This is a genomic window from Arthrobacter sp. TmT3-37 (assembly GCF_054510835.1).
In genome coordinates, this window is the sequence record NZ_JBTNDU010000018.1 from 1 (window position 1) to 57,671 (window position 57,671).

The window sequence follows — 57,671 nt, forward strand, 5'->3', positions numbered from 1 at the left end:
GGGGGGAGCGGGGGGGGAACTGGAGGGGGTGGGGGGGGGAGCCCCCACCTTTCTTTTTTCTTTCCGCCGCGCTGCTAGCGGCAGGCGATGTTGCTCAGCCCGCGGGCCGCACCGCTCGACGCGCACGCGATCGTGGTGTTCAGTGACGCCGACTGGACCCAGACCTCGTAGCCCGGCACGCCACCCTGCACGGTGTTGCCCCTGAAGACGTTGCCCGTGCCCCAGCCCGCGAGGACCGAGTGCACCTGGAACGCGTCGAGCCTGGTACCGAGGCCGGAGTTGCCCTCGATGCGGTATCCGTTGCCCTTCACGTCGATCCAGGAGTCCGCGTAGTTCGCGCCGGACATGCCGGAGTTGGTGAACACGTTGCCGGCGATCACGCCACCCGTGGTCCCCTCCTTGATGTCGACGCCCTCGGCGGAGGTGTTGGTGATGCGGTTGCCGCGCACCGTGATGCGGTCCGACCGGTCGGGAGCGCCGGCGGTCCAGTTGCTCTTGGCGCTGCCCAGGTAGACGCCCTCGCCGTACTCGGGCTGCTTCAGGCCCGTGTCGTGGATGAAGGAGTCGACGATCGCGCCGTCGGCGCTGCCGGACCGGAAGTGCACTGCTTCGGCGCCGATGGTGCCGACGTCGACCCCACTGATGACCGTGTTCTTCGAGCCGTCGAGGACGATGCCCTTCGCCGAGGACGCGACCGAGATGCCGGTGATGCGCCAGTTCGAGCCGGTGACGTGCAGGCCGTAGCCGGACGCCGTCGAACCCGTGGAGAGGACCGCGTTGCGCGATCCGCGCAGCGTGATCGGGGCCGCCGCCGTACCCGAGGCCGACGCCGTGAAGGCGCCGATGTAGCGTCCGTCGCGCAGTTCGATGACCTGGCCGGGTCGCGCGGACGCGAGGGCGGACTTGAGGGCGGCTGCGGTCGAGACCTGCACGACGTTGGCCGGAGCGGCAGGCACCGGATTCGGAGCGGGCGCCGCGGGCTTCGGAGCGGGCGTCGCGGGCTTCGGGGCGCGCGTCGCGGGCTTCGGGGCGGGCGTCGACACGACGGGCTTCGCGGGCTTCACGGGCAGGGCTGCGGCCGCGACGGAGAAGGACACGGTGGCCTCCTGTCGTCCGGCGGGTGTCTCCCACCGGGCATTGAGCTTATGCTTTCCGGCTCCCGTGGTCACGGGCCAGGAGTAGGGCGCGGTCCTGTCCTGGCCGAGGTAGGTTCCGTCGAGCTTGAACTTGACGGTGGAGCCGGCCGGGGCGTCGACGGTCGCCGTGAAGCTCCCGTCCGGCTGGACGGTGCCGACCAGGGCGGCACCGTCGGCGAGGACCGTCGCCGGGGCGGCGTGCGCGGGAAGAGCGAGGACGGATGCGGCGATAGCGGCGATGGCTGCGCCGGCCGCGGTGCGCGCGGCGACGGCGCGCAGCATGGAGGAGGAGTTCATGCGGTTCTTTCTGGTGAGACCTACCCGCACTCCGCGGGCCAGTGCAGCGAGGCTATAACCCGCGCACCGCGGCCCCTACCGTTCGGCGCCGGTCCTTGCAAGAAATTCCGCATCCTTCGCAAAAGCTTGCAATCCCTTGTGACCCGAGGGCGGAGGTCTTCGAGAAGCGGTCGATCCGGCCTCCGTGTCGGCCCCGGTGCGGGCCGAGGGGAGTCGCCCACGTCCCGGGAGCATGGCAAACTAGATAACCGTGCGCAGGTGCCCCTCCCCGGAGGTGTCACCTCCGCACGGTCCGCCCTGGTGTAACGGCAGCACCCCAGCCTTTGGAGCTGTGGAGTATAGGTTCGAATCCTATGGGCGGAACGGCGCAAGCCCCGGCACGGCGTTCCCCGAGGGGACGCGGCGCCGGCCACGAGACCACAGGTAGGAGTGCCCGCTTCGTGAGCCACCAGAACGAAGGAACCCCCGTGACGTCCCAGGACATCCTGAACCAACCGGCGGCGGTCATCGTCCTGGCGGCCGGGGCGGGAACGCGCATGAGATCGCGCACGCCGAAGATCCTCCACACCCTCGGCGGGCGCTCGATGGTGGGACACGCCCTCGCCGCGGTCAGAGGCCTTGCTCCACGCGAACTGGCCGTCGTGGTGCGCCACGAACGCGACCTCGTCGCAGGTCACGTCGCCGCCATCGATCCCGCAGCCCTACTCGTCGACCAGGACGAGGTCCCCGGTACCGGACGCGCGGTACAGGTGGCGCTCGAGGCGCTCGACGCGAGCAGGGGAACCATCGAGGGCACCGTCGTCGTCACCTACGGGGACGTGCCGCTGCTGGAGGCGTCCACCCTGCGGGATCTGATCGGCGCCCACACACAGGGCGGGAACGCCGTCACGGTCCTCACCGCCGAGCTCGACGACGCCACGGGGTACGGACGCATCGTCCGTGCCGAGGACGGCTCCGTGCTCGGGATCGTGGAGCACAAGGACGCCGACGACGCCCAGCGGTCGATCCGCGAGGTCAACTCCGGCATCTATGCCTTCGATGCCGCCGTGCTGAGGACCGCGCTGGGTCGGATCGATGCGAGCAACGCCCAGGGCGAGCTCTACCTGACGGACGTCCTCGGCGTCGCCCGCGCCGACGGCGGACGCGTCGCCGGCCTCCTCGTGCAGGACCGCTGGCAGGTCGAGGGCGCCAACGACCGCGTGCAGCTCGCCCACCTCGGGGCCGAGCTCAACCGAAGGACGCTCGAGCGGTGGATGCGTGCCGGCGTCAGCATCCTCGACCCGGCCACCACCTGGATCGACACGGCGGTCGAACTCGACGAGGACGTCACCGTGCTCCCCGGGACCCAACTGCACGGCGCCACCGTCATCGCACGCGACGCCGTCATCGGGCCCGACACCACGCTGACGGATGTGGTCGTGGGGGAGGGTGCCCACGTCGTCCGGACCCACGGCAGCGGCTCGCGGATCGGAGCGGGAGCGAGCGTCGGCCCCTTCACCTACCTGCGGCCCGGGACCGTCCTCGGCGAGGACGGCAAGATCGGCGCGTTCTACGAGACCAAGAACGTCACGGTGGGCCGGGGCTCCAAGCTGTCCCATCTCGGCTACGCCGGTGATGCCGAGATCGGCGAGTACACGAATATCGGCTGCGGCAACATCACGGCGAACTACGACGGCGTGGACAAGCATCGGACCGTCATCGGATCCCACGTCCGGACGAGTTCCAACACCGTCTTCGTCGCCCCCGTCACGGTGGGCGACGGCGCCTACACGGGCGCCGGGGCGGTCGTCCGGAAGGACATACCGGCCGGAGCCCTCGGACTGAGCATCGCCCCACAGCGCAACATCGAGGGTTGGACCGCAGCGAAGCGCCCCGGCACGGCGGCGGCGGAGGCAGCGGGCTCCACCACGTCGCGGACCCCCACACCAGACGCACACGAACCACAGGAAAGCGGTCAGGCATGAGCGAGATCACGGCACGCGGCGAGAAGAAACTGGTCCTGGCATCAGGGCGTGCACACCCCGAGCTGGCGGAGGAGATCGCGTCATGGCTCGGCACCGAGCTCCTCCCGGTGTCGGCGTACGATTTCGCGAACGGCGAGATCTACGTGCGGTCGGGTGAGAGCGTCCGCGGTACCGACGTCTTCGTCATCCAGGCGCACCCGGCTCCCCTCAACAACTGGCTCATGGAGCAGCTCATCATGGTCGACTCCCTGAAGAGGGCGTCGGCGAAGCGCATCACCGTCGTCTCCCCGTTCTACCCCTACGCGCGCCAGGACAAGAAGGGCCGCGGCCGCGAGCCCATCTCCGCCCGCCTCGTCGCCGACCTCTACAAGACGGCCGGCGCCAACCGCCTGATGTCGGTGGACCTCCACACCTCCCAGATCCAGGGATTCTTCGACGGGCCCGTGGACCACCTCATGGCCATCCCCCTCCTCGCGGACTACATCCGTACGCGGGTCGACGCGGACAACGTCACGGTCGTCTCGCCGGACACGGGGCGCGTCCGTGTCGCCGAGCAGTGGGCCGAGCGGCTCGGCGGCGCGCCACTGGCCTTCGTCCACAAGAGCCGCGACCTCACGGTGCCGAACCAGGCGGTCTCCAAGCAGGTCGTCGGACAGGTCGAGGGGCGCACCTGTGTGCTCATCGACGACATGATCGACACGGGCGGGACGATCTCGGGTGCCGTCCAGGTCCTGAAGAACGCCGGCGCCAAGGACGTCATCATCGCCGCGACGCACGCGGTCTTCTCCGACCCGGCGGCACGGCGCCTGTCGGAGTCCGGCGCACGCGAAGTTGTGGTGACGAACACCCTGCCGATACCATCGGAAAAGCGTTTCCCGCAACTGACGGTCCTCTCGATCGCCCCGCTGATCGCTCGTGCCATACGCGAGGTGTTCGACGACGGATCGGTGACGAGCCTGTTCGACGGGAATGCCTAACCGGTTCGCCCGGGCCCTGATACCCGGGTCCCGCTACGCGTTCGGCGGGGCCCGCGGGAGAGCGGAACACCCGCACGGTCACTCCGGTTCCCCGAGTACTCGTGCAGGGGAAAGCGAGTAGTGAACCCGCACCGCAGGTACGAAATTCAAGTAGAAGCCCCCGTGAATCCGTAGCGGCCACTCGTGCCGCGTCCCCCTTCCCTTCCTAGGCTGACCTTCAGACACCTGTTCAAAAGCTGGGAAGAAGTAGGTCCTCAATGCGGTCTCACAGTCTCGTCGAATCCCGTCCCGTCCCGCCTGTCGCGTCGCCGCTCCTGCCGGGAACCGCCCGGTCGGGCCAGGCGGCAGCGCACACGGCCTTCATCGGCCGCGCCGGAGAGACCGCGAGCATCCTGCGGGCCGTGCGGCAGCCGGGTTCGGCAGGGGCAGTGGTGGTAGGGGCCGCCGGCATCGGCAAGACAGCCCTGCTGCATCACGTGCAGCGCTCCCTCGCCGAGAACTACCTCGTCCGGGTCCGCGGGCTCCGCTCTGCCACATCCTCCCCCTTCCGGGCGCTGAGCTTCCTGCTGTCGGAGCTGCCCGGCACGGTCACCCACCCGGCGCTCGTGTTCACTGCGGTATCGACGTACCTCCGCGCGGAGGCGGGCGGTCGCCGGGTGGTCTTCGCCGTCGACAACGCCGAGCACCTGGACAGATCGTCCTCGACGCTGATCGGACAGCTCGTCGCGGCGAACGTGGCCTCCGTGGTCCTGACGGTGACCGACTTCGCGCAGGCGGATCCCGTCTTCATGACGATGTGGCGCACTGCCTCGCTGCGGCGACTGGACCTCGCCCCCTTCACCTTCGAGGAGACCCGGCTCTTCGTCGAGTCCGAGCTCGACGCCCCCGTCAGCAGGGAGGGCCTCGAGGCCCTCTGGGCTGTCGGCGGAGGCAACCTCCCGGCGACGCGTGCCGCCCTGAGGGGCTATGTGCAACGCGGGACGCTCGCACGGCGCGGTGCGGCGTGGGTGCTCCTGCCGGGCCGGCCGGTGGGCCAGGACCTCGTCGCCCACTCGCCACTGCTGCTCCAGCTCGCGCCCAATCAGCGGAGCGTGGTGAACCTCGTGGCCCTCGCAGGGACGCTCGACTGGTCCGACCTCGCACGGGGTACCGACTCCGCCGACCTCGACGCGCTGCAGGATGCCGGCATCCTCGTCATCGACACCGGGGTGGAGCCGCGTGCCCGCCTCGCGACGCCCGGATTGTCGGCAGCCGTGGCCGAAGCCGTCGGCGCCTCCGAGGCGAGCGACCTCTACCAGCATCTCCAGGGACTCCGGGCAGCGCCCCGTCAGCTCGCCGCCGACCCGGCCCGCCTGGTGGCTTGGTTGATGCGCGCCGCGCACCCGGTCAGCGAGGACCAGGCGGTGGCCGCTGCGGCTGCCCTGAACGACGACGGCCGCTATTCCCGCGCGGCAGAGCTCCTCGCCGCGCTGGATCTCCCCGACTCGGACCGCCTGGTGTACCAGGCCGTCCGGGCAGCGCTCGGCCAGGGATCCCTCAGGACTGCGACGCTCCACCTGTCGGCCCTCGCCGACCGGGAGGACCGGCTGGATCGCACCACGTGGACGCTGTCCAGGATCGCGGAGTCCAGGATGCGGCGCCTTCGGCCGGTCGTCGACGCCCCGGAACCGATCGCCGAGGCCTCGGAGCGGGTGGCCGCCTGGCAGCAGCAGGCGCTGGAAGCAGGAGACGACGGAGCTGTGGCGGAGCTGGCGCGGCTCGAGCGCCGGCTGTTCGCCGAGCGTGCTGCGCTGGCTTCGTTCTCCGGGCGGTACAGCGACAACCTCGGAAGCCTGGCGGGTGTCGTCGACACCGACCTCGCAGCGTCCGCGGGTCGCGAGGAACTCGAGTTCCAGGTCGAGGTCCAGTCACTGCTCCTCGAGGCGCAGGTCGTCGTGGACGACCGGTCGCTGAGCCACGACTTGGCGCGATCGCTGGCACGCCTCCTCGTGCATCCCGACGTACCCTACGGGGTCGCGGACGCCGCGCTGCTCCGCGTCGAGGTCGCCCTCCTCATGACCGGTGGCTGGAGCGACACGGCACGGCTCCTCGGGTCGATCAGGCACTCGAACGCCCGGTGGTCGTTCAGGAGCGGGTCACTCGCCCAGCTCTTCGAAGGCCTGACGATGATCGCCCTCGGCCGCGCGCGCGATGCCGGCCGCGCCCTCGAACCGGTGGTCGAGCAGCTGCGCATCGCGGATCCGCACGGGATCCTGCCGCTTGCGGCAGCAACGCTCACGTTCAGCCATGCGCTCGCCGGACCACTGGAGCAGGTCATCGCGCACCTGCCCCTGTCCGAGCCGGGCCGGGGCAGTTCATGGGCGGTGCGTCGTGCTGCCCGCCACTACCAGCTCCTGGCATCGGCGCGCACGGAGAATCGCGGGGAAGCCGCCCGCCGACTGCAGGATCGAGCCTCGAGCGACCTGCAGGAGGGCGCGCGCGTCTGGGCCCTCGTGAGCCTGGCCGCTGCCGTGCGCCTCGGCCGCCAGGAAGCTGTGGCCGACCTCGGCGCACTCGCCGCCACGGTGCGTGGACCGCTGGCGCGAACGTGCTCCCTGTACTCGCGGGCACTCCTGGACTCCGACGTCGGGTTGCTCATCGAGGCGATGGAGTGCGCGGCCGCGTCGGACGACTACCGGCTCGTGGCGGACATCGCGCAGTCCGGTATCAACGCCACGACCCGGAACCAGGACAGGACGGGACTGCGCGTCATCCAGCGGCGGCTGAGGGAGCTGCTGCCCGACGCGCCCCAGGCCGACGCCGGCGGTGTCGACCTCGACTCCCTCACCGCCCGCGAGCGTGAGGTCGCGGCACTGGCGGCGGCGGGCAGGAGCAACCGGGCGATCGCCCAGAAGCTGGTGGTCTCCGTCCGGACGGTCGAGGGCCACCTGTACCAGGTGTACTCGAAGCTCAGCGTCAGCACGCGGGCGGAACTCGCAGAACTCGTCCCCGCGGAGAGCGGCCTCTGATGTTCTCCGCACTGTCCGGGGATGTTCCACTCGTCGGCCGCAGTGCACTGCTCTCCTCCATCGAGCGCGCGCTCGAGCGGGACGACGTCTATGGGACGTTCATCTACGGGGACACCGGGACCGGCAAGAGCGCCCTGGCACGACACCTCCTCAAGCACCTGCAGGGCGAGTCCGTCCCCTTCCTGGTATCACCCGCCCCCGCACTGGGAGCCATCCCGTACGGCGCGCTCGCTCCCTTCCTCACGGACGCGACACCGGAGGACATGGGTTCCCCGCTCTCCGTCCTCCGCATGGTGATGTCCTTCTTCCGGAGCAGGGCCAACGGCCGCTCGATCGTCGTCGTCGTGGACGACGCGCACCTGCTCGACGACGACAGCAGCCACCTGCTGGCGCAGCTCGTCGCGTCGCGGACCGTAGGGCTCGCCGCGTTCTCGCGATCCGTCACCCCGGTGTCCGACGAGCTCGTCTCGCTCTGCCGTGACGGCCTGCTCGAGAGGTTCGACGTGGGCCCCCTGAACTACGCGGAAGCGCTGGACCTGTGCGAGCAGGTGCTCGGCTCGGGCATCGTCCGCGGGGCGAGTGACCGCCTGTGCGACGAGGCCTCCGGGAACCCGCTGTTCCTCAAGGCGATCCTCGACGAGGCGCTGATGAACGGGAGCCTGACCAGGCCCGACGGCGTGTGGACCCTGGCCGACGGTGAACTCAGCATCCCGGCCGCCCTGACCGACCTCGTGCGCGCCATCCTGATGGAGTTCGACGACGTCCAGCGCAAGGCATTCGAGGTGCTCGCCCTGGGCGAGGTCGTCGCCTTCGCCGACCTCGTGAGCGTGACCAGCGAGGAGGCGGTGTCCGCGCTGCTGACGGAGGGCGTCATCCGGAGCCTCCCCGGCGATCCGGCTTTCGCCGTCCACACCCACGGCCTGTACGCGCGCATCGCCCGCACGCTCATCCCGCTGGGCCGCAGCGCCGCGATGCACCGCGAACTGGGGTCGTCCAGCCACGGACTGCCTCTTCCGCCCCGGGCCAGGATCAGGAACGCCCTGTGGAGCCTGGACTGCGGCGAACCCGTCGAGGAGGATCGGCTGCTCGACCTGGCGCCCCTTGCGCTGACCCTGCTGGACCCCCGCTCGGCCCTGAGGTTCGCTGACGCGATCCGGGGAGAGTACCTCGCCGCGGCCGCGCGGACGCACCGCGCGACGGCCCTGCTCGAGCTGTCCCGGATCGAGGATTCCCGGAACCTGTCCAGGGGGCTCCTCGAGGAGACCGGCACTCCCGAGCTGATCGCCGCCGCGGGTGTCCTCGAGGTGAGGCAGCTGCTCGCAGCAGGCGAGGACGTCGCAGGGACGGAGGCGATCGTCACGCGCTGGTCCGCTGCCCTGGCTGCCCTTGCGCCGGGCGGCAGCCGGACCTCCGACGCCGGACCGGGGACGGGGAGCGGAGGTGGCCCGGCTGCCGGCCTCGTCGACAGCGAGCAGTGCCGCGTCGTCGTCCAGGCTTTCGGGTGGAACCTCGCCGGGCGTTTCGGCGAGACGGTCCGTGTCCTCCGGCCCCTTCTCGGGACCAGCACGAATCCGCGCGTGACGGCACTGGGGCATGCCGTTTTGGCCGAAGCACTCGGCGCGCTCGGCCGGAGCTCGGAAGGGTGGAGCCACAGTGCCGCCGCCCTCGCGCTGACGGCGTCGGAGGTGCATCCCATGCCGGACCTGCATCGGGTGGCAGTCCTTCGCCATGTGAGCCTGCTCGTGCACAGCGGAGAGTTCGAGGCGGCCGACCAGGCGACGGCTGCCTATGCGCCCCCGGCGGGCCGTGACTACTCGTTCACCAGTGGGAGCCTCGCCGTGCTCGACGCAGCGACCGATGTGCGCCGCGGACACTTCTCCAGCGGGCTGGCGAAGCTCCGCCCCGCCCTGGCCTCGCTGCGCGCGTCCGATCCTGATGCTCTGCTGCCGTACGCCCTCGGTGTCACCGGCTGGGCTGCTGCCGCCCTGGGGGAGGCGGACCTCGTCGACCAGTGTTCTCGAGAGCTCACTACCACGCAGCAGCGCGGGAGCCGCCCGTACGCACTCCTCGGCAGGGCCTTCGACGACGCCGCCCACACGCTCCTCCGCAGGGGTGCCAGGCATTCGGAGCTCCTGCAGTACGCCGCCGAGGCCCGGCGGAACGAGTGGTTCTGCTGCGAGAAGGACGTCCTCGAACTCGCGACGGCGCTCGCCGACGAGCAGTCGGCCGGACTGCTGGCGCGCGCAGCCGACACGATGGAGGGAGCGGAGGCCGCCATCCTGCACGACTATGCCGCGGCCCTGATCGCCCATGATGCCGCTGCCATCGCGGAGGCAGGTGACCGTGCCGAATCCTTCCAGAAATACCTGCTCGCCACGGACGCCTGCCGCCGGGCGATGGAGGTCTATGCCGAAGCGGGGGATGCGAAGTCGCAGCGCGCCCTTGCGGCCGTCGTGCGCCGTCGCCGCGGCCTGATCGACGGGGGCCTGCTCGTGGAACCGGTCGAGCCCGAGGGCCTGTCCCCGCTCACGTCGAGGGAACGTGAGATCGCCACGCTCGCGCTGCAGGGGCTCTCCAACAAGGACATAGCGCGGAGCCTGACGGTGTCGACCCGGACCGTCGAGGGCCACCTCTACCGCATCTACGTGAAGCTGGGGATCGGCCGACGTGAGGAGCTCACGACCGAACTCGAGGCACTCCTGCGAGCCACGTAGCCCCGCTGCCAGGGCTAGGTAATCCTGGTACCGATCTAGGTAGTCCGAGGTCCGATTAGGGTCCGTACTACTCGTGATCGCCCCCGACGAGCAGCCTAGAGTTGTAGACGTCGGAGACGGTGCACCGGGAATCCGGACACCATGCACGGCCCACGAGCTGGGTCGGCGGCGTAGGAGTTCTCTTGAGACCAGGACTTCGTCCCCAGCCGCCGCCGACCCTCACCCCTGGCAGCCCCCGGGATTCCGGGAGCAGGGACACCGGATCGGCCCTTCACCGCGAGGTGGGGGGCCGATCTGTTCTTGACGGCACAGTGCGGCACGAGCCGGCCCACCCGCGGACAGCCCGGACGCCAGGCGCGGTCAGCCCGGACGCCAGGCGCGGTCAGCCCGGACGCCAGGCGCGGTCAGCCCAGACACCAGGCGCGGACAGCCCGGACGCCAGGCGCGGACAGCCCGGACGCCAGGCGCGGACAGCCCGGACGCCAGGCGCGGACAGTCCGGACGCCAGGCGCGGTCAGCGCCGGTGCCGCCGAACCCTCAGCATGGTCCACGCGAGGAGTGTCCCGGCAGTGGCGCCGATCGTATTGGCCGCCACATCGTAGGGGCTGGCGACACGCTGTGACAGCGCGACCAGCTGGACGGCCTCGATCAGCGCTGACAGACCGAAGGCCACGACCGGTCCGAGCCAGCGCCAGCCGCGCGGAGCGAGGAGGAAGAAGAACAGGCCCAGGGGGAGGAACATCAGGGCGTTCGCGGTGAATTCGACGAACCCGTAGTCGAACCACCCGGGCACGCCGTACCCCTGCACGAAAGCCAGGACCCGGCGCAGGAGATCGCCCGCATGGCGGTCGACGGGCAGGGGCGAGAAGACGATGAAGCCGACCCCCAGGAGCCACAGCATGCACAGTGCGAGCGTGACGAGGCGGTAGCGCGGTGACGGCAGGGGTGCGGTGCTCAGGAGGGATCCTTGGGGTGAGGACGGGCGGCGACGGCTTCGACGCGGGCGACAACCCCAGTATCGTCGACGCGGCACCCCGTGCTGTAGGATGGACGGCGATGCCTAGGCGAGGGAGCGGCCTGGATCCCCGGTGAATCGGGAATCCGTGGTGAACTCCGTGATCGACGGTGGCTAGCGAGGTTTCCCGGTCTGCCCTCCAGCAGCGAGGGCGGTTTCCTGGACCGGATCGTCACGCGTTCCTCCCGCCCCGGCGACGTTCCCGTCGTGGCCGCATCAGCGGCCGCCCACACGTTACCAAGGAGAAACCATGTCCGAGCAGAAGCTCGCCGCACACGTCCGCACCGAGTTCGGCAAGGGGGCGGCCCGTCAGGCCCGCCGCGCCAACATGATCCCCGCCGTCGTGTACGGCCACGGTGCCGACCCCATCCACGTCCTGCTGCCCGCCAAGGCCACGACGCTCGCGGTCCGCACCGCCAACGCCCTGCTCACCCTGGACATCGACGGTGAGGACCACCTTGCGCTCGTCAAGGACATCCAGCGCAATCCCCTCAAGCAGATCGTCGAGCACCTCGATCTCCTGACCGTCCGCCGCGGCGAAAAGGTCCAGGTCGACGTCGCCATCCACGTCGAGGGCGAGCCCGCCGCCGACGTCGTCTCCAACCTCGAGGCGAACACGGTCCTCGTGGAAGCCAACGCGACCGACCTTCCCGAGACGCTCACGGTCAGCATCGAAGGCCGCACGGTGGGTCAGCACGTCCACGCCTCGGACATCGTGCTGCCCTCCGGTGTCGTCCTCCTCGTGGACGCGGACACCCTCATCGTCAACCTGTCCGGCGAGACCGAGCAGGACCTCGGCGAGACCCCTGAGTCCGACGCCGACACCGAGGGCACCTCCGAAGGCGCGACGGCGGCTGACGCCGACGCCGACGCCGTCATCACCGACGCCGACGAGCAGTAAGCAGGCACTGCACGGTGTCCACTGACACCTGGCTCGTAGCCGGGCTCGGGAATCCCGGGCCCGGCTACAGCGGCAACCGCCACAACGTGGGACAGATGGTCCTGGATCTCCTCGCAGATCGTCTCCGTGGCCGGTTCACGACATCGAAGGCGCAGGCCGTCACGCTCGAGGGACGGCTCGGGATCGGCGGGCCGCGGCTCGTGCTGGCCAAGCCGCTCACCTACATGAACACGACGGGCGGGCCGGTCTCGGCGCTCGCCCGTTTCCACCATGTGGCTCCCGACCACGTCATCGCCGTCCACGACGAGATCGACATCCCCTTCAACACCGTCAAGGTCAAGCTCGGCGGGGGAGAGGGCGGCCACAACGGACTCCGCGACATCAGCAAGGCCCTCGGCACCAAGGACTACCACCGCGTGCGGGTCGGCGTCGGTCGCCCGCCCGGACGTCAGGACCCGGCCGACTTCGTGCTGAAGGATTTCGGTACGGCGGAGAAGAAGGACCTGCCGTTCCTGCTCGACGACGCCGCCGACGCCGTGGAGCAACTCATCACGGAGGGTCTGCTCGCGGCACAGCAACGCTTCCACGCGCAGAGATCGTGACGAGCCGCGCAAATCTTGAGCAGACCCTGCCGATCACCGCGCCGGGATCGACGGGTTCGGGAGCGGCCTGCCTGTAAAGTGGGCCGCTAGGACAAGCGTCGTGGGGCGGAACTTCATGCAGGAGTGCAAACGTGGGTCCGGCGCCGGGCCGGCGCCGTCGGTCATCGAACCGGGACCGGGCGCGCTCGGGTGTGCTCCATGACCGTGGTCGACGGTCGCTGGCCCTTCGCCGGTCGCGACACCGACGTCGCACGGATCCGTGCCGTCCTCGGCGAGGAGCCCGCGCGCGGCGTCGTCCTCGTGGGTCCGTCGGGCATCGGCAAGACGATGATCGCCCAGCAGGTCGTCGGAGGACTGGCGCGGAACGTCGACACCATCTACCTGCGCGGGTCGGCAGCCCACGCCACCACCCCGTACGGTGCCCTCAACGTGCTGCTCGCGGAGCTCGACGAGGACACCGCCCGGAACCCGCTGCTGGTCCTCAGCGCACTGCAGCGCATGTTCGAGGAGCACCCGGCCCACCGTCGGACCCTCATGCACATCGACGGTGTCGAGGAGATCGACGAACTCTCGGCGACGGTGATCGCTCATCTGGCCCGCGTCGGGGCGGTTCGCCTCCTCGTCACCTGCGAGGACCTCCTGCGCGCTCCTGCAGAGCTCTTCGATCTGTGGAAGGACGAGTTCCTCGAGCGGTTCGACATCCAGCCCCTCACGCTCGACGACGCGACCGGGATGCTCACGACCGCCCTGGGCGCCCCCGTGTCACGGTCGGCCGCCCAGGAACTGTGGGCCTCCAGCGGCGGCAACCCGAAGTACCTCCAGATCGCGACGAAGACCGACGTCGCCTCCGGGCACCTGCTCCAGTGCGACGGCGTCTGGGTGTCCCGCGACGTCCCGCGCCCGGACTCCGGCCGCTCCCTGACGGATTGGGCGGCCGCCAACCTCGCTGCGCTGCCGGCGGAGGACCGGGTGATCGTCGAGGTCCTCGCCGCAGCCGGCCGGGTCCCCCTGACCGTCCTGCTGAGCGCCGTCTCCGCGACGTCGCTCGACGCCCTGCAGAGCGACGGCGTCGTCACGCTCGACCGTGAAGGCGTCCCGCTGGCGAGGCTCACCCACGAGGTGTTCGCGGACGTCGTGCGCGCGCAGTTGCTCTCGGCCGGCGGCAGGGCGGCGTTGAGGTCCGTCAGCACCCTGCGCAACGACCCCGGCATGCCGGTGCAGGCACGGCTGGCCCTCGCGGCGTGGGCGCTCGAGGAGGGTGACTCCTTCGACGCAGCCGAACTCGTGGTGCTCGCACGCCTCGCGAACGACGCAGGGATCGACGGCGCCGCCGAGCGCTTCCTCGACGCCCTCCCGCCTTCGCAGGTCGACTGCACCGCACTCCTGGAACGCACCCGGCAACTCTCCATGGACGGCCGTGTGGCGGAGGCACTCGTCACCGTGGAGAACGCTCTCGCGTCCGGGCTGTCGGAGGCTGCCCCGCTCGAGGACTGGGTCGATGCACGCCTTCTCGCCGCGCGGCTCAGGGCCCGCACGAACGGCCGGGAGAAGGACTCCGGGGAACTGCTCGACGCCGTCGCCGCGCGTCTCGCGGCCGAGCCCGCTTCCGAGGCCACGGCGGACCTGACGGGCAAGGCGGAGATGGCCCGGATGCAGGTGCATGTCTTCGAGGGGGAACTCGACCGGGTATGCGCGAGCGCCCCCGCGGTGCTCGCCCGGGGCAGGGATTCCACGCGCTGGAGTACCGGGATCAGGAGCCTCCTCAGCTTCGCCCGGGCGGTGATGGGCTCGCAGGAGCAAGCCGTCGCCGCCGCCAGGAATGTCGACGCTCGCGCGGCGAGTGCGCCCTCCGCTCCCTTCGAGCGGGAGCTCACCTCGACCCACCTGTACACGGTGCTCCTCCTGGCGGGCTACTGGACGGAGTGCCTGGACCGGGCGGGGGCGGACGGCGACCTCCCGCCGGTGCTCCCGGCGGGCGGGTCACGCTCGGAATTCGCCGAGGGCGTCCTGCTCGCGTACCTGGGCAGGAGCAGCGAGGCCCTCGAGAAGCTGCTTCCCGCCATCAGCCAGTTCCGGACCCGGGACAGGCACGGCTTCCTGCCGCTCGCCGAAGCGGCCGCTGCCTATGCGCAGGTCCTCGAGAACGCCCCGGATGCCGCCGAGGACCACCTGCGCGCCATCGACCTCTCCGGGCAGCGCTATCCGTGGCACCTCCGGGAGGCGGTGCAGTACTTTCGGCTGCTGGCCGAAGCCTGGCTCGGGACCCCGGATGTCGTCGCGACGGAGTTCCTGGAGCATGCCCTCGTCCTCGGCAGCAGGGGGTACCACGGCGTCGAGCTCTTCTTCCTCAACCAGGCCGTCCAGCTCGGACAGCACGAAGCGGCGGATCTGCTGGCCACCTCCGCCGCCGCCGCCGACGGACCGTACGCGCGGCTCAGCCGCGACTTCGCCCAGGGGCTGGTGGCACAGGACCCGGGCGGACTCAAGGAACTCGCCCGACGCGCACTCGACAGCGGGAACTACAACCTCGCCGGGGACATCGCGGCACTCAGCATCGAGCACCTCACCGAGACCGATGACCCGATGATCCGGGTGCATGCGGAACAGATCCTGCGCAAGACCTCCACACCGGCCCGGCGCCATGTGCGACGGAGGGTACTGAGCGAACGGGAGCGGGCCATCGCGCGCATGGTCGCGCAGGGAGTGCCGAACAAGGAGATCGCGCAGCAGGAGCACATCTCGCCGCGGACGGTGGAGGGCCACGTGCACCAGGTCATGTCCAAGCTCGGCCTGTCCACCCGCAAGCAGCTCGCCCTCATCTTCGGACAGCAGCAATGACCGACATGGGAACGACCATCGACCTCGTCGGCCGTGCTCGGCTCGTCGAGGACATCGTTGCAGCACTCGACGAGTCGGGCGGATTCGGCGTGATGATCGTCGGCGCGGCCGGCATGGGGAAGACGGCGGTCGCGCGGTCCGTCCTGAAGCGCCTGAACTGGACAGCCCCGGTGCTGCGCATCACGGGAGGCCCCTCCCTGCGCAGCATCCCGTTCGGGGCGCTGGCACCCTACCTCCACACGCTGTCGGTGGCGGACGCGGGATCACCCGTCGCCGTCCTCCGCGCGGTGCTGGGGCACCTGACGGGTGAGAGCACGGGCCGGACGCAGCATCCGCCCCTCCTGGTGATCGACGACGCCCATGAACTCGACAGCAGTTCAAGTGCTCTCCTCGCCCAGCTGGTCAGTGCGCGGCGGGCCAAGGTGCTCGTCATGAGCCGCGATGTCACGACCGCCCCCGTCGAGTTCCGCAGTCTGGGCGCCGATGGCCTCCTGGCACGCTTCGACCTCGCGCCACTGGATCCCGATGCGGTGAGTGCCCTGAGTTCTCAGCTGCTCGGCGGGCCGGTCCTGACGGGCACCGCGCATACGCTCGCGCTGACGACGGGCGGAAATCCGCTGTTCCTCCGCGCGTTGCTGGAGCAGGGTCCCGGCGAGGGCTACCTCGGCCGGCACGACGGCGTCTGGCGTCAGGTCACCGAGCGGCCGATGCTCTCCCCGCGACTCCGGGACCTCGTCCGCTCGCAGCTCCGGCTGCGCAGCGCGGCTGACCTCGAGGCACTGGAAACCGTCGCCCTTGCGGAACCGATCGCCCTCGACACCGTGGTCCGATCCGTGGATGCCGATGCCCTCAACCGTCTGAGAGACGATCGCCTGATTGCCGTCGGACCCGGACCGGGCGCCCCCGTCTCGGTCGAACACCCGCTCCACGGCGAAGTCCTCCGCAGCCAGGTCCCTGCTGCACGCAGTACGGCGATCCGCCGGAAGGTGCTCGCTGCCACCGAACCCGGATCGCAGTCCCTCGAAGGTTTCCTCCGGATGGTGGTCTGGGGACTGGACTGCGGTGTCCCGCCCGACGACCGGGAGCTCCTCGAGGCCGCCACCGTCGCCAACGGGCTCCGGGACTCCGACGTCGCCCTCCGGACCGCCCGCGCCGTGTCCGCGCCAGGACTCAGGGGGCGTGCCCTCATCGAGATCGCCCGGGTGCATGCCCGCAGGGGCGACCTGGCGTACGCACGGGAGGTCGTGGACGACGCACTGCGGCGCTGCACGGACCTGCGTCTCGCGAAGGACGCCACGCTGCTGTCCCAGGAGCTCAAGCTGAGCTCCCTGGCCTCCTACGAGGACCTGCGCGAGGACGTCGACCGCTGGAGATCCCTCATCGCCCGGGTAGAGCTGCAGGAGGGCGCTCGCCTTCCGGCCGAGGAGGTCGCCCGGGCGCAGCTCGGCTGCAGGATCCTCGAGTGTCGCGTCCTCGTCCTGCAGGGGCGATTCGCCGGTATCGAGGACGAACTGCGCGATCTCATCGCTGGTTCCCGAGGCACGCCCGAGGCCCACGTGGGGGCGATGATCGTGCTCGCCGAACTGCTCGGCAATATGGGCCGCCCCGTCGACGCCAGTGCCTTCTCGGCGGCTGCGCTGGACAGCATCGACGCCGCGGGCGCAGCCCTGCTGGGATACCGCGAGTTCGCCGCTGCGCAGCACGTCCTGGCGCTGTGCGGGCGTGGGCAGGAGGCAGAGGCGAAGACGGTCCTGCAGGCGTACTCGCGGGTCCAACCGTGCAGCATCGTGTATCTCGCAGGCTGGAGCGATGTCATCGACGGCCACATCGCACTCCGGGAGGGCCGGAACCGGGAAGCCCGGAGCAGGTTCCTCCTCGCGCTCCAGGCACTCCGGGGAAGCGATGCCACGCACGTGACGACACTGCTGACGGGCCTTGCGGCGTACGCCTGTGCGCTCGCCGGTGATACCGCCGGCGCCGCCGCACTCGTCGACGCGTTCGAGGGGACGCCGGAGCAGGGGTCCCGGGCGATGATCGTGGGTGGGCGCATCTTCGTGACGGCGACCGCGGCTCTCCTGGGAGATGTCCCTGGTGCCACCGCGGAGCTGGTCAGCATCGCCGCGGAGGCCGAGGCCGCCCAGATGAAGCAATGGGCGGTCACCGCACTTCGGCTCTCGCTCCTGCTGGGGAACACGGATTCCGTGGGCCCCCTCACCGATGCCCTCCAGGACTTCCAGGGCGCGTGCACCACAGGCCTGCTCGATTTCGCGGTGGCGGCCGGAACGAAGGACGCCGACGCCATGGTCGCCGCAGCCACCGCGGGGGGAGCGCACGGGGACGTGGCCTTCGAATATGCGGGTCTGTCCGTCGCCCTGCAGCTGGCAGGGGAGCAGGGCTCGAGTCGTTCGGCCCGTGCGATCCAGCGACGGCTGGTGACGCTGGGCAAGCGGTGGCAGGGGCCCGTGCCGCCGGCGCTGGTCTCGGCATCTGCCGCGGAGACCACGTCCCGTCTCACGCCCACGGAGCGCACGATCGTCGCACTCGTCAACGAGGGCTATTCGAACCGTGAGATAGCGGACGCCAAGAATGTCTCGGTCCGGACGGTGGAGGGCCATCTGTACCGGATCTTCGCCAAGCTCGGCGTCAACCGCCGAGAGGATCTGCGGGAGTCCTGAGGCGCCACCACACGTGGGGCTAAGTGTCCTACGTACTGTTCACGAGTAGTTCACGCGTAGTCCTACGTAAGGACCCCGGACCGATCGCGTAGGTCCTACTCGTGTGCCGATAAACCCCTCTCTCTAGGATTTCGACAAGAGCTCGCAGGCAGGGCTGGGGAAATTCTTGAAGAATCGGGTCTCATTCATGGGTCGTTCATTTTGCGGCATTCGCCACCCGTCAGGGGAAGGCGCCCACTCTATATTTCCTCCGAGTTCCGGCCGACGGCATTCCACCGAATCCGTCGTCCTGAATCATTTGCAGACCGGTTGCCGCGGAAGCGGCACCCGGGTCGCATCCACGATCGGAGCCGGCGATGTCAGGACCTTCTGAGACCAAGGTCCGTCCCCAGCCGTCGTCGGCTCCCCAGTTCAACCCGTCGTGCAGCACTGGCGCTGCATCCTCGAAAGGGGGCACACGATGACGCAGATGCAGAGTTCACCCGGCAGATTCGCCACGGTCCCGAGAACCACAGCGGCCTCCAGGTCGATCGCCACCTCGGGCACGGCGTGGCGCCGCCGCTACCAGGTCTCGCTGATGGCCACCGATTCCGTGCTCATCCTCGGGATCCTGCTGCTGACCGTGAATGTCCTGACACTCGACGACAGCAGCCGGCGGCTGACGGAGGTCCTCCTCCTCGGCGGCGCGATCGCCGCCGGATGGGTGACGGCGATGTCGCTCTTCCGGACACGGGACTCCCGCATCGTGGGCACCGGAGCCGGTGAGTACAAGAAGGTGGTGCGCGCGAGCCTCGCCACCTTCGCGGCCGCCGCCGTCGTCGTCGCTCTCCTGGATCTCGATCACTTCCGGAGCCTGCTCGTCCTCGCCCTGCCGTCGGGCACGGCGCTCCTGCTGTCGAGCCGGTGGTTGTGGCGCCAGTGGCTGCTGCACCAGAGCCACCTGGGCCACTATCTCTCGAAGGTCGTCGTCGTCGGTCAGCCCGCCGACGTCCGCTATGTCGCCGCCCAGCTGGCCAAGAAGTCCGGTGCGGCGTACACCGTCGTCGGCGCCGTCTACGAGGGCAGGTCCAACCCGGCGGCCCTGCACACGGGCGAGCGGATCGTCCCTGTGGTCAGCGGCCTCCGGAAGATCGAGGACTTCGTGGCGTACACGGGGGCGGATGCGGTCATCGTGGCCGGTCATCTCCACAAGGGCAGTTCCTACATCCGGGAACTCGGGTGGCGCCTCGAGGAGTCCTCGACCGAACTGGTGCTCGCGTCGGCGCTCACCAATGTCGCCGGTCCGCGCATCACCATGCGGCCCGTCGAAGGACTGCCCCTCATGCACGTCGAACTGCCGCAGTTCACCGGCGGGCGCCACATCCTGAAGAGGGCCCTGGACATCGTCGTCTCCGCCACGGCACTGCTCATCCTGGCGCCGGTGTTCCTCGTGCTGGTGATCGCCATCCGGCGGGACACCCCGGGAAACGCCTTCTTCGCGCAGGAGCGGGCAGGCAAGAACTCGGCGGTCTTCAGGATGTTCAAGTTCCGCTCCATGGTCGTCACGGCCGAGGACGAGCTCGAGGTCCTGCGGGAGCGGAACCAGGGCAACGGTGTGCTGTTCAAGCTGCGCGACGACCCACGGGTGACCCGGATCGGACGGATCATCAGGAAGTACTCCCTCGACGAGCTTCCCCAGTTCTGGAACGTCCTCCGCGGTGAGATGTCCCTCGTAGGACCCCGACCCCCGCTCGTCAGCGAGGTCTCCGGGTACGAGGAGCACACGCACCGCCGGCTCCTGATCAAGCCAGGGCTCACCGGCCTGTGGCAGATCAGCGGACGGTCGGACCTCGACTGGGAGGAGAGCGTGCGGCTCGACCTCTACTACGTCGAGAACTGGTCGGTCACCGGTGACCTCATCATCATCTGGCGCACCTTCAAGGTGATGCTCAAGCCCGTCGGTGCCTACTGATGCGCCCCTCTCCGCCGGCCACCGGGATCCCGGCACCGGCAGCCACGCCCGCGGTCGCGGCCACCAGCGAAGGAAGCCCCATGGGAATCAGGATCGGATATGCCGCCGGTGCGTTCGACCTCTTCCACGTCGGCCACCTCAACCTGCTCCGTCACGCCAAGAGCGAGTGCGACTTCCTCATCGCAGGCGTCGTCTCCGACGAACTGCTGGAGAAGAACAAGGGGAAGAGACCGGTCATCCCCCTGATCGAACGGCTCGAGATCGTCGAGAGCGTGCAGTTCGTCGACCGCGCGGTCGCCGAGACCGCTCCGACCAAGCTCGACATGTGGAAGCAGCTCGGCTTCAACGTCTTCTTCAAGGGCGACGACTGGAAGGGCACTCCCCAGGGGCTCGCCCTCGAGGAGTCCTTCGCCCGGGTCGGCGTCGAGGTCGTCTACTTCCCGTACACCGTCCACACCTCGAGCACCTTCCTGCGGCGGACCCTGGAGCTCCTCAACGCTCCCGAGGTCCAGCAAGCCGCCCTCTGACACAACGATCCGTGCACCCGCCCCTTCGAGGGGTGCGCAGCCACTGGGAGCCCATCATGTACCTGCCGTCGTCCCGCTCGACACCCCTTCGCATCGCCCTGGTCGGAACCCGCGGGGTGCCGGCCCGCTACGGGGGGTTCGAGACCTGCGTCGAGGAGGTCGGGCAGCGCCTGGCCGCGCGCGGCCATGACGTCGTCGTCTATTGCAGGACGTCGGACGACACGGATCCCGCCGAGAACGAGTACAGGGGGATGACCCTCGTCCACCTGCCCGCCCTCAAGCGACGGTCGCTCGAGACGCTCAGCCACACCGGGCTCTCGGCCGCGCACCTGTTCGTCAAGCGTGCCGACGCCGCCATCGTCTTCAATGCGGCCAACTCGCCGTGGCTGCCCGTCCTGCGCGCAGCAGGCATACCCGTCGCGACGCACGTGGACGGGCTCGAGTGGAAGCGTGCCAAGTGGGGACCCCTGGGCAAGAGGTACTACCGGGTCGCCGAATCGCTCGCGGTCCGCTGGTCCGATGCCCTCATCGCGGATGCCGCCGGCATCCAGGACTACTACCGCCAGGAATTCGGCGTCGACAGCACCTACCTGGCCTATGGTGCTCCGATCCTCGAAGGCGGAGCGTCGCACCGGCTCGCGGAACTGGACCTCACCCCCGGCGGCTACCACCTGGTGGTGGCCCGGTTCGAGCCGGAGAACCACGTCCATGTCATCGTCGAGGGGTACGTCCGCAGCAACGCGGAGCTGCCGCTGATCGTCGTCGGCTCCGCCCCCTACTCCGACGACTACACGCAGCACGTCACAGCGCTGGGCGACGAGCGGGTGCGCTTCATCGGCGGGGTGTGGGACCAGGAACTCCTCGACCAGCTGTATGCCAACGCACGGATCTACTGGCACGGCCATTCCGTCGGCGGCACCAACCCGTCGCTCCTCCGCGCGATGGGGGCCGGCGTCGCGACCAACGCCTTCGACGTGAACTTCAATCGCGAGGTGCTGGGGACCAACGGCGAGTACTTCGCCGATGCGGCCGCCATCCCGGCGCAGGTGCACGCAGCGGAGGCCTCGGCGTCGGACACCGTGCTCCGCGGCAAGAAGTCCCAGGTGGATGCCCTGGCGTACGACTGGGATCGCGTGGCGGAGGGTTACGAGCGGTTGTGCCTCGAGCTCGCCGGCCGCCGCGGTGGCCGCGGACGTCGTTCCGGCGCCTTCCCGCTCACCGAGACCGCTCCCTGAGGCGGCACGGCCGGACCACCCGCCGGTGGGGATTCCGAGTGGTCCGGACAGCGGTTCCGGAAGGCTACAGGTAGTCGCTACTCGTGTTTTCCGATCCGCAGGATCCTACGGTTTACCCAGCTTCTCCGTCCTCCCCGGACGTACTGACGATTGGTCTCATATGAACAACCGACACCTGACCCACGGACGTGCCAGGTCGCTCCCATGGCGGGCCGCGAGCGCGTCCCTCCTCGTCGCTGTCATCGTCTTCACGGCCGGTTGCAGCGACGCTGCCGGGACCAGCGGGACGGCGGTGAAATCGGCCGGTCCGAAGGCGTCGGCGAGTCCGGCGGACCCGAAACCCGGCCCCGACCCCGGCGAATCCGGCGGACCGGCCGGTGGACCGGCGTTCGAGCCGGCGTCCGCTGGTGCACCGGAGGTGAGCCGTGGAGGCGGGGCAGCGACCCGCGGAGCGGAGGTCGACCCCGTGTCCTTCGCGGAGGAGGCGGCCTGGGACGACGGGCTGGAGGCGACGACCGGGGGATTCTCCCGGGGGACCATCACGGCCACCGGAGCCGGCGCCATCGCCGGGGCAGCCTACGTCACCATTGAGGTCGAGCTCCGGAACGGGTCGGCGGACGCCGTGGACCTGAACACGGTGGTGGCCACCCTCATGACCGGCGAGGAGCCGGTCCCCGCTGCTCCGACCTACGACGTCGACGGCGTCTCGGATCTCTTCGGGACGCTTGCTCCGGGTGAGACGAGAACGGGGACCTACGCGTTCCAGGTCGGCGCCGACACCACCACGGGGACGTTCTACCTCGACGTCGACGACGAGCACGCGGTCGCCACGTTCGACGGCGCCTTCCAGTGAGAGCTCGCATCCGGCGCTTGCTGCCGGCGGGGCTGGCGGCGCTCGCCCCGTGCACCCAGGCCGTCGGCAGCATGCTGCTGATCCTGGTCGCCAGCAGGACCATGGACCTGGCCGACGTCGGTCTCTTCAGCCTCCTGTACGGCTTCTTCGTCCTCGGGTCCGGACTGGTCAGCGGCTTCGTCGGAGACAGCCTGACGGTGCTGGACCGCGGCGCGTCCAGCATCCGGGGAGCGCTCCAGGCGTGGTTCCTGCTCCTGGCCGGCCTTGCCGCAGGGCTCATCGCGGCGGCCGGTCTCCTCGTCGGCGTCACCGGTCCCGCACAATCGCTCGTCGTGGGCCTCGCAGGGTTCGCCTTCGTCAGCGAGGAGATCATCCGGCGCCTGCTGATGGTCGACCTCAGGTTCGGGCGCGTCACGCTGGTCGACCTCGCGATGATCCTCGGCACGGCCCTGAGTCTCCTCGCCGCTGCCGGCGACGGCCTGCACCTCCTCGATTTCGTCGTCTCGGTCCTGGTGGGACAAACGGCCGGAGCGCTCGCCGGGGTGCTCCTGCTCCCCAGGTCCGAGCGGTACCTCGTGTCGATGCGGAGATCCTCCCTCCGCCAGGTGGCAGCATTCGGGAGCTGGCGGGCCGCGCAGCAGAGCCTGCGGCCCGCGTTGCTGGCGGGAATCCGGTTCGTGGTGATCCTGTTCGTCGGCCTTGCCGCAGCGGGCGAACTGGAGGTCGCGAGGGTGTACGCCGCCCCGGCCCTCCTCCTCATCGGCGGTCTGTCGTCGTTCCTCTTCTCCTCCTACGCTCGGGATTCGTCCAAGCCGCTGCAGGAACTCGTCCACCGGGCCGACCGGGCGGTGACCGCACTCGTCGTCCTGGCCATCGTCGGCTCGGCCGGCGCACTGCTGCTGCTGCCCGTGGCCGGGCCCATCCTCACGGGGCGGATGCCGGATCCACTCGCCGTGACCGGCTGGTTGTGCCTGTCCCTGGGTATCGGTGTGAGCATCCCCTACGGCTCACTGGCCGCGGTACGGGGCAAGGCAGCCACGGTGTTCGGCGTCCGTCTGGGCGAGAGCGCCCTGTCGCTGGCCCTCGCCGTCGTGGCCGTCGCGCTGTCGGACACCTTCGTCCTCGCACCCCTGTGCTGTGCCATCGGCTCCCTGATCGGCGCCATCTGTCTTCGCCTGGTCGTCCTTCGACCCAGGCGCGTCACGTCCTCCACCCCATCCTCCGCTCCGCAGAAAAGGCGGTTTGAGACGCATGTCTGAACCCACGACAACACGCCCGACTTCGTCCCGCCCCTGGCTCGTGTCCCGATTGGCGAGGGCGATCGCGACGATCTCCGTGACCGTGGTCCTCGCCGCGTCCTTCTCCGCGGCGCCCGCCCTGGCGGAGGAACCAGCGGGTGCCGCCACTCCTGCATCGCTTCCCGCGACGGTCAGTGCCGACCTCCTGGTGGCGCCGCAGATCAACGGAGTGGTCTGGTCGACCGCGGTCGACGGCAACACGGCGTACGCTGTCGGCAGCTTCACCCGGGCGCGCCCGGCGGGAGTGCCGGCCGGAGGTGCGGGAGAAGTGGTGCGCAACAACGCCATGGCCTTCAACATCGACACGGGAGCGATCCTGTCGTGGAACCCGAACCTGAACGCCCAGGCGCGCGTCATCGAACTGACGAGCGACCGCAGGCAGCTCTTCGTCGGAGGTGACTTCACCACGGTCAGCGGCCAGGCCCGGAGCAAGATCGCCTCCTTCACGACGGCCACGGGTGCACTCGACGCCACCTTCAGGTCATCCGCCTCGGGAAGTGTGTACGGCATCGCGGTGACAGCGGACCGGGTCTTCTTCGGCGGCTCCTTCGCGACCGCCGGCGGGAGCGCACGATCGAACGTGGCAGCCGTCGCCCGGACCACCGGTGCGCTGCTGCCCTGGGCTCCTGCTGCGAATGGGATGGTGCAGTCGATCGTGGCGGCGCAGGACAACAGCCGCATCGTCCTGGGGGGACGGTTCCAGGAGCTGAACGGTGCACGCACGATCGGTATCGGAGCGGTCGACGGCGTCAGCGGAGCCAGCCAGGCGTGGTCCAGCACCCCCATCCCTGCGGCCGCAGGCACGAGTTCCTCCTGGGTGACGCAGATGATCCTCCGGGACGGCGTCGTCTACGCAGGAGCCAACGGAGACGGAGGGCACTGGTTCGACGGGCGCTTCGCCGCCGACTTCGCGACGGGCGACCTCGTCTGGCTCGACAACTGCTACGGGTCCACGAGTGACGTCTCGGTGATGGGCGAGATCATGTACTTCGTCTCCCACGCGCACGACTGCGCCTCCGTCGGGAGTTTCCCGGAGGAGAACCCGACGATCTGGCGCCGGCTCATGGGCAATACGATCTACGCGACGGGAACCGACCAGGCGCCGCCGGGCAGCAACAGTTCGTACTCGGGCCAGCCCGTGCCCACCCAGCTCCACTGGTACCCGTCGATCAACACGGGGTTCTACACCAACCAGTTCCAGGGTGGCTGGGCCATGGACAACAACGGGACGAAGATCGTCGTCGGCGGGGAATTCACCACCGTCAACGGCGTGGCCCAGCAGGGTCTCGCGGTCTTCGGGTCGAAGGCGGTAGCGCCGAACAAGGTCCGTCCGGAGTACACGACGGCCCTGAAGCCGACCGCCGTCTCCCTGGAAGCCGGTGCAGTACGCGTCGCGTGGCCCACCACCTGGGACTACGACGACGAGAAGCTCACCTACGAACTCCTGCGGGACAACAGCCTGACCGCGATCACGACGATCACCGAGGCCTCGAGCTGGTGGAAGGTCAAGACGCTGGGGTACTTCGACACATCGCGCACCGCCGGAGCGACCCACACCTACCGGGTCCGGGTCAAGGATGCGGCCGGCAACGAGTACATCGGTCCGAGGTCGGATCCCGTGACGGTGGGAACGGGAACCCGCAGTGCCTATGCCGACCTCATCGCGAAGGACGGTGCTTCGGCGTACTTCCCGCTGAACGAACAGTCCGGCAGCTCCTTCGTCGACAACATCGGCTTCAACGATGCGGTCGCCGGCACGGGGCTGACCCGCGGGGTGGACGGCTCGATGCCGTCGACGACGGCCACCCGATTCGACGGGACCGCCGGCGCGTTCGGCGCGACCCGGACGGTCGAGGCAGGCCCGAACACCTTCACGGTCGAGGCGTGGGTCCGCACCGAGACGACGACGGGAGGCAAGATCATCGGGTTCGGCAACGCGAAGACCGGTGATTCCGGCAGCTACGACCGGCACGTCTACATGTCGAACGACGGCCGCATCACGTTCGGCGTGTACAACGGTGCGACGTCGACCCTCCGCACCGCCGGAGCGTACAACGACGGCAAGTGGCACCTGATCACGGCGTCGATGGGCGCGGACGGCATGACGCTGTACGTCGACGGGCTGCGCGAGGCGGCACGGGCCGACGTCACCGCCGGGCAGGCCTACAAGGGTCAGTGGAGGATCGGCGGGGACACCGTGAACGGGTGGCCGAACGCGCCCAGCTCCAGCCGGTTCGCCGGTGACATCGACGAAGTGGCGCTCTACCCTGCCGTCCTGGACCGTCGCGTGGTGCTCGATCACTTCACCGCCAGCGGCAGGACCGCGGCAGTGCCTGCGCCGGCCACTGATGCCTACGGCAAAGCGGTCGATGCGGACGATCCGGCCCTGTTCTGGCGCCTCGACGACTCGGGTTCGGGGAACGCTGTCGATTCCTCCACCTCGCGGACCGACGGCCTGGTGAGCGGCAACGTCACCCGCGAGGCCGCGGGCGTCGTGAAGGGGGTCACCACCAAGGCGTTCGCCTTCGACGGAACCAGCGGCATGACGGCTGCGACGAAGTCCGAGGCCAACCCGCGCGTCTACAGCATGGAGGCCTGGTTCAGGACGGACACCTCCCGCGGCGGGAAGATCATCGGCTTCGGCAATGCCGACACGGGCCTGTCCGGGAGCTACGACCGGCACGTCTACATGGAGGATTCGGGGAAGCTGATCTTCGGGACGTACACGGGCCAGACGAATACGATCCAGACGCCGCTGGCCTACAACGACGACACGTGGCACCACGTCGTCGCCAGCCAGTCACCGCAGGGGATGAAGCTGTACGTCGACGGAGCACTGGTCGGGACGAATCCCCAGACGGGCGCGCAGTCCTACACCGGTTACTGGCGCATCGGGGGGGACAGGACCTGGGGCTCCAGCAGCGCCTTCTTCGAGGGCTCCATCGACGAGGTCGCGGTGTACTCCCGGGAGTTGACCCAGGAGCGGGTGAAGGCACACTACGACATCGTCGTCCCCGCGAACCAGCTCCCGGTGTCCGCCTTCACCTCGGAGGTCGACGACCTCAACGTCGTGCTCGACGGCGGTGGCAGCACCGACCCCGACGGCACGATCACCGGGTGGACCTGGTCCTTCGGGGACGGCACCACCGCGGAGGGGGCCCGGGTGCAGCACGCCTATCCGAAGGCCGGTGCGTACGAGGTGTCGCTGACCGTGACGGACAACCGCGGCGGGAAGGCGACCACCACCAGGACGGTGTCGGCCAGCGCACCGAACGCCCTGCCCGTCGCGGACGTCCAGGCCACGCAGGCCGGTCTGTCCGTCGGGTTCGACGCCTCCGGCTCCACCGATGCCGACGGCTCGATCGCGTCGTACAGCTGGGACTTCGGTGACGGTGCGACGGCGGAGGGAGCGGCGGCGACCCACCTGTTCGGCCGGGACGGCACCTATGCCGTGACGCTGGTCGTCGTCGACGACCGCGGTGGCCGTACCAGCATCGAGCGCCAGGTCCAGGTGAGCAACGCGGTGCCGACGGCCACGTTCGAGGGAACGAGTTCGGGACTGGACGCGCGCTTCGACGGAACCGGCTCGACGGATGTCGACGGGACGGTCCGCTCCTACAGCTGGGACTTCGGGGACGGTTCCACCGGATCCGGTGCGGTCGCCGATCATCGGTACGCCGCGGCCGGTTCGTACGATGTCACGCTGACCGTCACGGACGACAAGGGTGGGACGGGCCGCTTCGCATCGACGATCGACGTCACGAAGACCAACCAGTCACCGACGGCCGGTTTCCAGGTCACGACGGCGGACCTGCTCGTCCAGGTGGACGGTTCGGAAGCCGCCGACACGGACGGCACCATCACGGCCTACGCCTGGACGTTCGGGGACGGGGCGACCGCCACCGGACGCACCGCCCAGCACGGCTACGCCTCAGCGGGATCCTACGACGTGACGCTCACGGTGACGGACAGCGATGGTGCATCGGCAACGGTGACGAGGACGGTCACGGTGCAGGTCGCACCGCCGGCCAGCCCGACAGCCTCCTTCACGGCGCGGACCGACGATCTCACCGCGACGTTCAGCGGCGCGGGAAGCTCGAGCCCGAACGGGGCCGTGACCACCTACGCATGGTCCTTCGGTGACGGTACGACCGCCACGGGTGTCTCACCCTCCCACGCCTACCGGGCGGCAGGAACCTACGAGGTCGTGTTGACCGTGACCGACGTGCGAGGCGCCACGGCGTCGACGACCCAGACCGTGTCGGTATCGCCCCAGCTGGTCGCGGCCTTCGAGGCGACGACGCAGGGCAGGCTACTCTCTGCCGACGCCGGCACCTCCGGAGGGACCGTCGTCGCCCACGCCTGGGACTTCGGCGACGGGACGACCGCGGCCGGCGCGACGGCCGGCCACCGGTACACCGAGGACGGCACGTTCGTCGTCGTCCTGACGGTGACCGACGCCGCGGGCCGCACGGCCTCCACCAGCAGGACGGTCACGGTCGCCAACAGCCTCCCGACCAGCTCCTTCACGCCGGTGGTGTCCGGGCTGGACCTGTCGGTGGACGCCACCGCGTCCAAGGACCTGGAATCGCCGGCGCTCACCTACAGCTGGGCGTTCGGGGACGGCACGACGGCGAGCGGTCGGACCGCCACCCACACCTATGCTGCTGCGGGTACCTACACGGTGGCGCTCGTCGTCCGCGACGAGGACGGCGGGGAGACCCGTTCCGAGCAGCGGCTCCTCGTCGAGAAAGCGGTCACGGAGCCACGCATCCTCGCCGGCGACGCCTTCTCACGGATCCTCGCCTCGGGCTGGGGAAGCGCGGACACCGGTGGGGCGTACTCCTACTCCGGCACCCTCTCCAACTTCTCCGTGGCGAACGGCAAGGGGCAGCTCCGGATGGGCTCCGCCGGAGCCGGCCCCTCGGCCTACCTGAACTCCGTCTCGTCCACCGACACCGAGGTCCGCGCAAGCATCTCGGTCGACAAGGCGGCCACCGGAGGAGGCGTGCACCAGTCGTTCCTGCTGCGCGATGTGACCGGCGCAGGTGCCTACACGGCGAAACTGCAGTTCCAGCCGAACGGATCGGTCACGGCCTTCCTGCTGCGGAAGGACACGATCCTCGTGAACCAGACGGTCATCTCCTCGCTGAACTACGCGCCGGGGAAGGAGCTGATGGTCCGGGCCCAGGCGGTCGGTACCGCGCCGACGGTGATCCGCATGAAGGTGTGGGCGGCGGGCACCGCCGAACCCGCGAGCTGGCAGCTCTCCACGAGCGATACGGCCGTCGATTTCCAGAAGGCGGGGCGGATCGGCTTCACGTCCTACCTCTCCGGATCGGCGACGAACGCTCCGGTGGTCGTCCGCTATGACGACCTGTGGGTGGGGGAGGCGCGCCAGTAGCGGCTGGGCCTAGTAGTATCCGGCACTAATCGATCGGACTGCATTTCGGAGTCCGCAGAATGAGAAGGACCGTCATGACAATGCGACCTGGGGCGCAATTGGATTTCCGAGAAGCACTGAATTCTCTCGCCAGTGCACAGAAGACGTCGAAGGGGGCACCTGCCTACTCGAGATACATCAACAGGAGACTGGGAAGGGTCTTCGCGGCGGCAGCGTACTCCCGCGGTCTCACCCCCAACCAGGTCACGCTCATCAGCGCCATCGCCACCTTCTCCGGGCTGGCGCTGCTGATCCTGACGGATCCGACGACAGGCACCGCCCTCCTGGTGACCACGCTGCTGGTCCTGGGCTACGCGCTGGACTCGGCGGACGGCCAGCTCGCGCGCCTGACCGGCACGGGATCCGCGGCCGGGGAGTGGCTGGACCACACCGTGGATGCCTTCAAGGAGGGGAGCCTGCACCTCTGCGTCCTCATCTGCTGGTGGCGCTACCTCGATCTCGAGACCGCATGGTTGATCGTGCCGATCGTGTTCCAGGTGCTCGCGACGGTGCACTTCTTCTCGTCGCTCCTGATGGACCAGTTGAGGCGGGCCCGCCGCACCAGCAGCAGCACGACGGTCGCGGAGCCGGCGACGTCCTCGGCCCTGTATTCCCTCGCCGTCCTGCCGACGGACTTCGGCCTGTTGTGCGTCCTGTTCGTCCTGTTGCTCTTCCCCGCCGTCTTCGTGGGTGCGTACAGCCTGCTCATGCTCGCGAACGCCGCGTTCCTGGTCCTGGCCCTGCCGAAGTGGTACCGGGAGGTGAAGACGTGGAGCTGAACGAATACGGGCGCATCTTCCGCCGCCGGTGGGTCCTGATCCTCGTCTCGACCCTGGTCGGCCTGCTGCTCGCGGGCATCGCCTCGGGACTCGCCGACCGCACCTACGAGGCGAAGGCGGACCTCTTCATCCGAGCCGATTCGGAGGCCAGCTCCAGCTTCGAGAACTCGCAGTTCGTCCTGCAGCGCGTGAAGTCCTACCCGGACCTGGTCAACAGTCCCCAGGTCCTCACGCCGGTCCTGCAGGAACTGGACTCGTCCATGACCCTGGCGGAGATCAGGGAGAAGGTCAGCGCGAGCAACCCGCCCGAGACGGTCTACGTGAACGTCACGGCCTCGGCCGGCACGGCGGAGGAGGCAGCCGCCCTCGCCAACTCGGTCGCCTCCAACCTGCGCGACGTCATCCGTCAGCTCGAGGGCGGGGACACTGCGAGGAATGCGGCCGTCGAGGCCTTCGTCACCACGCCTGCCGTCGCCCCCACCTCGGCCTCCACTCCCAACACCGTCCTCAACCTGGCGATGGGCTTGCTGGTCGGACTCACCGTGGGGCTCATCGCCGCGGTCGTCCTCGGGGCCGGGCACCGGAGGATCCGCAGCAGCGGGGATCTGCCCCGCTCGGTCGATGTGGAGGTGCTGGGAGCCGTTGCCGGAGGTGCATCCCGCAGTTCCGGGGTCCTCGCCCAGGAGACGGCGCTGCAGTACCGGGAGTTGATGACCGCACTCCTGATCAAGCGTGGCGGGCAGCTCCCGAAGCTCCTCATGGTGACGTCGGTGGGACAGCGCAATGACGCCCAGGAAGCGTTCGGGTACCAGTTCGCCGGCTTCGTCGGGGACTCCGGTGCCCGCACGTGTGTCATCGATGCGACACAGCAGCAGATGCTGTCCGATGGAGCGGTCCCCGGACAGGCCGGTACGGAACTGGGTTTCTCGGACGTGCTCGTCGGTGAGGCCACACTCAACGACGTCCTCGCCGCCACCGAGTGCGGTGCGTACCGGATCCCCATCGGTACCTCCACCGACAGGATCAGCCGTTCCCGCGCGGCGCGGCAGGGTGCGAGCATCCTCAAGGAACTGGACGACGCCTTCGATGTCACGCTCGTCAAGACCGCGTACGACTCGCACCCGCTGACGACGTGGACGGTCGCACCGGTCGCCGAGGCCGCGCTGGTGCTCGTGTCGTGGGGTACGTCGGCCGCGGACCTGGAGGACTCCATGCGGGAACTCCAGGCGGTGGGCGTCGAGCCGCTCGGCCTGGTGCTCCTCGGTGGACCGCGGCGGTCAGGGGGTCGCGCATCAGGGCGTGCCCACCTGAAGGTCCGGACCGCCGGCCGTGGGTGAGTCGAGGGCCCGCACAGCGAGCGCCGTCCTCATCTGGATCATCCTGATCGTCAGTGTCACGGCGTGGCGGAAGGGAGTCTACTTCGAGGGGTCCTTCGACGCCGTCGTTCTCGCCAAGGCAGCACTCCAGGGAGCCGCCTTCGCGATGGTCCTGCTCCTGAAGCGGGCGGCTCCCGTGGCACACCCCGTCGCCGGCGGGCCGCTGCTGGCGATTTTCGCAGTGCTGGCCGTGTCGATGATCGGCGCCCTGGACGCCGGGAACACCACGGCTTCAGCGGTCCTCGTCGTTCGGACTGTCCTCCTCGCGGTCACGGTGGTGCTGATGGTCTCCGCCTTCCCGCGGGACGAGGTGCTCATGCACCTGGTCGTCGCCGTCGGGATCGTCGGCGCGCTCCTCGCGATCACCGGTGTCGGTACCATCGCATCCGGTGGGCGCCTGGAAGGCACTCTCCTCCCGATCAGCCCGAACGGCCTCATCGTCCTCTGCGCGATCCCGGCACTCGCCGCGATCCAGCGGGTCATCTCCGGTCGTGCCACGATCGGTGCCGTCGTCGCGGCCTGCTTCTTCACCCTTGCGTGTCTCGCGACCCAGTCCCGCACGGCGCTGCTCGGCATGGCCATAGCGGTCGTCGTCCTCATCATGAGCATCCGCACCATCCAGCGGTACGTCGCCGTCGTCCTCGCCGCGGCCGTTCCGGCGCTGTTCGCGGTCGCCGTGTACACCACCTTCTTCGGGGCACTCCTCAACAGGGAGGGAAGCGCCTCCAACTTCACCCTCAACTCACGTACCATCGCGTGGCAGGTCGTGCTGCAGACTCCCTTCGAATCCCTCCAGAAGTGGGTCGGAGCAGGACTCTCGGTGAAGACGGTGCACGTGCAGGGCCAGTACTGGAACGACCAGGTCCTGGACTCCAGCTGGATCTCCGCCCTTGCCCAGACGGGACTCGTGGGGACTGCTGTCCTCGCCGTGCTCGTCACGGTGGTCCTGATCGCCAACATCAGGGGCGGACGGCCGAACGCCCTGCCCGTGGCACTCCTCGTCTTCCTGCTCATCAGATCGTTCCTGGAGACGGGACTGCTCGACGCCAGCGTCACCTTCATGGTCCTCACCGCCCTCGCGTCCGCCTTCGTCCCACGGTCAGGGGCGCCATCGGGCGGTCAGGGGCCGTCGGGCATCAACGCGAAGCCACGAGCATCAGCCGGCGACAGGTCCTACCAGCAGACTCCCTGAGGGGACGCGGAGCAGGGCTGCGATCCGATCGGGGAGGGGCTCGGCGACGACCGACGACCGCACGGTGTCGCTCACCCGGAACGTCGTCGGATCCGCGATGGCATCCCCGGTGAGCTCCATGTCATGCTTCGCCTGTCCTGTCGCATTCCGGAAGCGGCCGAGGGTGGTGAAGACGGCCGGTTCCTCCCGTCCGCGCGACCAGATCACGAGCCAGGCCGGGCTCGTCCCCGAGGATCGGTGGAAGACGTTGCCGGACGTCGCGATCTCCATCTCTTCCGCCGACATCTGGTGCGAGTAGTCCTCGACGCACAGGAGGCAGTTCGCCGTGGTGCCGGTGATGACGTTGTTCCGGAGATCGATCGATCCGTTGATCCACGTCATCAGCGGGTCCGGAAAATGCTGGCGAGGGTCGTGCCCGGGTGTGCGGCGGTCCGAGGCGCGTCGTGCGTCCTGCACGATGTTGATCGGACGCCCATTGCTGATGAACGAGTTGTTCCAGACCTCGACGTCGCTGGTGTTGTTGATCTTCAAGCCGTGGCCCGTGTTCTCGGCGACGACATTGTCCGCGACGACGACACGGGCGGAGATCTCGACGGACAGCCCATGACCGCTGTTCCCCACGATCTCGTTCCCCGACACGGTCAGGTCGAACGAGGACTCGTCGAACCAGAGCCCGGTGCCGTTGTTCGCCGAGAAGTTGCTGTCCCTGATGTGTACCGTCCGGGTCCGCCCGATCTTGACGCCACCGGCCGCCGGGGAGTGGTTGAAACCCTCGGTGTTGTTGTCCGTCACGTCGAGATTGGTCGCGGACAGCCCGTCCGCGTACGTCGCGGACGCGCCGAGCATGCCGTTCTGCGTGAGCGTGATGTTCTCGAGCCGGGCGTTCGTGCCGGACACGGCGAGCCCGGTCGTGGAGGTCTGCTCGATGATGACGTTCTCGACCGCGATGTCACTGCTCTCCAGCGTCACCGCGGCCATGTGCGGCACGGAGGGGGAGAACCGGCGGACACCGATTCCCTTGACCGCCGACCCCTCGGACTGGATGGAGATCGCCTTGGCGAGGGAACTCGCGCGGACATCCTTGCCGGCCGGGTCCGAGCCGAGGAACAGCCGGTTGCCGTCGTAGTCGACGTAGAAGGAGTCCGCACCCAGTTCGCCGAGGGACCCTACCTGGCGCTGCGCCGTGCCGTCGATCCACACCTGGTCGGGATGGGAGGCCATGGGATACGCGGGATCGACGAACGTCCAGCCCGGTGTCGTGCCGTCCTCGTTGCCCCACGAATACGTCGGACTCGCGTCGAACTCGGCGGTCCAGCCGTCCGCCACGAACGCGGGGCCGTCCTGCTCGAAGTCGAACACCGGGACACTCCCATCGAGCCATACCTCTTCCTGGGGGAAGGCCTGAAGGGTGATCTGTTTCGTCGTGGGGATCTTCACCGCTTCGGGGTACGTACCGCCCCGGAGGACGACGGTCTGTCCGCTGCGGGCCTGGGAGATGGCGGCCTTGATGGTCTTCAGTGGCGCGTCCTGCGTCCCGCGGGAATCGTCGTTGCCGTTGCCGGCGACGAAGATCGCATCCCCAGGCACTGCGTAGGACGTCGTGCCCAGAGGCGCGGCACCCGCCGTGGGTGCTGATGTCGCCGGCGATGATCCTGCCTGGAACCCGAGCGATTGCGTGAAGAAACTGTCGGACGTCGATGCCACGCGGCCGCTCGACACCCAGATGCCGCCGGTACCCGCGGCACCGGGCACGACAGCGCCGGACGGGTCCTGTGCCGATGGGAGCACACACGCTGACAGCAGCACGACCGAACCGAGTGCAACAGCGCGGCAGGTGAGCCGTCGGCCGCTCAGTGGCCGATTCTGCTCCATCATGAATTCCCTCTTGGCATCCGACGTGACGGCATGGAACGGACCGTGGTCGATGTGACCGCCGCCACCCCAGCCTAGCCTGCAGAATGGTTCGAGGGAACGGTGGCGCCCGGTGCCCGTCCCCGGGAGGACCCCCTGCCCGCGCCGGTCCGTCGGCTTATCATGAGGACCACCGGCCGAGGGACCCGTTCCCGACGACGCCGGGTCGTCCCCGACACTGCTAGCGAAGGCTCCCATGGACTTGACCGGACAGAAGATCGTCATCGCTCATCCCTCGGCGGACCTCTACGGCTCGGACAGGATGATGCTCGAGACCCTCGAGGGGCTGTCCACCTCGGGTGCGGACGTCGTCGTCGTCGTGCCGAACGACGGACCGCTCCTGGCCCGTGTGAGTGCCCGACACGCGGTCCCGGTGATCGTGCCGAGCCTCGTGCTGCGGAAGAGTCTCCTCTCCGCGAGGGGGGTCCTGTCGCTGGTCGCGGGGAGTGCGCAGTCCATCGTCCGGATCTCCGTGTTCCTCGCCCGGAACCGACCGGACATCGTCTACGTGAGCACGCTCAGCATTCCCTGGTGGCCCATCATCGCGCGCCTGGCCGGATGCCGGGTCCTGGTCCACATCCACGAGGCGGAAGGTCATGTGCGCCCGATCATCCGGCACCTCCTGGCCCTGCCGCTCCTCTTCTCGTCGGAACTGATCGCCAACAGCCGGTACACCGTGAAGGTGTTGGGCCAGTCCTTGCCGCGGACGGCCGCCCGGGCGCAGGTCGTGTACAACGGCGTCGCCGGACCCGCGTCCGTGAGACGCCCCCGGGAGGAGCTCTCCGACCCTGTCCGGCTCATCTACTTCGGTCGGATCTCGCACCGCAAGGGCGTGGATGTCGCGATCGACGCCGTGGCCGAACTGAGGCGCAGGGGGCGGGTGGCTCGCCTGGACGTCGTGGGGGCGGTGTTCGGCGGCAACGAGGACTACGCACGCGAGCTCGAGGACAGGATCCGGCGCACGGGACTGCAGGACTCCGTGCGGATGGTGGGCTTCCGCGAGGACGTCTGGGCATCGCTCGACGACGCCGACATCGTCCTGATCCCGGCGCGGCTCGACGAGTCGTTCGGGAACACCGTGGTCGAGGCCATGCTCGCGGCCCGTCCCGCTGTCGTCTCCGCGATGCCCGGACTGCTCGAGGCGGGGGACGGGTTCGGCAGCGTCCATTTCGTCGAACCGGACGACGTCGGTCGGCTCGCATCGGCCATCGAGGCGATCGTCGACGACTGGGCCCGGTGGAGCGGGCTCGCCGTCCAGGACAGGCTCCGAGCGCAGGAGCATCACGCGCCGGGCAAGTACCGGGACGAGGTCGTCGCGTCGATCGTGGAGTCGGGGGACTCCTGATGCCGCACACGTCAGGGGCTCCGTAGTTAGGTAGCACTGGGATGCCCCAACGGGCCCCGAGGTGGGACGATTAGGGCAGAGAATCCTTGCGTAATTGCCGCAGGAGAAACCCGATCCGAGGAGCTCGACGTGCCCGTGGTTGAAACACCCGTCACACTCACCCCGTCCGATGCCGGGCTGACCGATGCCGAGGTCCACCGCATCCGCAACGACTTCCCGATCCTCGGCACCGAGGTCAACGGCCGGCCGCTCGTCTACCTCGACTCCGGCGCCACCTCCCAGAATCCCGTGAGCGTGATGGAGGCGGAGCAGGAGTTCTACGAGCAGCGCAACGCGGCTGTCCACCGCGGTGCCCACACCCTCGCGGTCGAGGCGACCGATGCCTACGAGGACGCCCGTGCCGCCGTCGCCCGGTTCGTCGGCGCCCGCGCCGGTGAGCTCGTCTGGACCTCGAACGCGACCGAGGGTATCAATCTCGTGGCCTACGCGATGTCCAATGCAGCCCTGGGACGGGGCGGCGCGGCGGCGCGGCGCTTCGCCGTGGGCCCGGGCGACCGCATCGTCGTCACCGAGATGGAGCACCACGCCAATCTCGTCCCGTGGCAGGAGCTCGCCGCCCGCACCGGGGCCGAGCTCCACTTCCTCCCGGTCGGTGACGACGGGACGCTCCGGCTGGAGGACGCCGCTGCGGTGATCACCCCCGCGACGAGGCTCGTCGCGTTCTCGCATGCCTCGAACGTCCTCGGCACCATCAATCCGGTCCGTGAGCTCGTCCAGCTCGCCCGGTCCGTGGGGGCGCTCACCCTGCTCGACGCGTGCCAGTCGGTGCCGCACCTGCCCGTGGACGTGAAGGCCCTCGACGTCGACTTCCTGGTGTTCTCCGGCCACAAGATGCTCGGTCCGACCGGGATCGGCGCGCTCTACGGGCGCGCCGAGCTGCTCGACGCCATGCCGCCCTTCCTGACCGGCGGCTCCATGATCACCACGGTGACGATGGAGCGTGCCGAATACCTCCCGTCGCCGAACCGCTTCGAGGCGGGTACGCAGCGCATCTCGCAGGCCATCGCCCTCGGTGCTGCGGCGAACTACCTCGCGGAGACCGGCATGCGACGGATCGAGGCATGGGAGGGAACCCTCGGAGCGAGGCTCGTCGAAGGCCTCGGCTCCATCGACGGCATCCGTGTGCTGGGTCCGGGCGCGGGCCTGCCGCGCATCGGACTGGCCGCGTTCGACGTCGACGGCGTGCACGCGCACGACGTCGGCCAGTTCCTCGACGACAAGGGCATCGCCGTCCGGGTGGGGCACCACTGTGCCCAACCGCTCCATCGGCGGTTCGGCCTCACGGCGACCACGCGCGCCAGCACCTACCTCTACAACACGACGGACGAGGTGGACGCGTTCCTGGACGCCGTCGCGCAGGTCCGTCCCTTCTTTGGAGCATCCTGAATGAGCACCGGCCTCGAACAGCTGTACCAGCAGATCATCCTCGACCACGCGAAGGCGCGGCACGGTTCCCCGCTCCGCGAGTACGACGGCGCGGGTCGGTCGGGGGAGTCCCACCAGCTGAATCCGGTGTGCGGTGACGAGATCACCCTCCGGGCAGGGGTGGCCGACGGCACGGTGATGTCCGTGAGCTGGGACGGGGCCGGCTGTGCCATCTCCATGGCCTCGGCCTCCGTCCTCACCGATCTGGCGCAGGGACTGCCGCGGGACGAGGTGATCTCCCTCGTGGACTCGTTCCGCGAGGTGATGCGCTCGCGTGGCCGGATCGAGGCCGACGAGGAGGTGCTCGGCGACGCCGCAGCATTCTCCGGTGTCTCCCGTTTCCCCGCGAGGGTCAAGTGCGCCATGCTCGCGTGGGTCGCGCTCGAGGAATCGCTCCTGGCCGCCAACGCCTAGCCCGGACTCCCGGCCGTTCCCGGACCGGGTTGGGGCAGGAGCATCGTGAAGCACGTCCCCTGCCCGGGTTCGCTCGTGACGGTGATGGATCCGCCGTGCTCGCTGACGATGCTCTTGGTGATCAGCAGGCCGAGTCCCACGCCCGGCACCGCCGAGGTACGGACCGAGGGCGAGCGGAAGAAGCGGTCGAACACCTGGTGCAGCTCCGCGGCCTCGATCCCGATGCCCGTGTCCGCGACCTCCACCCGCACGCCGTCGTCTTCCAGCGATGCGTCCAGTGTGATGCTGCCGCCCCGCCTGTTGTACTTGATGGCGTTGGTGAGCAGGTTGTCCACGGCCTGGGCGAGCCGGATGGGATCCACCACGGCCTTCAGCGACGACGGCGCGTAGTTGACGAGATGCAGTCCCGCGCGGGAGGCGCGCACGTAGGCGGACGACGCCGCCTCGGCGAGGGTCCTGCCGATGTCGGTCGTCACGGGGTGGACCTCGAAGGTGCCCGCGTTGATGGCCAGCAGGTCCTCGACCAGCTGCTCGAGCCGCACGGCGTTGCGCCGCGCCACCTCGATGTACCCGGTGACATCCTCCGGCAGGGACTCGCCGAGTTCGAGGCTCAGCTCGAGGTACCCGAGGATGGAGGTCAGCGGAGTCCGGAACTCGTGCGAGACGTTCGAGAGGAAGTCGTCCTTCGCCTGGAGCGCGAGCACCAGTTCCGTCACGTCGTTGAAGGACACCACCGTCCCCGCGAACCCACCGTCGTCGTCGTACATGGAGTGCGAGAAGATGCTGAGGGCCCGCTGGGAGCGGGGAGGACCCACCCAGACCTGCTCGGATTCGAGATCCTCGCCCCTGATGGCGCGGGCCACGGGACGGTCCTCCGGCGGGATGGGCGTCACGCGGTCCGGACCGAAGATGAGGAGCTCCGCCTCGTTCGGATCGTCGTTGCCGTCGGGAGCCGCCCCGGAGTGTGCTTCCCGCTGCCGGGCGTTCATCAGGATGTCGTGGCCGTCCGCATCCACGGCGAGGAGTCCCACGCTGACGGTGTCCAGCACGGTTCCCAGCAGGCGCTCGCGCCGCCGGCCGGCCTCGACGCTCTCGCGCAGCGCTGCCTGCGACGCACGCAGTGCTTCCTGCCGCCGCCGGTTGTCCTTGGTGAGGGCACTGACGAACAGTGCCAGGCCCGTGAGCATGATGGGCAGCAGGATCGGCTGGATGAAGGAGTCGAGGGCCACCGGTGCGGGCTGGAGCAGCAGGGGGAGCCAGACGATCGCGAGGGAGGCGACGACGGTCACCGAGGCTGCCGTGACGGTCCGCACCCGGGAGGCCGCGATCCAGACCACGGGGAATGCTGCCAGGAGTCCGACGCCGGAGAGGCTCTCGCCGGCCGCTGCACGCGCGAGTCCGACCGCCACGAAGTCCGCCAGGGGGACGAGGATGACCCACCTGTTCGGGATACGGAACCAGGGCACCACGCAGCAGAGCACCAGGACGAGCACGTTGAGGGCCCAGCCGGCGAGGAAGGCCTCGGCCGATGCCAGATCGTCCCGCTCGAGGAGTCCGAGCGCCACGCAGAGCGTGAACGTGACGGTCAGCGCGAGTTCACTCAGGATGATGCGCCGGCCGTGCCGCTTCCGTACGGTGACCCGGCCGGACTCCGTCAGGTCCCCGCTCCGAGCTGCCTTCCCCCGATCGGCCATGGCAGGATCCTAGTCCTCGCGGTCCTCGAAGAGGTCGGGGACGCCGTCGTGGTCGGTGTCGACGGTCTCCTGTTCCTCGATGCGGCGGTAGTGGCGGTTGCGGGTCCTGAGCACCACGCTGGAGAGCAGGGCCGCGGTGAGGGACGCGGTGAGGATGGCGACCTTCGCATGGTCGTCGTGCTCCGTGCCGGAGCCGAAGCTGAGGTCGTTGACGAGCAGGGAGACGGTGAAGCCCACGCCCGCGAGGAGGCCGACGCCGAACAGGTCCCACCAACTCAGGCCAGGGTCGAGATTCGCCCTGGTGGTCTTGGTGACGAGGAACGTGGTCAGCATGATCCCGACGGGCTTGCCCAGGACCAGGCCCAGGACGATGCCGATGAGGACCGGGTCGGTGAGGGCCGACGCGAAACCCTCCGCCCCGCCGATCGCGACGCCCGCCGAGAAGAACGCGAAGACCGGCACGGCGAAACCGGTGGACAGGGGACGGAAGCGATGCTCGAGGACCTCGGCGAGTCCGGGCTTGCCCGGTCGGGGCAGGGCCGGCTTACCGCCGGACTTCCGCAGCACGGGCACGCAGAAACCGAGCAGTACCCCGGCGACGGTGGCGTGGACGCCGGAGGCATGCATCAGGGCCCAGGTGATGATGCCCAGCGGAAGGAGGACCAGCCACGGGCCGCGCGTGGTGCTGCCGAAGAACCGGGGTCTGCGCTGGGCGAGGAGCGCGAACAGTCCCAGGGGGAGGATCATCCACAGCAGGAAGGTCAGGTGGACGTCCTCGGAGTAGAAGAACGCGATGATCGCGATCGCGATGAGGTCATCGACCACGGCGAGGGTCAGCAGGAAGATCCGCAGGGCGCCGGGCAGGTGGGAGCCGATGACGGCGAGCACGGCCAGGGCGAAGGCGATGTCCGTCGCGGTGGGGATCGCCCAGCCGCGCAGGGTGTCCGGCGAGGACAGGTTCACGACCGTGTAGACGAGGGCGGGGACGACGACGCCGCCGAATGCGGCCGCGACGGGCACGATGGCCCGGCTGATCCGGCGCAGGTCCCCGGCGACGAATTCGCGCTTGAGCTCGAGGCCGGTGAGGAAGAAGAACACGGCCAGGAGGCCGTCCGAGGCCCAGGCGCCGACGGACAGCTTCAGGTGCCACGGCTCGTAGCCGAACTCCAGATCACGGATGGCGAAGTAGGACTCCGAGAACGGGGAGTTGGCCCAGATGATGGCGATGGCGCTCGCGATCAGCAGCAGGATCCCGCCCACCGTCTCCTTGCGGAGGATCTCGGTGATGCGCAGGTACTCCGGATAGCTGGAGCGCTGCAGGATCACGGGATGGGCGCCGGACGCCTTCGGGTTCTCGTGTGCCATCGGTCTCCTGGGTGGGGCGGATGTGGTGCGAGCGGCGGTGCCTCAGGCGAGAAGGGCCCGGACGCCGATCACCGCGGTGGCCGCTCCCAGGATCATCGACGTCGAGATGAGCATGATGTGCACGGTCAGGAACCGCGTAGCCGCGCCCTTCTCGTCCCGGGCCCTCGGATCCTTGAGGATGCGGCGCAGGAAGGGTGGCCAGACGATCAGGGTCCAGACGCCGGCGAGGATCAGGATCAGGGCGAGGGGTGTGGGCAGGTGCACGGTCATGTCTTTCGGTGGGCGGAACGGTGCTGCGGGGAGGACGACGTGTCCGGGGCTCCGGCGGTCAGCGGCTCTCGAGCCACTTACGGGCCTCGACCGCCTGCACGTTGAGTGCCTTGCCGATCATGGGCTCGGCCGCGCCGGCGATCTTCCCGCCCAGGAAGGGGATGGACGAGGTGACGTTGCCCTGGAGGTCCACGACGGTGTCCGTGCCCTGGGCGATCAGCCGCTGGACCGCGGCGACGTTCAGCGGGACTCCCGCGACCGTCATCTCGAGAGTCGCCTGGCGCGAGCCGTCGGCCGCCGGTGCATCCCAGTGCTCGGTCTGCGTGACGGAGAGGGTCTCTCCGACGAACTTCCGGGCCATGTCCGGCAGCCGGTGGGTGGGCATGGTGCGGACGGCGGTCAGCGTGAACGCCCCGGCGGTGTCGCCGTCGAGCGTGAGGGATTCCAGGGAGCCTCCGACGTACTCGCTCATGTGGCGCACGAAGCCCTCGTCGGTGAAGACTCCGAGCACGGTCGCTGTGTCGTAGGGGAGCGTGGTGGACGCGTTCAGTGCCAAGGTTCCTCCAGGAATGGTCGCGCGGGTGCGCATGGCGGTGGGCAGGGTCTTCCGCAATCCTACGGCCTGGTCGGTCGGCCGTGCCGGGGCCCTCCCGGTCGTCGGGAAAGCGTCAGGACTGCTTGGTACTGTGGAATCATCCCGGGAACGATTCGTCTTTCCGGGCTTTTGTGCTGTCTCCGCCGCCGTCGAACCGCGGCAGGGGGCGGTGGAACCCATGCATGAGGAGCCTGGAACACCATGAGCCTGAACGGATTGCGCACGGCGCTTGCCGAGGATGCGTCCTACGCGCGCGTACGGACCAATGCCTCCCGGGCGGTGGAGCAGCGCAGCGCGGACCTGCAGATCGGGGCGCCCGCCGGCATGCGCGCCCCGCTGATCGCCGAGATGGTCGAGGGCCTCGCCTCGGTGGGCTCCGGTTCCACCGGCGACGCAGCGGTGCCGGTGGTCCTCGCGATCACGGCCACGGGGCGGGAGGCGGAGGACCTCGCCGCGGCGCTGCGCAGCTACCTGCCCGAGAGCGCCATCGAGGAGTTCCCCTCCTGGGAGACACTGCCGCATGAACGGCTCTCGCCGCGCTCAGACACCGTCGGACGCCGCCTGTCCGTCCTGCGCCGGCTCGCCCACCCGGGGGGCTCGCCCGTTCTGGTCATCACCGCACCGATCCGTGCCGTCCTCCAGCCGCTCGTCGCCGGGCTCGGCGACCTGGAGCCCGTGGCGCTGAAGGTCGGCGACGAGGTGGCCTTCTCCGACGTCGTGAAGGCCCTCTCCGACGCTGCGTACGCCCGGGTGGACATGGTCACGCACCGCGGCGAGTTCGCCGTGCGCGGCGGCATCATCGACGTCTTCCCGCCCACCGAGGACCACCCGATCCGCGTCGACTTCTTCGGCGACGAGGTGGACCAGATGCGCTGGTTCGCCGTCGCCGACCAGCGATCCCTCACCACGGGGGAGCCTCCTGCCGCCCTGTACGCCCCGCCGTGCCGCGAGATCCTCATCACCCCGTCCGTCATGTCGCGGGCCGCGACACTGCAGTCCGAGCTGCCGGCCGCGGCATCGATGCTCGAGAAGATCGCCGGCGGCATCGCCGTCGAGGGCATGGAATCCCTCGCTCCGGTGCTGGTCGATGCGATGGTGCCGTTCGCGGGCGAGCTGCCACCCGGGTCGATCGCCGTCGTCATGGAACCCGAGAAGGTCCGCGCCCGCGCCCACGACCTCGCCGCCACCAACGAGGAATTCCTCGCAGCCGCGTGGGCCACGGCATCCGACGGCGGCGCGGCCCCGCTGGACCTCGGCGGCCGCCTCGGCACCGACCTGCAGGAGGCGAGCTTCCGCTCCCTCACCGACACCCGCTCGACGGCGCTCGCGAACTCGGTCGCCTGGTGGGGCATCACGAGCTTCGGTGCGGACGAGGAGCTGAGCGATGTCGACAGCTTCTCCCTGCACGCGCGCGAACCGCGCGGCTATCAGGGTGACGTCGCCGAGATGATGGACTTCATCGGCGGCCGCGTGCGCGACCAGTGGCGCGTCGTCGTCGCCACGGAGGGGCCCGGCCCGGCCCAGCGCCTCGCCGAGCTCTTCTCCGACAACGACATCCCGGCCAGGCGGGTCGATGTGCTCGACGGACCCCCGCAGGCGGGCATCATCGAGATCACCACGGCCTGCGCGGGCCGCGGCTTCGTGGTGGACGGGCTCAAGCTGGGCCTCCTCACCGAGGCCGACCTGCTCGGGCGGACGAGCGCCGCGGGTACGCGCGACATGCGCAAGATGCCCTCGCGCCGCCGGAACGCCGTCGACCCCCTGCAGCTCAAGGAGGGTGACTTCGTCGTCCACGAGCAGCACGGCGTGGCGAAGTTCGTCGAACTCCTGCAGCGCTCCACGGGTGCCGGCCCCACCCGCACCACCCGCGAGTACCTCGTCCTCGAGTACGCGCCGTCCAAGCGCGGAGCACCGGGGGACCGCCTCTTCGTGCCCACGGACCAGCTCGACCAGGTGACGCGCTACGTCGGGGGCGACGCCCCGGCCCTCAGCAAGATGGGCGGCTCGGACTGGAGCAAGACCAAGAACCAGGCGCGCAAGGCGGTCAAGGAGATCGCCGGCGAGCTCATCCGCCTCTACTCGGCGCGCATGGCCTCACGGGGCCACGCGTTCGGACCCGACACGCCCTGGCAGCGCGAGCTCGAGGAGGCGTTCCCCTACGTCGAGACCCCCGACCAGCTGACCACGATCAACGAGGTCAAGGCCGACATGGAGCGCGAGGTCCCGATGGACCGTCTCGTCTCGGGTGACGTCGGCTACGGCAAGACCGAGATCGCGGTGCGCGCGGCGTTCAAGGCCGTGCAGGACGGCAAGCAGGTCGCCGTGCTCGTGCCCACGACGCTGCTGGTCCAGCAGCACTTCGAGACGTTCTCCGAGCGTTTCTCGGGCTTCCCGGTGCGGGTCCGCGCGCTGTCGCGGTTCCAGACCGCGAAGGAGTCGCGTGAGACGGCGGAGGGCCTGACCTCGGGTGCCGTCGACGTCGTGATCGGTACCCACCGGCTGCTGTCCAAGGAGGTCTCCTTCAAGGACCTCGGGCTCGTGATCGTCGACGAGGAGCAGCGGTTCGGCGTGGAGCACAAGGAAGCGCTGAAGAAGATGCGCACCAACGTGGACGTCCTGGCGATGAGCGCGACGCCGATCCCGCGCACGCTCGAGATGTCACTCACGGGCATCCGCGAGACCTCGACGCTCGCGACGCCGCCGGAGGAGCGCCACCCCGTGCTCACGTACGTGGGCCCCTACACGGACAAGCAGGCGTCGGCGGCCATCCGGCGCGAACTGATGCGGGAGGGCCAGGTGTTCTTCGTGCACAACCGCGTCTCCTCGATCGACCGCACGGCGGCACACCTCAAGGAGCTGGTGCCCGAGGCGCGCGTGGCCGTGGCGCACGGCCAGATGACGGAGTCGCGCCTCGAGCAGATCATCGTCGACTTCTGGGAGAAGCGGTTCGACGTCCTCGTCTGCACCACCATCATCGAGACCGGCCTGGACATCTCCAACGCCAACACCCTCATCGTCGACCGCGCCGACTCCTACGGGCTGTCGCAGCTCCATCAGCTCCGCGGCCGCGTGGGCCGTGGGCGCGAGCGGGCCTACGCGTACTTCCTGTACCCGTCCGAGAAGCCACTCGGTGAAGTGGCCCTCGAGCGGCTCAAGGCCGTCGCGGCCCACAACGAGCTCGGCGCGGGCATGCAGCTGGCCATGAAGGACCTCGAGATCCGCGGCGCGGGCAACCTGCTGGGGGGTGAGCAGTCCGGCCACATCCAGGGCGTCGGCTTCGACCTCTACATCCGCCTCGTCGGGGAGGCCGTCGCCACTTTCCGGGGCGAGGCCGAGGAGAAGGCGGCGGAGATGAAGATCGAGCTGCCGGTCAACGCGCACCTGCCGCACGACTACGTGCCGGGGGAGCGGCTGCGTCTGGAGGCGTACCGGAAGCTCGCCGCCGCCGTCACCGACGAGGCGATCGACGCCGTCGTCGCCGAGCTGAAGGACCGTTACGGGGAGCCGCCCGCAGCCGTCCAGAACCTGGTGTCCGTGGCCCGCTTCCGGATCGCCGCCCGCGCGCTCGGCCTCACGGACGTGGCGCTGCAGGGGAACTTCATCAAGTTCGCCCCCGCCGAGCTGCCCGAGTCCAAGCAGATGCGCCTCACGCGGATGTACCCCGGGGCGGCGATCAAGCCGGCGCTGAACGCCGTGCTCGTGCCCAAGCCGAAGACCGCGCGGATCGGTGGCAGGGACCTCGTCGACGCCGAGATCCTCGACTGGGCGAAGAACGTCCTCGACGCGGTGTTCACGGCGTAGTCGCGGTCCGTGCTGCTGCCTGTTCTCCTTCCCGGAGACGAGGAAGAGGCCGTCCCTGCGGGGACGGCCTCTCCCTCGTCCGGGGTGGCGCTGCCGGGCGCCCGGTACTACATCAGGAACTGACGCTCGTCGAGGTTTCCTTCTCGTCGGTCCGGTTGCCCTCGGCGAGGTTGAAGCCGGTGTCGGCGCGCCCGAGGATGCCCTGGGGGATGTAGAAGACGAGGAACGCGACGACGACGATCACGGCCATCGGCCAGACGTTCTGCGGCGTGAACCACGTCAGCAGGTACATGCTGAGCAGGAACGCACCGAAGATCAGCACGAACCACACGATGTTGCCGACGAGGTGGCCCTTGCCGGCGTGGGCGGGCTGGCTCTCGGCGTTTGTCGGGTGTGACATTGGATCTCCTTGCGTGATGGATCTGCTGCGCCGTCAGTAGCCTGCAGCGCCCTGTTCTCCCTTAACGATAGCGACTCCTGAGCTCGCGCCGATACGCGTTGCACCGGCGTCGATCATGGCGCGTGCATCCTCGAGCGAGCGCACGCCGCCGGAGGCCTTCACGCCCAGGTCAGGGCCCACGGTCCTCCGCATCAGCGCGACGTCCTCCACGGTGGCGCCGCCACCGTTGGAGCCGGTGGAGGTCTTGACGAAGTCGGCGCCTGCCTCGACGGCGGCCTCGCACGCAAGCACTTTCTGTTCGTCGGAGAGCAGCGACGTCTCGATGATGACCTTCAGGATGGCGCCGTGCTCGTGCACGGCGTCGGCGACGGCGAGGATGTCCTGGACGAGTGCGTCCCTGTCGCCCGCCCGCGCCGCGGCGATGTCGATGACCATGTCGATCTCGTCGGCGCCGTCGGCGACGGCGCCGCGGGCCTCGAGGACCTTGACCTCGGTCGTGGTGGCGCCGAGCGGGAAGCCGATGACGGAGCAGGTGAGGACGCCGCTGCCCTTCACCGCGGTGCGCACGGTGCTCACCCAGAGGGGATTCACGCAGACGGACTTGAACGAGTACTCGACGGCCTCGCGGCATACCGTGAGGATCTGCTCACGGCTGGCTTCGGGCTTCAGGAGCGTGTGGTCGATGTAGGAGGCAAGGGATGCATCGGTAGGCATGGCCTCCATCTTTCCATGTCGCCGCACCCGATTCCTCCGGTCCGGACCATCGGGTGCGAGCGGGTGCGAGCGGGTGCGAGCGGGAGGGTCAGAGGCCGAGGGCTTCCTCGACATCGCGTTTCACGGCGTCGAGGCGCACACGGGCGGCACCCTTGGCCGCGTCGAGCTCGGCGGCTGAGCCGACGGGCTCCACCACCTCGAGGTAGCACTTCAATTTCGGCTCGGTGCCGCTGGGGCGGATGATCACCCGCGTCTCGTCCTGGGTCAGGTACAGCAGTCCGTCCGTGGGCGGCAGGTGCGCCGAGCCCTGGGCGAGGTCGTCGGCGATGCTCACTGCCGATTCGGCGAACGACGACGGCGGGTTCTCGCGCAGCCTGTTCATCATGGCGCCGAGCAGACCCAGGCTGCCGACGCGCACCGAGAGCTGGTCGGAGGCGTGCAGGCCGTGGACCAGGAAGGCGTCGTCCAGCAGGTCGAAGAGTGTGCGTCCGGAGGCCTTGGTGGTGGCGGCGAGCTCGGCCAGCAGGAGGCCGGCGGAGATACCGTCCTTGTCGCGGACGAGTTCCGGTGCCACGCAGTAGCCCAGCGCCTCCTCGTAGCCGAAGGACAGGCCCCGCACTCGGGCGATCCACTTGAATCCGGTCAGCGTCTGCATGTGGTCGATGCCGGCCACGGCCGCGATCCGCCCGAGGAGGCGGGAGGACACGATCGAGTTCGCGAAGACGCGGTGGCGCGTCCCCTCGGCGCCCGTCCCGTCGCCGTCCGGGAGCCGGGCCGCGAGGTGCAGGCCGAGGAGCGTCCCGACCTCGTCGCCGCGCAGCATGCGCCAGGCGCCGGTGGAGGGTTCACGAGCGGCGAGTGCCACGCGGTCGGCATCGGGATCATTGGCGATCACGAGGTCCGCACCGACCTCGGCAGCGGTCTCGAGTGCGAGGTCGAGGGCGCCGGGTTCCTCCGGGTTCGGGAAGGCGACGGTGGGGAAGTCGGGGTCCGGCTCGGCCTGGCGCTCGACGACGGTGACGTCGTCGAACCCGGCGGCGGCGAGGACCGCCCGCGCGGTGCGCCCGCCCACGCCGTGCAGGGGAGTGAGGACGATCCTGAGGTCGCGATCCGTCACCGCCGGGTCGGCGAGGCCGGCGACGGCGGCGACATAGTCCGCCTCGATGCTCTCGGGCAGCACGGTCCAGCCCCCGGAGGCGAGGTCGACGGTGTCCACCGCTGCGATGCGGGCGGCGATGCCGGCGTCGTGCGGTGCCACGATCTGGACGCCGCGGGCATCCTCCTCGACGGCCCGTCCACCCAGGTACACCTTGTACCCGTTGTCCTGCGGAGGGTTGTGGCTCGCGGTGACCATGATGCCCACCTCGCAGTGCAGCGCGCGGATGGCGTAGGCGAGCACCGGCGTGGGCAGTTCACGCGGCATCAGGAAGGTCTCGATGCCGGCCGCGGTGAAGATCGCCGCGGTCTCCTCGGCGAAGATCCGGGAGTTGTGGCGGGCATCGAATCCGACGACGGCGCGGGGCGCGTAGGCACCGGCGGCGAGGCCTAGGGCGTGGGCGGCGACCCCGGCAGCGGCCCTGCGGACCACCACGCGGTTCATGCGGTTGGGGCCGGCGCCGAGCGCCGCACGCAGGCCGGCCGTGCCGAAGGCCAGCGGACCGGAGAAGCGGTCCCGCAGCTCCTGCTCCGACACGGCGGCCGACGCGTCCGCGGACCGCACGGAGCCGACGAGCGTGCGGAGCTCCTCCGCCGTCCGGGGATCCGGGTCGGCGGCGGCCCAGGCGTCGGCGGTGTCGAGGAGGATGTCGAGTTCCGAGGTGCTCATGGTGGTCCCTAACGTGGATCGGCGGAGGCTGCCGGACGGGCGTGCCTGCGGTGCTGCTGGCGTACGGGGTCCGGTCGGAGCCCGTTCGATCTAGAGCGTGGCGACGATGTCGGCGAGCAGGCGTGAGATGCGTGGCCCTGCGGCCTGGCCGGCCTCGAGGACCTCGGTGTGGCTGAGGGGGACGGGGGAGATTCCGGCGGCGAGATTGGTCACCAGTGAGATGCCGAAGACCTCCATGCCCGCGTGCCGTGCTGCGATGGCCTCGAGCGCCGTCGACATGCCCACGAGGTCGGCGCCGATGCGCTTCGCGTACTGCACCTCGGCCGGCGTCTCGTAGTGGGGACCGGTGAACTGCGCGTATACGCCCTCGTCGAGTGTCGGGTCCACCTGGCGCGCGAGGGCGCGCAGGCGTGAGGAGTAGAGGTCGGTCAGGTCGACGAACGTGGCACCCTCGAGCGGCGAGGACGCCGTCAGGTTGATGTGGTCGCTGATGAGCACCGGGGTACCCGGCTGCCAGTGCTCCTGCAGCCCACCGCACCCGTTGGTGAGGATCATCGTGGTCGCACCCGCGGCGGCTGCGGTCCGGACGCCGTGGACCACGGCGCGGACGCCCCTGCCCTCGTAGAAGTGGGTGCGGGCGCCCAGGACGAGGGCGCGCTTGCCGTTCGGCGTGAGGACGGAGCGGATGGTGCCGGTGTGGCCGACGACGGCGGGTGCGGTGAACCCTGGGATGTCGGCGGCGTCGAGGGTGGCGGTGGTCTCGCCGATCAGTTCGGCCGCCTCTCCCCAGCCGGATCCGAGGACGAGAGCGGTGTCGTGCCGGTCGATGCCGGTAGCGCGGGCGATATGGTCGGCAGCGTCGCGGGCCAGGTCAAAAGGATCAGAAGTCACCGATCCAACTTACCCTCTGGGAAAAGACCGGACCACCGGCCGAGGCACCCCACGAAGCCCCACGGCAGGGGCATCCGCCGTTTCGGGGTGTCGGTGGCATGGGCGATAATCGAACGCGTGACCAATCAACTCGATTTCAGCTCATTGCGCCTGGCCATCCTGGGCGGAGGGCCCGGCGGCTACGAAGCGGCCATGGTCGCTTCCTCGCTCGGAGCGAAGGTGACCATCGTCGAGCGCCAGGGCCTCGGCGGATCGGCGGTCCTCACGGACGTCGTGCCGTCCAAGACCCTCATCGCCACGGCGGACACGATGACGCGCTTCACCGACGCGAGCGGGCTCGGCGTCCACTTCTCCGCGGACAGCAAGGTCTTCGCGGATCTCGACAGGGTCAACCAGCGGCTGCTGAAGCTCGCCGTGGAACAGTCATCCGACATCCGTGCCACGCTCGAGCGTCTCGGCGTCCGCGTCATCATCGGCACCGGCAAGCTGCTCGACAACCACCGGCTCGAGGTCGAGTCGGAGGGTGAGACCTCCGTCATCGAGGCGGACGCCGTCCTCCTCGCCGTGGGCTCGACGCCGCGCGAACTGCCGAGTGCCATGCCCGACGGCGAACGCATCTTCAACTGGACGCAGCTGTACAACCTCCGGCAGATCCCCGAGCACCTGATCGTGGTGGGTTCCGGTGTCACCGGAGCCGAGTTCGCCAGCGCCTACAACGGCCTCGGTTCCAAGGTCACCCTGATCTCGAGCCGCGATCGGGTGCTCCCCGGTGAGGACGCCGACGCCGCCGAGGTCCTCGAGGGCGTGTTCAAGGACCGCGGCATGACCGTCCTGTCCCGGTCACGCGCCGATGCCGTGAACCGGACGGACGACGGCGTGGTCGTCCACCTGTCGGACGGCCGGACGGTCGAGGGCAGCCACTGCCTCGTTGCCGTCGGTGCCGTGCCCAACACGGCGGGCATCGGCCTCGAGGATGCCGGCGTCGCGGTCGGGGAGTCCGGCCACATCCAGGTCGACGGCGTCTCCCGCACCACCGCGCCCAATGTCTACGCCGCCGGCGACTGCACGGGCGTCTTCGCCCTGGCCTCTGTCGCGGCGATGCAGGGCAGGATCGCGATCGCCCACCTCATGGGTGATTCGGTGAGCCCCATCAAGCTCAAGCAGGTCGCGTCGAACATCTTCACCTCGCCGGAGATCGCCACGGTGGGCGTGACCGAGGAGGACATCGCGTCCGGGCGGTACCAGGGGGACGTCGTGAAGCTCTCCCTGCACACCAACGCCCGCGCGAAGATGATGAACGTCAGGGACGGCTTCGTGAAGGTGATCTCGCGCAAGGGCTCCGGCACCGTGATCGGCGGCGTCGTCGTCGGTCCCCGCGCATCCGAGCTGATCTTCCCGCTCGCGCTCGCCGTCACCAAGAAGCTGCACGTGGACGACGTCGCCAACACGTTCACGGTGTACCCCTCGCTGACCGGGTCCATCTCCGAGGCGGCGCGGCGCCTGCACGTGCACCTCTAGGCCCGCCGGCGGGAGGTTCCCGGCGTCCGCATGGTGGACACGCTTATCCACGTGCTGGACGCCGGTGATCTGATATTGGGGTTCAAACCGAAGCACGGGCGCCGTGCCGCGAGGGCTCCGTGCACCTGGCGGCGGCGCCTCGTCCGAGAAAGCCGCCGCCATGACCTCCTCCACTTCCGCTGGTGCCAGCGGGACAACCACGCCCCTGAACAGCAGGGGCCGGGTGATCTTCGCCAGCCTCATCGGCACGACGATCGAGTTCTACGACTTCTACATCTACGCCACGGCCGCCGTCCTGGTCTTCCCGGCGCTGTTCTTCCCCAACCAGAGCGACGCGAACCAGCTCCTCAGCTCGTTCGCCGTCTTCGGCGTCGCGTTCGTCGCGCGTCCGCTCGGCTCCATCGTCTTCGGCCATTTCGGCGACAAGATCGGGCGCAAGGCGACCCTGGTCGCCTCACTCCTGACCATGGGTATCGCCACCTTCCTCATCGGACTCCTGCCGGCCGCGACCAACCCGGGATGGGTCTTCCTCGCGCCACTGCTCCTGGTGGTGCTCCGATTCCTCCAGGGCCTCGCGCTGGGCGGTGAGTGGAGCGGTGCTGCGCTGCTCGCCACCGAGAACGCTCCCGAGGGCAAGCGGGCCGTCTACGGCACCTTCCCGCAGCTCGGGGCGCCCATCGGCTTCATCCTGGCCAACCTGCTGTTCGTGCTGCTCAGCACCACGCTCAGCCCGGAGGAGTTCCTCGCCTGGGGCTGGCGTGTGCCGTTCCTGCTGAGTGCCGTCATGGTCATCATCGGCCTCTACGTGCGGCTCAAGCTGATCGAGAGCGCGTCCTTCCAGAAGGTCCAGAAGACCGGCAAGGTGGTGAAGGTCCCGCTCGGCACGACCTTCCGCCTCCACTGGCGCCGCCTGATCCTCGGCACCTTCATCATGTTCGCCACATACGTCCTCTTCTACTTCATGACGGCGTTCACGCTGACCTACGGGACCGCACCGTCGAGCCTGGAGCAGGCCCGGGCGAAGGCCGAGGCCGCCGGCGGCACGTTCACCGAGGCCCAGGCCGCGGCGTTCGTCCCCGGTCTGGGGATGGCGCGCACCGACTTCCTGTGGATGCTGATCATCGGCGTCGTGTTCTTCGGTATCTTCACCGTCGTGTCCGGTCCGCTGGCCGAGCGCTTCGGACGCCGCAAGATGCTCTTGGCGACGACGGTCGGCATCGCAGTCTTCGGACTCCTCTGGGCTCCGCTCTTCGGGGCAGGGACGATCGGCGCCATGGCACTCCTGATCCTCGGCTTCATCCTCATGGGGCTGACGTTCGGGCCGATGGCCGCCGTGCTGCCGGAGCTGTTCCCTGCGAACGTGCGCTACACGGGCTCCGCCGTGGCGTACAACGTCTCGAGCATGATCGGCGCCGCGCCGGCGTCGTTCATCGCCGTCGCTCTCTGGCAGGCAGCCGGGGGAAGCACCGTGCTGGTGGGCGCCTACCTGACCGTGGCCGCCGTCGCCACCTTCATCGCGCTCTACATCTCGCGTGAGACGCGTGATCACGACTACGAGAACAACGTGGCCTGATCCCCGCGCCTGCCGTGACCGACGGCGCCGTACCCACCGGGTGCGGCGCCGTCGTCGTTCCGCCGGAGCCGAGGTGCCGCCGCATGCCCGTCGCCGGTGCCCGCCGTACACTGGATGGGAAGCCGGCTTATCAATCAGGGGTGCGTGGACTGCGCGCGCCCGGGAGCCGGACGATTCGGGGTAGCGGGAGCGGGTGACATGGAGAAGCAGGCGCTGGCCGGGCGGTATGCCCTCGGGGAGCGGGTCGGTACGGGCGGCATGGCGGAGGTGTTCGCGGCGCGCGACACGCGCCTCGAACGGGACGTCGCCGTGAAGCTCTTCCGTCCCGGGACCGCCGACGGCCTCGAACGGGGATCCGCCGAGGCGCGGATGCTCGCAGGGCTCGACCACCCGGGGCTCGTGCGCGTGCTCGACATGGACAACGGCGACGACGCAGGCGACAGCACCTACCTCGTGATGGAGCTCGTGAAGGGCCCGGATCTCGGGGTCCTCCTGAAGGCCTCCGGGAGCATGGGCCGCGAGCAGGTCCGGCTCATGGCGCTCGACCTCGCACGGACGCTGCACTACATCCACGGCCGCGGCATCGTGCACCGGGACATCAAGCCGTCGAACATCCTCACCCGCCCTGCCGACCCCCAGAGCGGCCTGTTCCGCTACCTCCTCACGGATTTCGGCATCGCCCGGTTCTTCGACGGCGGCCGGATGACCGCGACCGGCCAGGTGATCGGCAGCGCGGCCTACTTCAGCCCCGAGCAGGCCCGCGGCGACGGCGTAGGGCAGCCCTCCGACGTCTATTCGCTGGGGCTCGTGATGATCGAGGCGCTGACGGGTGAGAGGGCCTTCCCGGGCACGGGCGTCGAGAGCGCGCTGGCTCGCCTCCACCGGAGTCCGTCCATCCCCCATGGCGCCGGCCCGGCGCTGTCCGCGCTCCTGGTCTCCATGACCCTCGATGATCCCGCGGACCGGACCGACGCCGCGGGAGTGGTACGGGCACTGACGGCGATGGGTCCCCAGCGGCCGGCGGAGGCCCCCGCGACCCGGGCCGCCCCCGTCGACGACCCGCCGACCGCAGCCATGCCGTTGCCCGGCGCCGTCGGCTCCGGTACGGGGCCGGCGGCATCGTCGCCGGGAACCGTCGACGGGACGGCGCGGATCCCGCAGGCTGTCACCGCGACGCGCGTGGCAGGTCCTCCCACGGGTACGACGGCTGAGCCGGAGCGAGCCGTGGCGCACACCGCTCCGACGTCCGCTGCGGCTCTGGCTCCAGGAACGGGGCCATCCCCTGGTCGCACGGCGCGCGGTCTGTCCGGCCCGGTCGGGACGGACCCGGCGGAGCCGTCGAGGCGAGCGGACGGCGAGGTGCCGTCGTCCGTGCACCGGCCGGCCGGGCGTCGTCGCCCAGCCCTTCCGGTGCTGTTCGCCGTGCTGCTGCTCGCTCTGGTGGCGGCGGGGATCTGGGCCTTCATGACCCTGTCCGGCGGCACGTCGTCGCCCGACGTCGAACCGCTGCCGGCCGTGTCCGGTGAGCCCGGCGAGAAACTCCAGGAACTCTACGAAAGCGTGCAGCGATGAGGATGGGCCTCGAGACCAGATTCGCCGTGCTGGCCGCTGGAGTACTCCTGCTGGCGGGGTGCGGAAGCGAGGCCATCGACGCCGGGACGGCCGGGGACTTCCAGGCCGAGGTGCGGACCATCGCCTCGACGGCTGCTGCCGGTGACCCCGCCGGCGCGATCGTCCTCGCGCAGAGGCTGAAGGGCGAGGTCGACGACGCCCGTGCGGCAGGCGCCGTCACGGAGGACAGGGCCACGCTCATCGGGATGCGGATCGACGCCCTCGTAGCGTCCCTCGACGCCGGACAGGTCCCGGCGGACGCGACACCTCCTGTCCCGGCGCCGAGCGACGACGCTTCTGACGGGGAAGCACCTGAGGATGGAGCGACCGGCGAGGATCCTGCCGAGCAGGCGCCGGCAGACCCGGCCCCGGCGGAGGAGCCCGCTGATCCCGCACCCGCGACCGCACCGGCCGAGACCACGGAACCGCCGGCACCGGTACCCGCCCCCGTCGAGGAGGGTGACGGGGAGGGCGACGGGGAGAGCGGGGATACGGGCTCGGAGGACACCGGGGCGGATCCTGCACCGGGCAACAGCGGAGGCAATGCGGCGGACCCGGCCGAGCAGCAGCGCAAGGCCGAGGAGAAGGCCAGGGAGGCTGCCGAGAAGGCGGCGGAGAGGGCCCGCGACAAGGGCAAGGGCGAGAACGGAGGCAACTGACCTCCTCCGGTGACGGGTCCTCCCCGACTCCTCTCCTGCCGGTCAGTCCCGGATCGAGGCGATGACCGACCCGGCGGAGACCGTGTCTCCGGGCGCTGCCGCGAGACCTGTCAGCGTTCCGGCCTTGTGGGCCGTCAGCGGCTGCTCCATCTTCATGGCTTCGAGCACCACGATCAGGTCGCCCTCGGCCACGACGTCGCCGTCAGCTGCCGCGACCTTCACGATCGTCCCCTGCATGGGGGAGGTCAGCTCGTCGCCGCTCACGGCGGTGGACTTGCCGCCACGCGCACGCGAGGACTTCTTCGACTTCGCCGGGGCGCCGGCCTTGCCGTTCGACGCTGCGCCGAGCCCGGCTGGCAGGACCACTTCGAGGCGGCGCCCGCCGACCTCGACGGTGACGCGCTGCCGGAGATCCTCGTCGGACGCCGGGTCGGGCGCACCCTGCCAGGGCTCGATGGTGTTGGTGAACCCGGTCTCGATCCAGCGGGTGTGGACCGAGAAGGGCCCCTCGGCCGGTGCGAAGGCGGGGTCGGCGACGACGGCGGCGTGGAAGGGGAGCACGGTGGGCATGCCCTCGATGACCATCTCGGCGAGGGCGCGGCGCGCACGCTGCAGCGCCTGCTCACGGCTGGCGCCGCTGACGATCAGCTTGGCGAGCATGGAGTCGAAGTTCCCGCCGATGACCTCGCCGGCCTCGATGCCCGAGTCCACGCGGATACCCGGACCCGTGGGCAGCGTGAGGGTCTGCACCGTACCGGGCGCCGGCATGAAGCCGCGGCCGGCGTCCTCCCCGTTGATCCGGAATTCGAAGGAATGTCCCCGCACCTCGGGGTCGCCGTAACCGAGCTCCTCGCCGCGGGCGATGCGGAACTGCTCGCGCACGAGATCGAGGCCCGTCACCTCCTCGGAGACGGGGTGCTCCACCTGGAGGCGTGTGTTGACCTCGAGGAAGGAGATCGTTCCGTCCTGGCCCACGAGGAACTCGCAGGTGCCGGCGCCCTGGTAGCGGGCCTCGCGGAGGATCGCCTTCGAGGATTCGTAGAGCCGCTCGTTCTGCTCGTCCGAGAGGAAGGGCGCGGGTGCCTCCTCGACCAGCTTCTGGTTGCGGCGCTGGAGCGAGCAGTCACGGGTGGACACGACCACCACGTTCCCGTGCGCGTCGGCGAGGCACTGGGTCTCGACGTGCCGTGGGGCGTCGAGGAACCGCTCCACGAAGCACTCACCGCGGCCGAACGCGGCCGTGGCCTCGCGGACAGCCGAGTCGAACAGCTCAGGGATCTCCTCGTGGCTGCGAACCACCTTGATCCCGCGACCGCCGCCACCGAAGGCGGCCTTGATGGCGATGGGCAGTCCGAACTCCTGCGCGAAGTCGACGACTTCCTGCACGGACGCCACGGGATCCTTGGTGCCGGGTACCAGGGGAGCACCGACCCGGGCCGCGATGTGGCGGGCCTGGACCTTGTCGCCCAGCTGGGAGATCGAGTGCGGGGACGGGCCGATCCAGGTGATCCCGGCGTCGATGACGCGCTGCGCGAACTCCGCGTTCTCCGACAGGAAGCCGTAACCGGGGTGGATGGCATCGGCACCGCTGCGCTGCGCCGCCTCGAGGATCCGGTCCATCACGAGGTAGGACTCCGCGGCCGTCTCCCCGCCGAGCGCGAAGGCCTCGTCGGCCATGCGCACGTGCAGCGCGTCGCGATCCGGGTCCGCGTACACGGCGACCGACGCGATGCCCTCGTCCCGGGCTGCGCGAATGACGCGCACGGCGATCTCCCCCCGGTTCGCCACCAGGACCTTCGTCACCCGGTGGTGCAGCCGCCCGTCGGGCTCACTGTCGGGTAGGGCGGGGGACGGGGCAGGGGGGGACTGGCTCATGGGGCGTCGAACTCCTTCTTCTCAGTCCGGAGCCTAGCCCGGTTTTGGAGCTTCCGCCCAGAAATCGTGGCGATGGGGAGTGTTGTCCGCCATTCTTTTGTAGGGAACCTACAAGGTCACGGACGGCGCCCACAGGTCCGTGATCGCTACTCCCGCGGACTGCAGGAGGGCGCGCAGCGTGGAGATGCTGAGCCCGACCACGGCGTGCGGGTCGCCGTCGACGCGGTCGATGAAGGCACCGCCGAGCCCGTCGATGGTGAATGATCCGGCACACTGCAGCGGCTCGCCGCTCGCGACGTACGCTTCGACCTCCGCGTCCGACATCGCGCCGAAGTGGACCGTCGCGGAGGAGACGGCGCCGATCGTGGCACCGGATCCGCCGTCGCGCGTGTCCACGAGCCAGTGGCCCGTGTGCAGGACGCCGGACCGCCCGCGCATGCGGCGGATCCGCTCCACGGCGACCGACGGCTCGTAGGGCTTGCCGTGCGCCTCGCCGTCGAACTCGAAGACGGAGTCGCAGCCGATGACGAGGGTGTCGTCGGCCTCGGGCAGTGCCTCGACGGCCTCGGCCTTCGCGCGTGCCAGGAGCAGGGAGGTGTCGTGGGCGTCGAGCGTCCCGTAGGAGGCGACGACGGCCGGTTCGTCCACGTCGGACACCAGGACGGAGTGCCGGATCCCCGCCTCGGCCAGGAGCTTCGTGCGGGCGGGGGACTTCGAGGCGAGGATCAGGCGGAGGGTCATGGACCAAGCCTAGGCGGCAGTGCACGGGGCGGGTGGAACGGTGGCGTGCCTGCCGGTCCCGGCACTGCAGCGGGACGGGACCGGCAGGAATCTGTCACCAGTAGTGGGCGACGTCGACCACCACCCTCGAGGCGGTGCCGGAACCGGGTATGACGAAGGCACGGAAGGGGAGCCGTGCCCTGACCCCGAGTGCGAGCGTCGTC

The 57,671-nt window shown here is 69.6% G+C and carries 39 protein-coding genes and 1 tRNA gene (1 of these 40 running past the window's edge); 26 read left to right on the top strand and 14 right to left on the bottom strand.

Features of this window, described 5'->3' with window-relative positions; all coding sequences use genetic code 11:
- Nucleotides 1-74: 74 nt before the first annotated feature.
- Nucleotides 75-1,433: a right-handed parallel beta-helix repeat-containing protein gene (locus tag ACX80U_RS16790; RefSeq protein ID WP_459269245.1), complete on the bottom strand. Its 1,359-nt coding sequence runs from the start codon at nt 1,431-1,433 to the stop codon at nt 75-77.
- Between the two features lie 291 nt (nt 1,434-1,724).
- Here ACX80U_RS16790 and ACX80U_RS16795 point away from each other — a divergent pair.
- The 5 genes from ACX80U_RS16795 to ACX80U_RS16815 all read left to right on the top strand — a co-directional run bounded on the left by ACX80U_RS16795 (nt 1,725) and on the right by ACX80U_RS16815 (nt 10,096).
- A tRNA-Gln gene (locus tag ACX80U_RS16795) sits at nt 1,725-1,796 on the top strand.
- Between the two features lie 173 nt (nt 1,797-1,969).
- Complete coding sequence (gene glmU / locus ACX80U_RS16800; protein ID WP_459269285.1) at nt 1,970-3,397, top strand: bifunctional UDP-N-acetylglucosamine diphosphorylase/glucosamine-1-phosphate N-acetyltransferase GlmU; 1,428 nt, start codon at nt 1,970-1,972, stop codon at nt 3,395-3,397.
- Complete coding sequence (locus tag ACX80U_RS16805) at nt 3,394-4,374, top strand: ribose-phosphate diphosphokinase (RefSeq protein ID WP_133082039.1); 981 nt, start codon at nt 3,394-3,396, stop codon at nt 4,372-4,374. The genes glmU and ACX80U_RS16805 overlap by 4 nt, the downstream gene beginning before the upstream one ends.
- A gap of 257 nt (nt 4,375-4,631) precedes the next feature.
- Nucleotides 4,632-7,382, top strand: coding sequence for a LuxR C-terminal-related transcriptional regulator (locus ACX80U_RS16810; protein ID WP_459269246.1), 2,751 nt, complete (start codon nt 4,632-4,634; stop codon nt 7,380-7,382).
- On the top strand, nt 7,382-10,096 hold the full coding sequence (locus ACX80U_RS16815; RefSeq protein WP_459269247.1) for a helix-turn-helix transcriptional regulator: 2,715 nt from the start codon (nt 7,382-7,384) through the stop codon (nt 10,094-10,096). The genes ACX80U_RS16810 and ACX80U_RS16815 overlap by 1 nt, the downstream gene beginning before the upstream one ends.
- Nucleotides 10,097-10,610: 514 nt before the next feature.
- On the opposite strand, the gene ACX80U_RS16820 is transcribed toward ACX80U_RS16815, so the two are convergent.
- Complete coding sequence (locus ACX80U_RS16820) at nt 10,611-10,997, bottom strand: VanZ family protein (protein ID WP_133082042.1); 387 nt, start codon at nt 10,995-10,997, stop codon at nt 10,611-10,613.
- Between the two features lie 364 nt (nt 10,998-11,361).
- Between ACX80U_RS16820 and ACX80U_RS16825 the strand changes: the two genes are divergently transcribed.
- From ACX80U_RS16825 to ACX80U_RS16885, 13 genes are all read left to right on the top strand, one after another.
- Nucleotides 11,362-12,012 carry a 50S ribosomal protein L25/general stress protein Ctc gene (locus ACX80U_RS16825; protein WP_133082043.1) on the top strand — a complete coding sequence of 217 codons (651 nt, stop codon included), beginning with the start codon at nt 11,362-11,364 and terminating at the stop codon, nt 12,010-12,012.
- A 14-nt stretch (nt 12,013-12,026) separates the two neighbouring features.
- Entirely contained in the window at nt 12,027-12,614 is a 588-nt protein-coding gene (pth, locus tag ACX80U_RS16830) for an aminoacyl-tRNA hydrolase (RefSeq protein WP_459269248.1), read from the top strand.
- 198 nt (nt 12,615-12,812) lie between these two features.
- Nucleotides 12,813-15,452, top strand: coding sequence for a LuxR C-terminal-related transcriptional regulator (locus tag ACX80U_RS16835; RefSeq protein WP_459269249.1), 2,640 nt, complete (start codon nt 12,813-12,815; stop codon nt 15,450-15,452).
- Between the two features lie 5 nt (nt 15,453-15,457).
- Nucleotides 15,458-18,127 carry a helix-turn-helix transcriptional regulator gene (locus ACX80U_RS16840; protein WP_459269250.1) on the top strand — a complete coding sequence of 890 codons (2,670 nt, stop codon included), beginning with the start codon at nt 15,458-15,460 and terminating at the stop codon, nt 18,125-18,127.
- A 460-nt stretch (nt 18,128-18,587) separates the two neighbouring features.
- Nucleotides 18,588-20,078 carry a sugar transferase gene (locus ACX80U_RS16845; RefSeq protein ID WP_459269251.1) on the top strand — a complete coding sequence of 497 codons (1,491 nt, stop codon included), beginning with the start codon at nt 18,588-18,590 and terminating at the stop codon, nt 20,076-20,078.
- An 80-nt stretch (nt 20,079-20,158) separates the two neighbouring features.
- Nucleotides 20,159-20,605 (top strand): adenylyltransferase/cytidyltransferase family protein, encoded by a 447-nt coding sequence (locus ACX80U_RS16850; RefSeq protein ID WP_133082048.1) that lies wholly within the window; start codon nt 20,159-20,161, stop codon nt 20,603-20,605.
- Nucleotides 20,606-20,661: 56 nt separating this feature from the next.
- On the top strand, nt 20,662-21,840 hold the full coding sequence (locus tag ACX80U_RS16855; RefSeq protein ID WP_459269286.1) for a DUF1972 domain-containing protein: 1,179 nt from the start codon (nt 20,662-20,664) through the stop codon (nt 21,838-21,840).
- A 160-nt stretch (nt 21,841-22,000) separates the two neighbouring features.
- Nucleotides 22,001-22,693 (top strand): DUF4352 domain-containing protein, encoded by a 693-nt coding sequence (locus ACX80U_RS16860; protein WP_459269252.1) that lies wholly within the window; start codon nt 22,001-22,003, stop codon nt 22,691-22,693.
- On the top strand, nt 22,690-23,952 hold the full coding sequence (locus ACX80U_RS16865; protein WP_459269253.1) for a hypothetical protein: 1,263 nt from the start codon (nt 22,690-22,692) through the stop codon (nt 23,950-23,952). Before ACX80U_RS16860 ends, ACX80U_RS16865 begins: the two co-directional genes overlap by 4 nt.
- Nucleotides 23,945-29,395 carry a PKD domain-containing protein gene (locus tag ACX80U_RS16870; RefSeq protein ID WP_459269254.1) on the top strand — a complete coding sequence of 1,817 codons (5,451 nt, stop codon included), beginning with the start codon at nt 23,945-23,947 and terminating at the stop codon, nt 29,393-29,395. The genes ACX80U_RS16865 and ACX80U_RS16870 overlap by 8 nt, the downstream gene beginning before the upstream one ends.
- Nucleotides 29,396-29,469: 74 nt before the next feature.
- Nucleotides 29,470-30,213 carry a CDP-alcohol phosphatidyltransferase family protein gene (locus ACX80U_RS16875; protein WP_133082052.1) on the top strand — a complete coding sequence of 248 codons (744 nt, stop codon included), beginning with the start codon at nt 29,470-29,472 and terminating at the stop codon, nt 30,211-30,213.
- The gene (locus ACX80U_RS16880; protein ID WP_208740689.1) at nt 30,204-31,550 is read left to right on the top strand and encodes a Wzz/FepE/Etk N-terminal domain-containing protein; all 1,347 of its coding nucleotides are present in this window, start codon (nt 30,204-30,206) and stop codon (nt 31,548-31,550) included. Before ACX80U_RS16875 ends, ACX80U_RS16880 begins: the two co-directional genes overlap by 10 nt.
- Nucleotides 31,543-32,781 carry an O-antigen ligase family protein gene (locus ACX80U_RS16885; protein ID WP_459269255.1) on the top strand — a complete coding sequence of 413 codons (1,239 nt, stop codon included), beginning with the start codon at nt 31,543-31,545 and terminating at the stop codon, nt 32,779-32,781. Before ACX80U_RS16880 ends, ACX80U_RS16885 begins: the two co-directional genes overlap by 8 nt.
- On the opposite strand, the gene ACX80U_RS16890 is transcribed toward ACX80U_RS16885, so the two are convergent.
- Nucleotides 32,746-34,569 carry a right-handed parallel beta-helix repeat-containing protein gene (locus ACX80U_RS16890; RefSeq protein WP_459269256.1) on the bottom strand — a complete coding sequence of 608 codons (1,824 nt, stop codon included), beginning with the start codon at nt 34,567-34,569 and terminating at the stop codon, nt 32,746-32,748. The two genes, ACX80U_RS16885 and ACX80U_RS16890, sit on opposite strands and share 36 nt — an antisense overlap.
- Nucleotides 34,570-34,888: 319 nt before the next feature.
- Here ACX80U_RS16890 and ACX80U_RS16895 point away from each other — a divergent pair, with 319 nt between their 5' ends.
- The 3 genes from ACX80U_RS16895 (at nt 34,889) to sufU (ending at nt 37,936) form a co-directional block, all read left to right on the top strand.
- On the top strand, nt 34,889-36,037 hold the full coding sequence (locus ACX80U_RS16895; RefSeq protein ID WP_459269257.1) for a glycosyltransferase family 4 protein: 1,149 nt from the start codon (nt 34,889-34,891) through the stop codon (nt 36,035-36,037).
- 129 nt (nt 36,038-36,166) lie between these two features.
- Nucleotides 36,167-37,483, top strand: coding sequence for an aminotransferase class V-fold PLP-dependent enzyme (locus ACX80U_RS16900; protein WP_459269258.1), 1,317 nt, complete (start codon nt 36,167-36,169; stop codon nt 37,481-37,483).
- On the top strand, nt 37,484-37,936 hold the full coding sequence (sufU, locus tag ACX80U_RS16905) for a Fe-S cluster assembly sulfur transfer protein SufU (protein ID WP_133082057.1): 453 nt from the start codon (nt 37,484-37,486) through the stop codon (nt 37,934-37,936).
- On the opposite strand, the gene ACX80U_RS16910 is transcribed toward sufU, so the two are convergent.
- From ACX80U_RS16910 to ACX80U_RS16925, 4 genes are all read right to left on the bottom strand, one after another.
- Nucleotides 37,933-39,630, bottom strand: a complete 1,698-nt coding sequence (locus ACX80U_RS16910) for a sensor histidine kinase (protein ID WP_459269259.1) — start codon at nt 39,628-39,630, stop codon at nt 37,933-37,935. The genes sufU and ACX80U_RS16910 overlap by 4 nt on opposite strands.
- A gap of 9 nt (nt 39,631-39,639) precedes the next feature.
- Nucleotides 39,640-40,995 carry a Na+/H+ antiporter NhaA gene (gene nhaA, locus ACX80U_RS16915; protein ID WP_459269260.1) on the bottom strand — a complete coding sequence of 452 codons (1,356 nt, stop codon included), beginning with the start codon at nt 40,993-40,995 and terminating at the stop codon, nt 39,640-39,642.
- Between the two features lie 42 nt (nt 40,996-41,037).
- Complete coding sequence (locus ACX80U_RS16920) at nt 41,038-41,259, bottom strand: SCO4848 family membrane protein (RefSeq protein ID WP_208740697.1); 222 nt, start codon at nt 41,257-41,259, stop codon at nt 41,038-41,040.
- Between the two features lie 64 nt (nt 41,260-41,323).
- Nucleotides 41,324-41,821, bottom strand: coding sequence for a DUF2505 domain-containing protein (locus tag ACX80U_RS16925; RefSeq protein ID WP_459269261.1), 498 nt, complete (start codon nt 41,819-41,821; stop codon nt 41,324-41,326).
- Nucleotides 41,822-42,061: 240 nt separating this feature from the next.
- On the opposite strand from ACX80U_RS16925, the gene mfd reads away from it, so the two are divergent.
- Entirely contained in the window at nt 42,062-45,661 is a 3,600-nt protein-coding gene (gene mfd, locus ACX80U_RS16930) for a transcription-repair coupling factor (protein WP_459269262.1), read from the top strand.
- Between the two features lie 112 nt (nt 45,662-45,773).
- Here mfd and ACX80U_RS16935 read toward each other — a convergent pair whose 3' ends face one another.
- The 4 genes from ACX80U_RS16935 to ACX80U_RS16950 form a co-directional block, all read right to left on the bottom strand.
- Nucleotides 45,774-46,061: a hypothetical protein gene (locus ACX80U_RS16935; RefSeq protein ID WP_133082063.1), complete on the bottom strand. Its 288-nt coding sequence runs from the start codon at nt 46,059-46,061 to the stop codon at nt 45,774-45,776.
- 33 nt (nt 46,062-46,094) lie between these two features.
- Complete coding sequence (gene deoC / locus ACX80U_RS16940) at nt 46,095-46,775, bottom strand: deoxyribose-phosphate aldolase (protein ID WP_459269263.1); 681 nt, start codon at nt 46,773-46,775, stop codon at nt 46,095-46,097.
- Between the two features lie 88 nt (nt 46,776-46,863).
- Nucleotides 46,864-48,600, bottom strand: coding sequence for a phospho-sugar mutase (locus ACX80U_RS16945; RefSeq protein ID WP_459269264.1), 1,737 nt, complete (start codon nt 48,598-48,600; stop codon nt 46,864-46,866).
- 90 nt (nt 48,601-48,690) lie between these two features.
- Entirely contained in the window at nt 48,691-49,491 is an 801-nt protein-coding gene (locus tag ACX80U_RS16950) for a purine-nucleoside phosphorylase (protein ID WP_133082066.1), read from the bottom strand.
- Between the two features lie 117 nt (nt 49,492-49,608).
- On the opposite strand from ACX80U_RS16950, the gene ACX80U_RS16955 reads away from it, so the two are divergent.
- The 4 genes from ACX80U_RS16955 to ACX80U_RS16970 all read left to right on the top strand — a co-directional run bounded on the left by ACX80U_RS16955 (nt 49,609) and on the right by ACX80U_RS16970 (nt 54,852).
- Entirely contained in the window at nt 49,609-51,009 is a 1,401-nt protein-coding gene (locus ACX80U_RS16955) for an NAD(P)H-quinone dehydrogenase (protein ID WP_208740702.1), read from the top strand.
- Nucleotides 51,010-51,169: 160 nt separating this feature from the next.
- Nucleotides 51,170-52,582, top strand: coding sequence for an MFS transporter (locus ACX80U_RS16960; protein WP_133082068.1), 1,413 nt, complete (start codon nt 51,170-51,172; stop codon nt 52,580-52,582).
- A 198-nt stretch (nt 52,583-52,780) separates the two neighbouring features.
- On the top strand, nt 52,781-54,154 hold the full coding sequence (locus tag ACX80U_RS16965) for a serine/threonine protein kinase (RefSeq protein ID WP_459269265.1): 1,374 nt from the start codon (nt 52,781-52,783) through the stop codon (nt 54,152-54,154).
- Complete coding sequence (locus ACX80U_RS16970; RefSeq protein ID WP_459269266.1) at nt 54,151-54,852, top strand: hypothetical protein; 702 nt, start codon at nt 54,151-54,153, stop codon at nt 54,850-54,852. Before ACX80U_RS16965 ends, ACX80U_RS16970 begins: the two co-directional genes overlap by 4 nt.
- A gap of 42 nt (nt 54,853-54,894) precedes the next feature.
- Here the strand turns inward: ACX80U_RS16970 and ACX80U_RS16975 are convergent, their stop codons facing one another.
- From ACX80U_RS16975 to ACX80U_RS16985, 3 genes are all read right to left on the bottom strand, one after another.
- The gene (locus ACX80U_RS16975; RefSeq protein WP_459269267.1) at nt 54,895-56,727 is read right to left on the bottom strand and encodes an acetyl/propionyl/methylcrotonyl-CoA carboxylase subunit alpha; all 1,833 of its coding nucleotides are present in this window, start codon (nt 56,725-56,727) and stop codon (nt 54,895-54,897) included.
- A gap of 108 nt (nt 56,728-56,835) precedes the next feature.
- Nucleotides 56,836-57,468: a Maf family protein gene (locus ACX80U_RS16980; protein ID WP_459269268.1), complete on the bottom strand. Its 633-nt coding sequence runs from the start codon at nt 57,466-57,468 to the stop codon at nt 56,836-56,838.
- A 94-nt stretch (nt 57,469-57,562) separates the two neighbouring features.
- A protein-coding gene (locus ACX80U_RS16985; protein ID WP_459269269.1) for an AMIN-like domain-containing (lipo)protein crosses the window boundary here: on the bottom strand, nt 57,563-57,671 show its final stretch. The gene runs 449 nt beyond the window's last position; 109 of the gene's 558 nt are visible here — the last part of the coding sequence; the start codon falls outside the window, past its right edge — the gene reads right to left on this strand; its stop codon occupies nt 57,563-57,565.

Coding starts and splice junctions, on each gene's coding strand:
- ACX80U_RS16975 (WP_459269267.1), bottom strand. CDS start 56,727: ATGAGCCAGTCCCCCCCTGCCCCGTCCCCCGCCCTACCCGACAGTGAG.
- ACX80U_RS16945 (WP_459269264.1), bottom strand. CDS start 48,600: ATGAGCACCTCGGAACTCGACATCCTCCTCGACACCGCCGACGCCTGG.
- ACX80U_RS16970 (WP_459269266.1), top strand. CDS start 54,151: ATGAGGATGGGCCTCGAGACCAGATTCGCCGTGCTGGCCGCTGGAGTA.
- sufU (WP_133082057.1), top strand. CDS start 37,484: ATGAGCACCGGCCTCGAACAGCTGTACCAGCAGATCATCCTCGACCAC.
- ACX80U_RS16935 (WP_133082063.1), bottom strand. CDS start 46,061: ATGTCACACCCGACAAACGCCGAGAGCCAGCCCGCCCACGCCGGCAAG.
- glmU (WP_459269285.1), top strand. CDS start 1,970: ATGAGATCGCGCACGCCGAAGATCCTCCACACCCTCGGCGGGCGCTCG.
- ACX80U_RS16835 (WP_459269249.1), top strand. CDS start 12,813: ATGACCGTGGTCGACGGTCGCTGGCCCTTCGCCGGTCGCGACACCGAC.
- ACX80U_RS16960 (WP_133082068.1), top strand. CDS start 51,170: ATGACCTCCTCCACTTCCGCTGGTGCCAGCGGGACAACCACGCCCCTG.
- ACX80U_RS16980 (WP_459269268.1), bottom strand. CDS start 57,468: ATGACCCTCCGCCTGATCCTCGCCTCGAAGTCCCCCGCCCGCACGAAG.
- ACX80U_RS16860 (WP_459269252.1), top strand. CDS start 22,001: ATGAACAACCGACACCTGACCCACGGACGTGCCAGGTCGCTCCCATGG.
- deoC (WP_459269263.1), bottom strand. CDS start 46,775: ATGCCTACCGATGCATCCCTTGCCTCCTACATCGACCACACGCTCCTG.
- ACX80U_RS16840 (WP_459269250.1), top strand. CDS start 15,458: ATGGGAACGACCATCGACCTCGTCGGCCGTGCTCGGCTCGTCGAGGAC.
- mfd (WP_459269262.1), top strand. CDS start 42,062: ATGAGCCTGAACGGATTGCGCACGGCGCTTGCCGAGGATGCGTCCTAC.
- ACX80U_RS16815 (WP_459269247.1), top strand. CDS start 7,382: ATGTTCTCCGCACTGTCCGGGGATGTTCCACTCGTCGGCCGCAGTGCA.
- ACX80U_RS16850 (WP_133082048.1), top strand. CDS start 20,159: ATGGGAATCAGGATCGGATATGCCGCCGGTGCGTTCGACCTCTTCCAC.
- ACX80U_RS16790 (WP_459269245.1), bottom strand. CDS start 1,433: ATGAACTCCTCCTCCATGCTGCGCGCCGTCGCCGCGCGCACCGCGGCC.
- ACX80U_RS16825 (WP_133082043.1), top strand. CDS start 11,362: ATGTCCGAGCAGAAGCTCGCCGCACACGTCCGCACCGAGTTCGGCAAG.
- ACX80U_RS16895 (WP_459269257.1), top strand. CDS start 34,889: ATGGACTTGACCGGACAGAAGATCGTCATCGCTCATCCCTCGGCGGAC.
- nhaA (WP_459269260.1), bottom strand. CDS start 40,995: ATGGCACACGAGAACCCGAAGGCGTCCGGCGCCCATCCCGTGATCCTG.
- ACX80U_RS16805 (WP_133082039.1), top strand. CDS start 3,394: ATGAGCGAGATCACGGCACGCGGCGAGAAGAAACTGGTCCTGGCATCA.
- ACX80U_RS16875 (WP_133082052.1), top strand. CDS start 29,470: ATGACAATGCGACCTGGGGCGCAATTGGATTTCCGAGAAGCACTGAAT.
- ACX80U_RS16965 (WP_459269265.1), top strand. CDS start 52,781: ATGGAGAAGCAGGCGCTGGCCGGGCGGTATGCCCTCGGGGAGCGGGTC.
- ACX80U_RS16910 (WP_459269259.1), bottom strand. CDS start 39,630: ATGGCCGATCGGGGGAAGGCAGCTCGGAGCGGGGACCTGACGGAGTCC.
- ACX80U_RS16870 (WP_459269254.1), top strand. CDS start 23,945: ATGTCTGAACCCACGACAACACGCCCGACTTCGTCCCGCCCCTGGCTC.
- ACX80U_RS16810 (WP_459269246.1), top strand. CDS start 4,632: ATGCGGTCTCACAGTCTCGTCGAATCCCGTCCCGTCCCGCCTGTCGCG.
- ACX80U_RS16820 (WP_133082042.1), bottom strand. CDS start 10,997: ATGCTGTGGCTCCTGGGGGTCGGCTTCATCGTCTTCTCGCCCCTGCCC.
- ACX80U_RS16855 (WP_459269286.1), top strand. CDS start 20,662: ATGTACCTGCCGTCGTCCCGCTCGACACCCCTTCGCATCGCCCTGGTC.
- ACX80U_RS16845 (WP_459269251.1), top strand. CDS start 18,588: ATGACGCAGATGCAGAGTTCACCCGGCAGATTCGCCACGGTCCCGAGA.